This is a genomic window from Faecalibacterium sp. DFI.5.82 (assembly GCF_029076575.1).
In the GTDB taxonomy this organism is placed as follows: domain Bacteria; phylum Bacillota; class Clostridia; order Oscillospirales; family Ruminococcaceae; genus Faecalibacterium; species Faecalibacterium duncaniae.
The window spans coordinates 1-57,671 of record NZ_JARFIS010000008.1 but is presented as its reverse complement, the minus strand read 5'-3'; the positions used below and the strand labels follow the sequence as shown (position 1 = coordinate 57,671).

The window sequence follows — 57,671 nt, the reverse complement described above, 5'->3', positions numbered from 1 at the left end:
CGTCAGCTTTGCTTTCTGCAGTGCAGCCACGATCAGCGGAATGAGGATGAGCTGCGCCACGATGCCGGGCACGGCAGTGAGCACCGCACCGGACAGGAACGCGCTGAACGGGAAGCTGGAGCCGGACAGACCGGCCAGCACAAAGCGCACCGCACCCCAGACAAGGCGGCCTGTCACCATTGAGGTGACAAGGGTGGCGTAGATCATGGGCAGGGTGTGCTGCACCTTGCGGTACATGAAACCGGCAACAGCGCCGTATGTGGCCAGCTCAAAGGCCATGGCGATGGCAATGGGGTACATCGGGGGCATCCCGAACAGCACCGAGCGGAGCAGCGGGGCGGCAAAGCCCAGCGCCAGGCCCCAGGGGCCGCCCAGCACAAAGCCTGCCAGCAGCACCGGGAAGTGCATGGGGCAGAGCATATTGCCGATCTGAGGCACATGGCCGGTGATCATGGGCAGCACAAAGGCCAGTGCCAGAAACAGTGCGGCCAGCACCAGATCATGGGGCGCGGAACGGGTCTTGGTATTCATCAATGATTCCTCCTGAAAATGCACAGACAAAAAGGGCCTGCCGCCAGCACGCGCGCCAGCGGCAGACCCCTTCATGGTGTCTGTTCCAAAATAATGTTTGCGGGGAGAAACACGGGCTTCGGCCCGCAAAGCCCCGGCTTCAGCCGGGAATTGTGCAAAAAGTATAGCAGATGCAAAGCCGCCTTGTCAAGCTCAGCGGATGAGGATGGTTACGGGGTGGTGTTTGCCGATTTTTGAAATTTGTAGATGTAATAAAAGGAATCTTCACCGGGGCCTTCTGCAAATGTACTGTTACAGACATTAGTGTGAGAATAACCATTGTCGGAGGCTGCATTCAATTCGGCATCAGAAAGCGCATGTTCCATAAAGAGCCAGATCTCAGGATCGGGAGAAGAGAAGCACTGAGAAGTATTGGAGGATTCGATTTGAGCATGGACACGTCCCGGAAAGTAATAATCAAAGAGTGTCCAGTCTAGGAAGTAGTTCGTTGTATAAAGAACTGCATCCTGAGAGGGGGTAATAACTTCCAGACACTGGGTGGTCGCAAGGTCGATGCGCTTTTCCCGCTGATAGGTTTGGTAGAAATCCGGTAGACTGCACACCAGCGTTCCCAAAATCAGAATACTGGACAGAATGGTTCTCCAACGGACTTTAGACAGAAGAAAGCCAAAAACCAGGTAAACGACTGCGGTGAGCGGATAAAGGTATCGAACGAGAAAAAGCGGGCGAACGGCATGTGAAACGATCAGCCCGACTGCGGAGGTGCCGGCGGCAGAAAGCAAGCCGGTCAAAAGCCAGATCGTATCAGGGGCGAAGAGCCATTTAGAGGACGACTTGGCCTGTGCTGTGAAATAAAGAAGGAATGCAAGACCGAAAATGAGGACTGTCCAAGAAGGGTTGAAGAAGAATCCGATACAATTGATTGGAGAAGGAATGAAGGTGGACCACCAGTCTGCCGCAGCACGTTTGAAAGTGGAAAGCAATACCAGAAGCCAGGGAAGGTAGACGACCACTGCGGCACAATAAGTGATAAGGATTTTTTTTAAGCTGCTCTTATCCTGCGGAAGCAGAGAAAGCAGAGCCAGATAGAAAAATGCAACGGAAATCAAGGCATAGTAGTGCGTATAAGCGGCACAAAGAGAGACGACGCTGAAAATGACCCAATCGGAGGTTTTACCGGAATGAAGAATGTTATGGAGTGCCAGATAGGCCGCTAACACAAAGAAAGCGCCGAGTGAATACATTCGGGCCTCGACATTGAACATGATAGCGGTATCAGTCAAAGAGGCAAAAGTGGAAACAACAACTGCGGGAATCAATCCGAACTGTCTGAAAATCACTGTACAGGCAAGAATCAGAATGAGTCCATAGGGAATCAAAGCCGACAGATGATAGACATATCCGTGATTGCCCAGAAGATGATATAGGAGCTGTGTGAAAAGATAGTACAGCGGCGGATGGTTATCTGCTGCTGTGACTTGGAGCATTTCAAAAACATTCATTTGGGCAAGGCCGATGCTGAACCCCTCATCTCCCCAGAAGGAGTTATCAAAAATGCGGACAAAGTGCATGGCGAACAGCACAAGGGCATACAGGTACAGCAGCCAGGGCAAAAACCTGCGGCTGCGCTGTGCCCGGGATGTGGGTGCGGAAAAAGACATAGGAACCTCCCAAAATGATGAAAAAAGCAAACAAATTCATCTTATTATATCATACAGCGGCAAAAGATGATATTGCAAAGCGGCCAAAAGCTGCAAAAATGTTTTGCGGGGGCAAAATGGACCTGCATTTTCAACAAAAACGGGAACATTTACAAGCGATTTTGCCAAGGGATGTACATTTTGACGAAAGAACCTTGACGTTTTTGCATAGAATAGATAATATAGACTTGAGAAATAGCGCATCGGGGCGTACGGCCCGGGTGCGTATCATATCCGATGCAAACGCTGAGGTTCATACGGGAGGACCAAAGATGACAAATGCAGAAAAACTTACCCTGGCAAAACACGCCTGCCACATCCGCATGGGCGTGATCGAGGGCACTCACAGCGCCAAGTGCGGCCATCCGGGCGGCAGCCTGGATATCGCCGAGGTGCTGGCGTACCTCTATTTCGTAGAGATGAAGGTGGATCCGAAGGATCCCAAGAACCCTGACCGCGACCGTCTGGTGCTCTCCAAGGGCCATGCGGCCCCGGCGCTGTACGCCGCGCTGGCTGAGCGTGGGTTCTTCCCGGTGGAGGACCTCAAGACCCTGCGCAAGATCGGCAGCTACCTGCAGGGCCACCCCAACATGAACAGTGTGCCGGGCGTGGATATGTCCACCGGCAGTCTGGGTCAGGGCGTGAGCGCCGCCTGCGGCATGGCACTGGGTGCCAAGCACGCCGGTAAGCCCATCAATGTTTACACCATCCTGGGTGACGGCGAGGTGGAAGAGGGCGAGTGCTGGGAGGCCTTTATGTTTGCTTCTCACTACGGCCTGTCCAACCTCTGCGTTATGCTGGACCGCAACCATCTGCAGATCGACGGCACCACCGAGACCGTGATGAACAGCGCCCCGCTGGAGGAGAAGCTGAAGGCATTCAACTTCAACGTGCTGACCATCAACGGCCATGATCTTGATGCCATTGAGAGCGCCATCGCCGCTTTCCACGCTGAGAACGAAAAGCCCACCTGCATCATTCTGGATACCCTCAAGGGCAAGGGCGTTTCCTTTATGGAGAACTCCGTTGACTGGCACGGCAAGGGCCCCAACGACGAGGAATACGCACAGGCCATGCAGGAGCTGAATGCAGCTTACGCCGCGCTGGAAGAGGAGGACAAGTAAGATGGCAGAAGTGAAGAAGATCGCTACCCGTGACAGCTACGGCAACACCCTGAAAGAGCTGGCCGCTGAGGGCCACGACGACCTGGTGGTGCTGGACGCTGACCTGGCTGCCGCCACCAAGACCGGCATGTTCCGCAAGGCGTACCCGGACCGTCACTTCGACTGCGGCATTGCCGAGGGCAACATGATGGGTGTGGCCGCAGGTCTGGCCACCATGGGTTATGTTCCCTTTGTTTCCAGCTTTGCCATGTTTGCCGCAGGCCGTGCCTTTGAGCAGATCCGCAACTCGATCGCCTACCCCCGCCTGAACGTCAAGATCGGTGCCACCCACGGCGGCATCTCTGTGGGCGAGGACGGTGCTTCCCACCAGTGCTGCGAGGACTTTGCCCTGATGCGCAGCCTGCCCGGCATGACCGTGATCTGCCCCGCAGACGATGTGGAGGCCCGCGCCGCTGTGCGTGCCGCTTACGCCATGCAGGGCCCTGTTTACCTGCGCTTCGGCCGTCTGGCTGTGCCTGTGTTCCACGATGAGGCTACCTACCACTTTGAGCTGGGCAAGGGCGAGCAGATCACCGAGGGCAGCGACATTGCCATCATCGCCACCGGTCTGATGGTCAACGAGGCCCGCCTGGCTGCCGAGCAGCTGGCTGCCGAGGGCATCCACGCCCGGGTCATCAACATCCACACCATCAAGCCTCTGGACGAGGAGATCGTCCTCAAGGCCGCCAAGGAGTGCGGCAAGGTCATCACCGCCGAGGAGCACAGCGTCATCGGCGGCCTGGGCGAGGCCGTCTGCGCCGTCCTGAGCGAGAAGCTGCCCACCCCTGTCCGCCGCGTGGGCGTGCAGGACAAGTTCGGCTGCTCCGGCCCCGCATGGGACCTGCTCAAGCTGTACGGTCTGGATGCAGCGACCATCTGCAAGACCGCTCACGAGATGCTGGGCTGATCCAGAAAGTCAATACCAATAAAAAAGCCGGTCGGCGTATGCCGACCGGCTTTTTGCGTGCAATTACCGTAAAAATTCGTGATTTTTCCGCACGATATCCGGGGAAACGTGCTGGCTGCTTGCGCCCGGCAGCAAAGTGTGTTAAAGTGGGGCCAGATAAAAATTTTGAGAGAAGGAGCACCGCTATGAAATACGATTTCACTTCCATCATGGACCGCCACGGCAAGGATGCCATTGCAGTGGATGGCCTTGGCACCGGCTTTGCCCCCGCCGCCCCCAAGGAGGGCTTTGACGCCATCCCCATGTGGGTGGCCGATATGAACTTTCCCACCGTGCCCACCATCCAGGAAGCCATCATCGAGCGCACCAACCACCCCGCGTTTGGCTACTTCAACCCCACCGATGAATATTTCGATTCCATCATCCGGTGGCAGGCAAAGCGCAACGGCGTGCAGGGCCTGACCAAGGAGTGCATCGGCTACGAGAACGGCGTGCTGGGCGGCGTGATCAGCGCCCTGAACTGCGTCTGCTCCAAGGGCGACAAGATCCTGATCCACAGCCCCACCTACATCGGTTTCACCATGAGCCTGAAGAACAACGGCTACGAGGCTGTCCACAGCCCGCTGGTCAAGGACGAAAACGGCGTGTGGCGGATGGACTTTGAGGACATGGAAAAGCACCTGAAAGAGGAGAAGATCCATGCCGCCATCATGTGCAATCCCCACAACCCCTGCGGCCGTGTGTGGGAGCGCTGGGAGCTGGAAAAGGCCATGGAGCTGTACAAGAAGTACGATGTGTACGTGGTCTCCGATGAGATCTGGTCGGACATCATCCTGAGCGGAAACAAGCACATCCCCACCCAGTCTGTGAGCGAGGATGCCCGCCAGCGCACCGCCGCTTTCTATGCACCCTCCAAGACCTTCAATCTGGCCGGTCTGGTGGGCAGCTACCATATCGTTTACAACAGCTGGTGGCGTGACCGCATGGAAAAAGAGTCCAGCCTGAGCCACTACAACATGATGAACGTTCTCTCCATGCACGCCCTGATCGGTGCTTACAAGCCCGAGGGCTACGAGTGGACCGACGAGCTCTGCGAGGTGCTGACCGGCAACATCGACTTTGCCTGCGATTACATTGAGAAGCATTTCGAGGGTGTGACCGTCTCCAAGCCGCAGGGCACCTACATGCTGTTCGTGGACTGCACCGACTGGTGCAAGGCCCACGGCAAGACCATTGAGGATGTGGAGCACGCCTGCTGGGATGTGGGCGCTGCCATCCAGGACGGCACCATGTTCTTTGGCCCCTGCCACCTGCGCATGAATCTGGCTTCTCCCCGTTCCCGCATCGAGGAGGCGTTCCACCGCATGGACAAGTACGTTTTTAACGCATGATCGCTTAAACACAGCAAAAAGTCCCGACCAGAACGGCCGGGACTTTTTTGCGCTTAATTCAGATCGAAATTGCCCAACAGCAGGTAGTAGAGCACCTCCACCACCAGCGCTGCCGAAAGCTGGGACGGCAGCATATCGCTGGCAATGCGCTGGATGCGGTTGGAGGCCAGCAGGGTATAGTTGGAGAGACCTGCCAGCGCCGAGCGCTTGTCGCAGGTGATGAGGATGACCGGTGTGCCGTTCTTCCGGGCGGCACGGGCGGCTGTCTCCAACGTCACGCAGCGGCCTGCACTGGAAATGAGCAGCAGGGCATCTTTTGGGGTCAGTGCCGAAGAAAAAGACTTTGCCTTTTCTGGCACCGGGCTGATCGTGCAGCGCTTGCCCAGACTGCTCAGCTTGAGTGAGGCATCCATGGCAACGGGCAGGCTGCTGCTGTTGGCTTCGATCTGAATGATCTCTGCCGCCCGCAGAATGGACAGTACCTTTCTCAGCTGGACAAGGTTCAAGGCCTGAATGGTGGCCTGAACCTCCTCCTGACGGTTGTTCTGAAGATCAAGCAGGGCCTGATGCAGCGGGTCGTTGGGGGGCCTTTTGCGGGCCTCCGTTTCCTGCTGCTCCAGTACATCCCGCGCAAGCTCCAGTTGGAATTTGCGATAATTTGCGTAGCCGAGCTTGTGGCACAGCCGGGTGACCGTGGCTTCGGACGAGTGGCTGGCCTTTGCAAGCTCCGCAGAGGTGGCGACCGAGGCCCACTTTACATCTGCAAGAATGCAGTCCGCAATGCGCCGTTCGGCGCTGTAAAGCTGGAGCCCGGAGCACAGCTGGGTGATGACGCTTCCCGGGGAATCGTGCATAGCAATACCTCCCTGTGCGCGCTGTGCATTGGGCACAACGCACAGTACTCTGGGAATAGTATACCGATTTTTTGGTGAAAAATCAATTGAATCTGGCAAGAAAATGCATATCATTCCAAAATAAACCGAGATTTCTTGACGCGGGGTGCATCAGAACCGGCCTGTGTGTTGGGGGCGGCGTAATGGATCCAGCGGTTTTCTTATGCATGGTGCTGAAAGTGAAAAAAGGACTGCTCCGCTGGAGCAGTCCTTTTTGCGTTTTAAGGGGCGGGAAGGCGCGATCAGCACCCTTCTTTTTCGGCCAGCTTCCGGCCCATGAGCACGCCCATGACGGAGGCCATCATCAGGCCGCGGGTCCAGCCGGAGGAGTCACCCAGGCAGTGCAGGCCCCGGATGTTGGTGTCGAGGTTCTCGTCCATCTTGACCTTGTTGGAGTAGAACTTCAGCTCGGGGCTGTAAAGCAGGGTCTCGTTGGCGGCAAAGCCGGGCACGACCATATCCAGCATCTTGATGAACTCAATGATGTTGGTCATGGCGCGGTAAGGCATGGCGGCGGTGATATCACCGGCCACGGCATCCTTCAGGGTGGGCTTGACGTTGGATTGCGCCAGCTCCTTGGGCCAGGTGCGCTTGCCGTCCAGAATGTCGCCGTAGCGCTGGACCAGGATGTGGCCCGCGCCCAGCATGTTGGTCAGCTCGCCCACCTTCTGGGCGTAGGCGATGGGCTGATTGAAGGGCTCGGTGAAGTTGTGGGAAACGAGGATGGCAAGGTTGGTGTTCTCGCTCTTCTTCTCCTTGAAGCTGTGGCCATTGACCACGGCCAGGTCGTTGTCGTAGTTCTCCTGAGCCACAAAGCCGCCGGGATTCTGGCAGAAGGTGCGCACCTTGTTCTTCCAGGGCTTGGGGTAGCCGATGAGTTTGGACTCGTACAGCACCTTGTTCACCTTTTCCATGACCTCGTTGCGGCACTCCACGCGCACGCCGATGTCAACGGTGCCGGGCTTGTGGGCGATGTGGTGCTCGGCGCAGATCTTCTCCAGCCAGTCGGCACCGCGGCGGCCCGTGCCGATGACCACAGTATCGGCATAAACAGCATAGGCTTCCTCGTCCTTGGGTCCCTTGATGAACACGCCCTTGCACTCCTCGTTCTCCAGGATGATGTTCTCGCACTCGGTGCTGAACAGCATCTCCACGCCGTTGTCGGCCAGATAGTTCTGGATGGCCAGATACAGCTGCTGGGCCTTCTCGGTGCCCAGATGACGGATGGGGCAGTCCACCAGCTTCAGACCGGCGTGGATGGCGTTCTTGCGGATCTCCTTGATGTCCTCGCCGGTGTAGATGCCCTCCACATGGGGGTCGGCACCGAACTCGAGGTAGATCTTATCGGTGTAATGGATGAGCTCCTGTGCGAACTCCTCGCCGATCAGGCTGGGCAGGTCGCCGCCCACCTCATAGGAGAGGCTCAGCTTGCCGTCCGAGAACGCGCCTGCACCGGAGAAGCCGGTGGTGATGGCGCAGGTGGGGCGGCAGTTGACGCAGTGGCCCAGCTCGGCCTTGGGGCAGTGGCGCTTTTCCACCGGCTTGCCCTTTTCCACCAGCAGGATCTTTTTCTTGCTGCCGTGGCGCAGCAGCTCTACAGCGGTGAAGATGCCGGCCGGACCGGCACCCACAATGATCAGATCGTATTTTTCCATGGTTTTTGATTTCCCTTGCATTAGATTTAGAATACTCTCTTTTGGCAGCGTCCTCGCCCTCTCAGGCCGCTTCGCGTCCAGCTCCCCCAAAGGGGGAGCCTCTGGCAGAACGACTCACCTTGCGGGGAATCGCGAAAGCCTCTCCCTTTGGGAGAGGTGGCAGCGCGTCAGCGCTGACGGAGAGGGCGAGCCCGTTAATCGTTGATGTCTTCCTGCTCCACTTCCGCGCTCTCATCCACATGATCCAGCTCCACGGCGGAGGCTTCCACGTCGGCAGGGGCGATGTCCGGGGCGATCACGCCGTCACCGTTCAGATCCTGACCGGTCAGGGATTCCAGCATGGACTGGGTCTCGGGGTGGAGCTTGGCAAAGCGGCGGATGGCCAGCACGGTGTACAGGGCACTGAGCAGGTTGATGGCACCCTCGATGATGAGGATGATGCCAATGGCCATGACCAGCGTCTCCATGGTGCCGAAGGGGTTCAGGATCATCACCACGCCCAGCACCACGCTGAGCACCGGCAGCAGCAGGAAGCCCTTCCAGCTGGGGTACTCACAGCGGCGCAGGTCCAGAGCGTTCTGGATGCGGCCCAGGCTGTCGAAGATGACGAACAGGCCGAACACGATGGGCAGGATGCGCACCACGATGTCGCTGCGGAGGATCAGGAACGCGCCCAGGCCCAGGCAGATGATGCCCGAGATGAGGGTGAGCTGGCTCTGAAAGATGCCGCGCTCCACGGCAAAGTAGCGCACCAGCTGAACGGCGGCGCACACCAGCACCACGCCGCCCAAGGCGTAGCAGACCACGTTGAGGGCGGTGGAGGGCCGCATGAGCAGGAAGATGCCCAGCCCCAGGTAGAGCACGCTCATCAGGATCAGATTCCATTTCAACTTCTTTGCCATAAAAGGTCACGTTCCTTTCTTGTGTCGGACAGGTTTTGAAACGGTTTACTGTGCAGCGGCAGCGTTGTCGTACATGGGCTCGATGATCTTTTTGTCCAGGCGGGCAAAGAACACAAAGCTCAGGGTCACACTGACCAGCTCTGCAATGACGAAGGACCACCACACCATATTCACATTGCCGGTCTTACTCAGCAGCCAGGCGGCGGGCAGCAGGACCACCAGCTGGCGGCAGACCGAGATGATCAGGCTGAACATGCCGTTGCCCAGCGCCTGGAAGGTGGAGGACAGGATGATGCTCATGCCGGCCAGCAGGAAGTGGAAGCAGATGATGCGCAGGGCAGGCTTGCCGATGGCCAGCATGGCCTCGCTGGCGGAGAACAGGCCCAGCAGCTTGTCGGGCAGGAACTGGAACAGCAGGAAGCCGACCAGCATGATGGCCTCGGCATAGAACATGGCGCACTTGATGGTCTTTTTGACACGGTCGGGCTTGCGGGCACCGTAGTTGTAGCCGATGATGGGCACCATGCCGTTGTTCATGCCAAAGATGGGCATAAACACGAAGCTCTGCAGCTTGAAGTAAACGCCGAACACGGCCACGGCGGTGGCGGTAAAGGCCATGAGGATCTGGTTCATCAGGAAGGTCATCACGCTGCCCACGCACTGCATGGCGATGCTGGGCAAGCCGACAACGTAGATCCGTTTGATGGCTTCGGCGCTGGGGCGGAAGCCCTTGAAATCCAGCTGGATATCGGGGTTCTTGCGGAGGTTGAGGTAGAAGGAGACCCCTGCGCCGCAGAACTGGCCGATGACGGTGGCCAATGCTGCACCGGTGGTGCCGGACAGAGCCTCGCCGCAGTAGCCAAAGATGAAGATGGGGTCAAGGATGATGTTGACGATGGCACCCACCAGCTGGCTGATCATGCTCAGGGTGGTGCGGCTGGTGGCGGCCAGCAGTTTCTCGTTCATCACCTGCATGAACATGCCCAGGCTGAGCACGCAGCAGATGGTCAGGTAGCGGATGCCCTGCTCGGCGATGTCGGCATCGGCGGTCTGGGCGTAGAAGTAGGGGCGCACAACGGTCAGGCCCAGCACCAGAAAGACCAGGTAGCTGCACAGCGCCAGGAACAGGCCGTTCTCGGCGGTCTTGTTGGCGCGGGACTGGTTCTTTTCGCCCAGGCTCTTGGAGAGCAGGGCGTTGACACCCACGCCGGTGCCGATGCCCACGGCGAACATCATGTTCTGCAGCGAAAAGGCCAGAGAGACGGCGGTCAGAGCGTTCTCACTGACACGGGCGACAAAGATCGAGTCCACCACGTTGTACAGTGCCTGCACCAGCATGGAGATCATCATCGGGATGCTGAGCTTGATCAGCAGCGGGTTGACATCCATGGTGCCCATGATGTTTTCGGGTTCGGAAAGATTGAGCTGTTTGTTTTCCACGATTTCTCCTTTTGACGTTGAATGATAAACGAGGGTTTATGCTTGAACAGGAGGGAGGTGTCCCGCCCCTCCTGTGGTGTCCGGCGATCGCTTCGTGCTGTAAACAGCACCTGCGTTTCGCTGACCGCCGCGCCAACGGCTCCTCCCTTCATCCGCCACTGGCGGTGGTCGTTGCCGTTGCCCAAAACGTGGGCAGAGCACAAAAGCACCCTACCCACGAAGCAGCATTGTTTTTTGGGCCGTCCGGCCCGGCGGGGATCATTCGGCCATGGTCTTTTCCTTGGCGGCGACAGCGTCCAGGATCATCTTGACGCAGGTCTCGCGGCCCAGGGCGGCGTTGATGGCCAGATCATAGTTGTGGGCATCGCCCCAGCGGTTCTGGGTGTAGTAGTTGTAGTAGGCAGCACGGTTGCGGTCGGTCTTTTCGATCTCTTCCTTGATGCCCTTCTCGTCGTGTGCTTTGACCAACGGGTCGGTCTTGGCCAGCTCACGCCGCCATTCCACCGGTGCGTAGATGAACACGCGCAGCACATCCTTGCGCTCCCGCAGCACATAGTCACCGCAGCGGCCCAGAATGACGCAGGGGCCTTCCTCAGCCAGCTGCTTGATGATGCGGCTCTGCAGGATGAACACCTGATCACCCAGCGGGAGCTCGTTGCCCATGGTATACAGGCTGTACAGCAGGCTGTGGGTGCGGCGTTTTTCGCTGGCGGCTACGGCTTCCTCCGAGAGGCCGGAGTGCTTTGCGGCCATGGTGATCAGCTCCTTGTCGTAGAGCTTGATGCCCAGTGCGTTTGCAACATCCTCTGCGATGTAGTTGCCGCCGGTGCAGTACTCACGTCCAATGGTGATGATCGTTTTTGCCATAATGTGTTCCTCCCTATGTTGTGGTTTCTATCCCGAAAAGCGCTTTGCGCTGCCGGCTCAGAGGCCGGGCTGCACGGTGCTTGGGTCCTGTTGGGGTGCGGCAGGCTCTGCCGCGGGCTTGGGGGGCGCGGGGAGACGGACTTCCGCAACCCGCATCCGCCCGGTCTGGTCCACCGCGTACACGCTGCAGCGGCCGCCTGCGGCCAGCTGTTCGGGCGGGAAGAGCAGCCCGCCCTCGGGCGTGCGCTCCATCCGGCGGAAGGTGCGGTGGGCAGTGGTGGCGTGGGCCACGCCATCGTGGACGGCATAGGCCGCCCAGCCGGAAAAATCCTCCGGCAGCGGGTCCTGCTGGCCCCGCTGCTCAAAGAAATAGCTGCCATTCTCGGCGCGGGTCAGGTCGCATCGCACCCGGTTGGGCAGATCAGCGGCCACTTCCCGCTGCTTGGGCCGCAGGGCAATGGCCCGGCCCGTGAAGTATCGCATAAAATCCGACAGCGCCATGGTGCAGTTCACGGCACCGTCGCTGTCGGCAGTGGGGTCGTTCAGCAGCACGAAATCCGCCAGAACGGCATCATCGTGCCCAAAGCCCCGCAGGCCCATCCAGACCCCCACGGGGTCCCGCTGGCCCCGGACGCGGCGCTCCACCCGGACTGCGATGGAGCAGTCATCGTGGATCTGGGAGCGCAGGTCGGCCAGATCCATCCAGGCCTGCCAGCAGGGGTAGCCGCAGCAGCCCGCCGCAGCAGCCGCAAAGGCGGCATTGCCGGTGGAGCTGGTGGCTTTGTCCTCCATGGCGTAGGCAACTTCTTCGGGCAGGATATCCTCGCCGTAGCGGTTCATCAGGGCCGCCATCACAAGGGGCAGGTCCATCTCACGGCCAAAGCTGGGGTCGTGGGCGCTCAGACAATATTCCGGCAGGTAGAGCCGCCGGTTCAGCGGGTGGCCGTTGTGCTTCTCCCAGGCAAGGGGGCGTGCGGCAGCGGCCAGCAGCCGGACAGCCGGGGTCGCCTTGTCATCGTTGGTGGAAAGGTTCACCTGCAGCTGGATGCCGGTGCCGCCGCCCGGTGTGGCAACGGTGACGGTGTCCCCCATCAGGAACACCAGCCCGTCCTCGCTCTGGGCTTTGATGCTGCAGCGGGGGTAATCCGGTGCCCACTTGCCAAAGCTGAGCCAGCCGGTCCAGGTGTTCCCGGCATAGACCCGGCAGCGCACCTCGACCATGGTGTTGTGGGGGGCGCTGGCGTTCCAGCTGACATTCAGGTTGCAGAAGGCCGGCATGGCGAACTCCGGGGTGGTATAGCTGCCGTAGGGCAGGTAACGGCCGGCGGAGGAATCCAGCACCACCGCGCCGCTTTCCAGCGCCACATTGTCCAGTGCGCCCCGGGAGAAGGTCTCGGTGCCGTGCAGCACCAGATTGTTCCGTTGTTCCATCCGCACTTCTCTCCTTTGCGCGCTGTGGACGGCGCAGTGTTATTCTTCGGGGGTATCCTCGCCGCGCTCGGCGCGCAGCTCCTTTTCCAGCTGGGCATCGTGGAGCTTCTGGATGCTCTCCTCAATGTGGAACACCCGGTTCAGGTCGCCGTAGACGATCTGGCAGCAGATCTCGCACTGGAACCAGAAGCCGAACACCAGCATCAGCAGCAGGCCCAGCGGCATGCACAGGATCACCAGACCCCAGAACAGGATGGTGACCAGCGCCGCGGCCAGCGCGTGGGGCAGGAACGCGATCATGCAGTTCAGGCTGTTTTTCAGCGTCAGGCGCAGGGGCTGATCCAGCAGCACGATCTGGGGCCACATGTAGGAAAACAGCATGTGGAACAGCACAAGGTTCAGCACCGTGGCCACCCACATGGGAACGCCCACGTTGGTGCCGTGGTACAGCATGTTGAAGCAGAAATAGACCAGGAAGATCTGCACCGTGACGATCACGCAGTACAGGATGCCGGGCAGGATGCTGGCCTTGAAGTTCTGCCGGAAGGCCCGGCGGTAGGTTGTCCACCAGTAACCGGCCTCGTCTCGCAGGGCGCGCAGCACCGTGTCGTACACGCCGGCCAGCGCGGGGCCTGCAAGGATGCCGCCCGCAATGGCGCTGACGATCATTACGGTCAGGTTGTTCATCAGGAAGCCGATGTACACCAGGCAGATCACCGGCAGAAAGCCGATGCAGGTGAGCAGGTTTGCAAGGAACATGCTGCTCATATCGCGGCCCACCAGCTCAAAAAAGCGGCCTACGCCCGTTTTGCGGGGCGTGTCCTTTTCAACGCCCGGCCCGTCCTTGAAATCTTTAGAAGAAGGAAATAAACCCATTTGTTCCGGAATACCTCTCTTTTGTAATGGGCAGCAATGCCATTGTGCTACCTTTCTGCTTATAAATATACCCGGATTTTGTGGATTTTGCAAGCTAAAAAGCACGTATTTGTAAAAAAAGTGTGTTCTCTCCCATTTTGTCCCAAAGTATGTTACAATGATACTGGCCTTTTGGGCCGGAAGGAGGAAAGGAATTTGAGCATTTTACGCACCATTGCGTTATTCGTTTATCTGTTTGGCTATATGATCGTGCACTATGCCACCCTGCGCCGGGCCGAGCGTGCCCTGGCTGCCGGGGATCTGGACACGGTGGAGCAGATCGTCAAGGCCAACATCCCCCGCTGGAGCCGGGGCATCCTGCGCGTTACGGGGGCCCGGATGACGGTGGAAGGGCAGAAGAATATCCCGGCGGGGCCCTGCGTGTTCGTGGGCAACCACCGCAGCTACTATGATATCCCCATCCTGCTGACCGCGCTGGACGCGCCCCACGGCATTCTGGCAAAGGAGGAGCTGGAAAAGATCCCCCTGCTCAACCGCTGGATGAAGCTGCTGGGCTGTGTGTTCGTCAAGCGGGATGACATCCGCGCTTCCGTCAAGGCCCTGAACGATGCCACCGCCATCGTGGAGAGCGGCCGGAGCTTCGTCATCTTCCCCGAGGGCACCCGCTACAAGGGCGAAGAGGGAGGCGCGGGCGAGTTCAAGGCCGGTGCCTTCCGCATTGCCATCAAGACGGGGGTGCCCGTGGTGCCGGTGGCCATCTCCGGTGCGCGGGGCCTGTTTGAGGGCCACGGCCTGCGGGCCACGCCCGGCGATATCCGGGTGCGCATCCTGCCCGCCATTCAGACCGCAGGCATGAGCAAGGCTGAACAGAAGCAGCTGCCCGATGCCGTGCGCCAGACCATTCTGGCCCAACTGTAAGGAGAACTATGGCAAGCTATCGTTACGAGCGGGACATCGACCCCGCAGACCTTGCCCCGCGGGTGGAAAAACAGTATACCCGCAAAGAGCGCTGGGCCAACTGGTGGGATTATAACCTCAAGTGGGTCCTCCTGATCGGCATTGCAGCGGCTTTTGTGGCTTACAGCTTCATCGGGCAGTATTTCTTTACCACCAAGCCCGATTATAATGTGGCAGTGGTGGCCCCCTACTACCTGCCGGATGATACCGTGACCGCCCTGCAGGAGCAGCTGGCCCGATACGGCGAGGACCTGAACGGTGACGGCAAGACGGTCGTGACCCTGAATGTCTACACGCTGGATTATTCTGCCGGGGATACCCAGACCGAGAGCGATGCCTACCTGACCATGGCGGGCACCACCAAGCTGGCCACGGATGTGGCGGGCGGCCTGAGTTCGGTGTTCCTGCTGTATGACCCGGCAGGCTTTCAGGAGAGCACCGGCTCCCTGCGGTATCTGGACGGCACCCTGCCCGAGGCCGGAAGCGACAGCGACTGGTGGAACATGGTCTACCGCTGGACGGACTGCCCGGTGCTGGCCGGGCTGGACCTGGGCGAGTACCGGGCCGACACCACCCACGCCCAGGGCGGCGACAGCCAGACTTATCTCGCGGATTTCTACGTCGGGATGCGCGGGGCCTGGAACACCGGCACCGAGGAGAACCTTGCGGGCGGCGAGGAGCTCTGGCAGGCACTGACCGCCGGGGCAGTCTCCACCGTGGAAGCGGAGGGGTGAGCCGATGCGGTTCCGTCTCCTGCGCCGGGAAAAAGGTGCGCCCCGCCGCCCGGCCCCCGCGCCGGAGCCGCCGGCCGCGCCCGCTCCGCCCCGTGCCGCTGAGCTGGAAAACCCCTATGGGAGATACTATGGAACGGCGCGGAGCCGGGAAGATCTGAAACGCTGAAGAGGTGCTGCCACGGGCGGCACCTCTTCAATTCTATTCGCTTTTTGCAGGTGCTAGTTGAAAAGTTGTCCACCCTGAAACCGTGCGCCCTTTGTTGTTTCCGTGTCCGAGTTATGGTATACTAATCCAGTATCACGAAATGCAAAGGATGTGGAATGATGGACGCACTGGAACAGGCCCGCCGGGAGATCGACACGGTGGATGCCCAGCTGGCTGCCCTGTTTGAGCGGCGGATGAAGGCGGTGCTCAGCGTGGCGGAATACAAAAAGGCCCACGGCCTGCCCATCTTTGATGCCGCCCGCGAAAAGGTGGTGCTGGACAAGGCCGAAGCGCGGATCGGGGATCCGGCCCTGCGCCCCTATTACCGGGACCATGTGCAGAACATGATGGACGTGGCCAAGCAGTACGAGGCTGAGGTGCTGGGCCGCAACCGCGCTGCCTATCAGGGCGTGGAAGGTGCCTTTGCCCACATCGCGCTCCGGGCGCTCTTTCCCCATGCCGAGGCTGTGAGCTGCCCCACCTGGGATGAGGTGTTCGATGCCGTGGAAAAGGGCGATGCCGCCCACGGCGTGGTGCCCTTTGAGAACAGCCACGCGGGGGATGTGTCGGCGGTGCTGGACCTGTGTTACAACCACCCCGGGCTGTGGGTGGTGGATGTCTACGACCTGCCCATCTCCCAGAACCTGCTGGTGCTGCCCGGCACCCAGCTTTCCGACCTGACCCGTGTGTACAGCCACCAGCAGGCCATTGCCCAGAGCGAGACCTTCCTGAAGCAGTTCGGCCTGCCTGCCACGGCCATGCCCAACACGGCCATGGCGGCAAAGTACGTGGCGGAGAGCGGCGACCGGACCAAGGCGGCCATTGCCAGCGTGGAAACGGCCGCCCTGTACGGGCTGGAGGTGCTGGTGCCCAGCATCAACACCGATGGCGACAACACCACCCGCTTCATCGTCCTCAGCCGCGAAAAGCCCACAGCGGGCAACCGGTTCTCCCTGCTGTTCACGCTGGACAACAAGCCCGGCAAGCTGGCCGAGGTCATTCAGGTCATCGGTGCCAGCGGCTACGATATGGAGTCCATCAAGAGCCGCCCGCTGCCCCACGTCCCCTTTGATTATTATTTTTATGTTGAGCTGGTGGGAGACCCCGCCGCCGAAAAGACCGCCGCGCTGCTGCGCGAGCTGAATCATGTCTGCCGCACGGTACGGCTGTTAGGAGTGTATACGAAATGAGCGATTTCATCGGGACAAAGCTCACCATGAATCTGGGCGAGCGCAGTTATGATATCATCCTGAAAAACGGTGCTCTGGAAAACCTGTACCAGTTTGCCCGGCTGGACCGCAAGGTGGCCGTTGTCACCGACAGCGGCGTGCCTGCCGAGTATGCCCAGCGCGTGGCCGACCAGTGCCGGGAATCCACCATCATCACGGTGCCGCAGGGCGAGGCCAGCAAGAGCTTCAAGATCCTGGAAACGGTGCTCCGGCAGATGCTGGAGTTCAACATGGGCCGCGGCGACCTGGTGGTGGCCGTGGGCGGCGGCGTGGTTGGTGATCTGGCCGGATTTGCCGCTGCCATCTACATGCGGGGCATCGATTTCATCAACTGCCCCACCACCACCCTTTCCATGATCGATTCCTCCATCGGCGGCAAGACCGCTGTGGATCTGGGCGATACCAAAAACATCGTGGGCGCGTTCTGGCAGCCCAAGCTGGTCATCGTGGACCCGGCCACCCTTTCCACCCTGCCCCGCCGCCACTACATCAACGGTCTGGCGGAGGCGGTCAAGGCAGGCCTGCTGGCGGACCCCGAGCTGTTCGCCATCTTTGAAAAGGGCGATATCGACACCCAGATCAGCGAGATCATCTACCGCAGCCTGCGGTTCAAGAAGAACGTTGTGGAGCAGGATGAGACCGAGCGCGGGATGCGCAAGGCCCTGAACTTCGGCCACACCATCGGCCACGGCATCGAGGCTGTCAAGGGCATCAAGGGCCGCCGCACCGTGGGCCTGTTCCACGGCGAGTGCGTGGCGCTGGGCATGCTGCCCATGATCGAATCCAAGGCGCTGCAGAAGCGGGTGCGGGCGGTCTACCGCCGCATTGGCCTGCCCACCCGCACCACCTATAACAAGGAAAAGGTGCTGGCCGAGATGCTGCACGATAAAAAGGCCCAGGGCGGCCAGATCACGGTGATCAAGGTGCCGGGTCTGGGCTGCTGGCGGGCCGAGACCATCCCCGTGGAGGGCCTGCGCCCCCTGCTGGGTGTGGAGGAGTAAGCCATGAAAAACACCTTTGGCAGCGACCTTTCGCTGACCATTTTTGGCGAGAGCCACGGCAGGGCTGTTGGCGCGGTGCTGGACGGCATGGCGGCGGGCGTGCCTGTGGAGGAAGCCTTTCTTGCTGCCTGCATGGACAAGCGCCGTGCCCGGGGCGACGGCCTTTCCACCCCCCGTGTGGAGGGGGATGCGGTGCAGTTTTTATCCGGCGTGGTCAACGGCTGCACCACCGGCACCGCCATTGCCCTGATGATCGAAAACCAGAACACCCGCAGCGGCGACTATGCCAAAACGGCTGACCTGCTGCGGCCCGGCCATGCGGATTACACCGCCTACGCCAAGTACCACGGCTATCAGGATGCCCGGGGCGGCGGCCACTTTTCGGGCCGCGTCACCGCCGCGCTGGTGGCGGGCGGCGCTCTGGTGCTGGGAGCCCTGAACCGGGCCGGGATCGAGATCGTGACTCACATCGGGCGGTGTGCCGGGATCGGCGATGCCCCCTTTGCGCTGGATGATCCCGCCGCGCTGGCGGCGCAGGCCGAGGCACTGCTGAACAAGTCCGAGGGCTTTGCCCTGCTGGACGGCAGTGTGGAGGAACCCATGAAAGCTGCCATCCGTGCCGCCGGTGCCGAGGGCGACAGTGTGGGCGGTGTGCTGGAGACCGCCATTCTGGGCCTGCCCGCAGGCGTGGGTGAACCCTATTTCGACAGCGTGGAGAGCAAGCTCGCTCACCTGGCCTTCTCCATCCCGGCGGTCAAGGGCATCGAGTTCGGTTCCGGCTTCGGCTTTGCGGACCAGAAGGGCTCGGAGGCCAACGATGCCTTCCGGATGCAGGGGGAGCGCATCGTCACCGCCACCAACCACAATGCGGGCCTGAACGGCGGCATCTCCAACGGGATGCCCGTGGTGTTCCGCACGGCGGTCAAGCCTACTCCCAGCATCTACAAAACGCAGGACACGGTGGATTATATCGCAAAGAAGGACGCGGAGCTGTCCATTCAGGGCCGCCACGACCCCTGCATCGTGCCCCGGGCCGCCATTGTGCAGACCTGCGCCGCCGCGCTGGCCGTGGGCGACCTGCTCACCGCAAAATACGGCATGGCCTGGATGGAGAACCCCACCGGCTACCGCAAGGAGGTGCTGTAAATGGAATACGGACTCATCGGCGGGCGGCTGGGCCACTCCTACTCCAAGGTCATCCACGAGATGCTCTGCGGCTACCGGTACGACCTGTGCCCCCTGCCCACGGAAGAGGAAGTCCGGGCCTTTATGACCCGGCGGCAGTTCAGGGCCATCAATGTCACCATCCCCTATAAGCTGGTGGTCATGGAGTACTGCTCCTACATCGACCCCCACGCCAAGGCCATCAACGCCGTGAACACCATCGTCAACAGGAACGGCCTGCTCTACGGCTACAACACCGATTACCCCGGCTTCTCCTACCTGTGCGATGCACACGGGGTGGAGTTCAAGGACAGGACCGTGCTCATTCTGGGCACCGGCGGCACCCACAACACCACCTGGGCCGTGGCCCATGACCGGGGCGCGAAACAGATCTATACCGTCAGCCGCCATCCCGACCCCGAAAAGGGAGAGCTGACTTATGCTCAGGCCCTGACCACCGGGGCGCAGATCATCATCAACACCACGCCGGTGGGCATGTACCCCAATGTGGGCGTGAGCGCCCTGGATATCACCTCCATGCCCGGGCTGGAAGCCGTGATCGATGTCATCTATAATCCCGATAAGACCGAGCTCATCCTCCGGGCCGAGGAACTGGGGGTGCCCGTTGCCGTCGGCGGTCTGGAAATGCTGGTGGCGCAGGCAGTGTACGCGGCAGAATTTTTCCTCGACCGCAAGTTTGAGGATGCCGGTGCCGAGATCGCCCGTGTGACCAGCGAGCTGCGGCGGGAACAGCTGAACATTGCCCTCATCGGGATGCCCTCCTCGGGCAAATCCACCCTGGGCCGCGCTCTGGCGGAACGGCTGGGCAAGCGGTTCGTGGATCTGGACGAGGAGATCGTCAAGGCCGACGGCCGGAGCATCCCGGACATCTTTGCCGCTGAGGGAGAGGCAGGCTTCCGGAAGCTGGAGGCCGCGCAGACCGCCCGCTTTGCCAGGGAGAACCGGCAGGTCATCTCCTGCGGCGGCGGCGTGGTCAAAGACCCGGCAAACCTCCGGGCGCTCCACGCCAACGGCATCGTGCTCTTTATCGACCGGCCGCTGGAAGATCTGCTGGTGGGCGGTGGAAGGCCCCTTTCCACCAGCCCTGAGGCCCTGAAAACCATGGAAGCCCAGCGCCGTCCGCTCTATCTGGCGGCAGCGGATGCTGTGATCCCCAACAAGACCACCCCTGCGGATGCCGTGACGGCGGCAATGGAGGCGCTGGATGAAATTTTTAGTCATTAACGGTCCCAACCTCAACCTGACCCAGTTCACGGAGCCGGGCATGGAGGGGCAGATCGATTTTAATACACTGCTGGATTATATCGAGGCGGGCTGTGTCCAGATGGATGTTCAGGTGGACTTTTTTCAGTCCAACCACGAGGGTGACCTCATCGATGAGATCCAGTCGGCGGCAGGCCGGGCCGATGGCATCATCCTCAACCCGGGCGGCTACGCCTATTACAGCGTGGCCATTCTGGAAGCGCTGCAGGTGTGCGGCGTGCCCGCCGTGGAAGTGATGCTGGCCGACCCCAGCGGCAAGGAGCCCTTCCGCAGCGTGGATGTGGTCTCCTTTGGCTGTCAGGGCCGCTTTGCAGGCGAGGGGGTCAGCGGGTATCTCCATGCCTGCGCCTACCTTGTGCAGCTGCTCCGACTGGATGGCGGCGCGCAGACGGACCTGGTGCAGTAACAACCCTCTCAGTCTCGCATTCGCTCGCCAGCTCCCCCGAAGGGGGAGCCCTTGGCAAGTAGGGCAGGCTGTGCAGCAAAACTGAAAGCATAGAGACAAAACAGAAGGGAAAAGAAACAAGATGATCATTTCGACCAAAAAAGGCACCCCCAAGGAAGAGCTGGAAAAGATCGTAGACAAATTCGAGAAGCAGGGCCTGGATGTGACCCTGATCACCGGCAAGGATTACAATGTGTTCGGTCTGGTGGGCGATACCACCAAGATCGATGAGCGCGACGTGCTGGCCAACCCCTGGATCGACAACGTCACCCGCGTGTCCGCTCCCTATAAGCGGGCCAACCGCCTGTTCCACCCCGCCGATTCCATCATCGACTGCGGCGGCGTGAAGATCGGCAGGGGCGAGAAGATCGCCGTGATGGCAGGCCCCTGCAGCATCGAGGGCGAGGAGCAGGCACTGCGCATTGCCAACGGCGTAAAGGCGGGCGGTGCAAGCCTGTTCCGCGGCGGCGCTTATAAGCCCCGCACCTCTCCCTACTCCTTCCAGGGTCTGGAGACCGAGGGCATCCTCGATATGGTCAAGGCCCGGGAGGCCACCGGAATGCCCATCGTGTCCGAGCTGATGAGCGAGGACCGGATCCCGGAGTTTGAGGAATATGTGGACGTGGTACAGATCGGTGCCCGCAACATGCAGAATTTCCAGCTGCTCAAGGCCGTGGGTAAGATGCACAAGCCTGTTCTGCTCAAGCGCGGCCTGTGCAACACCATCGAGGAGTGGATCATGTCCGCAGAGTATATCATGGCCGGCGGCAACGAGCAGGTCATTCTCTGCGAGCGGGGCATCCGCACCTTTGAAAAGTACACCCGCAACACCCTCGACCTCTCCGCTGTGCCTATCATCCACGAAAAGACCCATCTGCCCATCATCGTGGACCCCAGCCACGCCACCGGCAAGGCCAATCTGGTTGAGCCGATGATGATCGCCGCTGTGGCCGCCGGTGCCGACGGTCTGGAGGTGGAAGTTCACTATGATCCCCGCCACGCATGGAGCGATGGCGCACAGTGCCTGACCCCGGATGCCTTTGCACAGGCCATGGCAAAGTGCCGTCAGGTCGCATGGGCCATTGGCCGGGATATGTAAGATGGATGTGGTGGTAAAACGCGCCCGCGCAGTGGCGGGCAGGATCGCCGCGCCGCCCAGCAAAAGCATGGCTCACCGGGCGGTGCTCTGCGCGGCGCTGGCAAAGGGAACCTCCCATCTCCATCATCTTGCTTTCAGCAAGGATATCTCCGCCACGCTGGGCGCGGCGGGCCGACTGTGCGCCCATGTCACCACCGGTGAAAACGATGCGGTGGTGGAGGGGCTGGGCCGCTTTCTGCCGGTTGATGCCCCCGTGGACTGCTGTGAGAGCGGCAGCACCCTGCGCTTCCTCATCCCGCTGGCCAGCCTGACCGGGCAGGAAGTAACTTTTACGGGCTGTGGGCGGCTGATGGAGCGGCCCCAGTCGGTCTACAAAACGCTGTATCAGCAGCAGGGCCTGCGTTTTGAGCAGGGCGCGGACCGCCTGACTGTGGAAGGTGCCCTGACCCCGGGCGAATACGAGCTGGCGGGCAACGTGTCCAGCCAGTTCATCAGCGGGCTGCTGTTTGCCCTGCCCCTGCTGGGCGGCACCAGCACCCTGCACCTCATCCCGCCTGTGGAGAGCCGGAGCTACATCGATATGACCCGCGCGGTGCAGCACGCCTTTGGCGTGGAGAGCCGCTGGCTGGATGAAAATACGCTGGAAATTCCCGGCGGGCAGCACTATCTTCCCGGTGATTACACCGTGGAGGGCGATTACAGCCAGGCGGCTTTTCCTGCCGTGCTGGGCGCTGTGACCGGCGGTGTGGCCATCACCGGCCTGTCTGAGGAGACCTTGCAGGGCGATGCGGCCATTCTGGAGATCCTCCGGCGGTGCGGCGCAAGATTCACCCGCACCGGGCAGGGCGTGGTGTTTGAAAAGGCCCCGCTCCACGGAACGGACATCGACCTTGCCGACTGCCCCGACCTGGGCCCTGTACTGATGGTGCTGGGCCTGCTGTGTGAGGGCACCACGGTCATCCGCAACGCCGAGCGTCTCCGCATCAAGGAGAGTGACCGCATCGAGGCCATGGAGACCGAGCTGCGGGCCTGCGGCGGGCAGCTGGAGAGCGAGGGCGGCACCATTACCATCCATGGCTGTGCCGGAGCGCTCCATGCCCCGGAGCAGCCGCTTTCCGGCCACAACGACCACCGCGTGGTGATGAGCCTTGCGGTGCTGGCGCTGGCTGCCGGGCTGACCCTGCCCATCAGCGGGGCCGAGGCCATTGCCAAGAGCTGGCCGGATTTTCTGGAAGCCATCAAGCCTTTGGGCGCGGAGGTGGAACATGTTGGATAAATCAAAGCGTTATCTCATTGTGGGCCTGGGCCTGCTGGGCGGCAAGTACGCCTTGGAGCTGAGCAGGGCCGGGTTCCATGTGGACGGCATCAACCGCAGCGAGGGCCATCTGCAGTATGCCCTCGACCACGGCTATATCGCCAGCGGCAAGACCCACGATTTTGAGGATCTGGTGCGTCAGGCCGACCATATCATCTTTGGCTTGTACCCCACGGCCCTGATCGAGTGGTTCCGGACCTACGGCCACCTGCTGAAGGAGGGCTGTATCTTTACCGATGTGTCGGGCGTAAAGACTGGTCTGGTGGAGCCCATTCAGGCTATGTGCAGGCCGGGCGTGGAGTTCATTGCCAGCCACCCCATGGCGGGCCGTGAGACCTCCAGCGTGGAGCATGCCGCCGAGGTGAATTTTGCCCCGGCCAACTTCATTGTGACCCCCACGGAAAAGAACACCCCGGAGGCCATTCAGTGGGCCAGGGAGCTGGCCGAGGTGCTGGGCTTCAAGCATATCTGCACCCTGACCGTGCAGGAGCATGACAGGATGATCGGCTATGTCAGCCAGCTCTGCCATGCCATCGCCGTCAGCCTGATGTGCGCCAATGACAATACCTCGCTGTGCGAGTACACCGGAGATTCTTTCCGGGACCTGACCCGTATTGCACGCATCAACGATAAGATGTGGGCGGAGCTGTTCCTCTGGAACAAGGAAAACCTTATCTCCGAGATCGACCAGTTCAGCGGGGCGCTGAACGAGATGCGCAACGCCCTTGTGGCCGATGACCGGGAAAAGCTGGAGGAGATGTTCCGCCTGTCCACCCAGCGCCGCGCGGCGTTTGATAAGAAAGCGCCGTAACCTTTTCAGCACACAGCACTGCTGTTTTTTCTGGCTCCCCTGCTGGGGGAGCTGGAAGCGAGACTGAGAGGTTTGGCACAACACGAAAAAATGAGGTGTACCGAATGCCCAAACAGGAAGGCCAGAAATCCAAGCTGCTGGCGCTATTGCGCATTTTTGAGCAGCAGACCGATGAAAACCACCTGCTGAACGTGCCGCAGCTGGTGGAGCTGCTGGAGGCGCAGGGCATCCGCTGTGAGCGCAAGAGCGTGTACAGCGATATTGAGGCACTGGGTGCGCTGGGCTATGACATCAAGCTGCGCCGGGGCCGAGGCGGCGGGTATTTCCTTGCCAGCCGCACCTTTGATCTGGCGGAGCTCAAGCTGCTGGTGGATGCCGTGCAGGCAAGCCGGGTGGTATCCGGTACCACGAGCAGGCGGCTGATCCACAAGCTGGAAAAGCTCTGCTCCAACTACGAGGGCAGCCAGCTGCAGCGTCAGGTCTATGTGGAGGGCCGCCCCAAGACCGACAGCAAGAGCCTGCTGTACAGCATCGATGCCCTGCACGAGGCCATCAACAACGGTAAAATGGTGGAGTTCCTCTACAGAAAAGCCGACAGCCGCGAGAAAGAGAAAAGGACCGTCAGCCCGTGGCAGCTGGCCTGGGAGAACGGGTGCTACTACCTCATTGCGTTTGCCGATGAAAAGGGCATCCGCCATTATCGGGTGGACAAGATGAGCGGGGTCCGGGTGCTGGATGCGCCCCGGCGGGGTCAGGAGCAGTTTGCGGATCTTGACCTGCCTGCCTATCTGCGCAAGCACTTTGGAATGTACGGCGGGCCGGAGCATCGCGTTACCCTGCGGTGCACCGCGGATCTGGAAGGTGCCATGCGGGAGCGCTTTGGCGCAACGCCCATGTTCCTGCTCGAGGAGAATGGCTGCTTCCATTTTGATGTCCCCATCTGCGTCAGTGACCAGTTCTATGGCTGGGTCTGCGGCTTTGGCGGCAAGATAGAAGTGGTCGCCCCGCCCGAAGTGCGGCAGGGAATGCGGGAGATGACCGCCCGGCTGGCAGAACAGCATCAATAACAAAAAAGGACTGCGAAAGCAGTCCTTTTTGCGTGTTTACGGTTCCTTCAATTCCAGATCACTGGGCAGGATCAGATCCAGGGCAGCGGCGGGCTCGGCGACAAGGCGGCGGCTCTGGTGGAAGATGGCCTTTTCCAGTGTGTTGCGGGCAAGGCGGCCATTGCCGGCGGTGCGGGCATCGGATTCCTGCCAGCGGGCATAATAGCCCAGCAGGGGTTCGGTGCAGGCTTCGGCCAGGGTATAGCCCTTGTTTTTGGCAAGGACCTGGGTGATCTGCAGCAGCTCCACGGCGGTGTAGTCCGGGAACTCGATCCGGTTGGGAAAACGGCTGGCAAGGCCGCTGTTGGCGGTGAGGAAGGTCTCCATCTCCCTGGTGTAACCCGCCAGAATGACCACCAGCTCATCCCGGTGATCCTCCATCCCCTTCACCAGCGTGTCGATGGCTTCCAGCCCGAAGCTGTCCTGCTCGCCGCGGTAGAGGCTGTATGCCTCGTCAATGAAGAGCACACCACCCAGGGCGCTCTCGATGACGCTGTTGGTCAGGGGGGCGGTGTGGCCGGTGTAGCGGCCCACCAGATCGGCGCGGGTCACCTCCACCAGCTGGCCGCCCTTGAGGGCACCGATGGCTTTCAGATACCGTGCCACCAGCCGGGCAATGGTGGTCTTGCCGGTGCCGGGGTTGCCCGTGAAGATCATGTGCATCGAAAGGCTGGCAGTCTTGAGCCCGGCGGCGGCGCGGCGCTGCTGCACCTGCAGGTTGTCGGCCAGACCGAACACATATTCCTTGACCGGGGCAAGGCCCACCAGCTCGTTGATCTCAGCGCGGATGGCATCCAGCGCGCCGGTGTAGGCCGCAGGCAGCAGGTCGAACAGGGGCTGGTCTGCGCCGTCGTTCAGGCGGAACAGCACCCCTTCCGGCCCGGCGGTCAGGGTCACGGTGCCGGTAAGGGTTTCATCGGTCCGCAGGCAGTATTCGCTCAGGGCACGGAAGATGCGGTCACAGCATTCGGCCAGCCCGGCGGCACCCTTCTGTGCGGTGCACTGAGCTGCGACATAGTCCCGCACGTCGGCCCCGGCGGAAAGGGTCAGCCCCAGCCGGGTGCGGATCTTCTGGGCCAGCGCGTTGAGCTGCTGTGCGGCAAGGGCGGCCAGATCCTCCCGGGTGTAGGAGGCCGTCTCGCAGACATCCCCCAGTGCCGACACCAGCGCCGCGCCGAATTTGTCAGCCAGTGCCTCACGGCCCTTGTGGGAGTAGAAGATGAGATATTTGCCGCAGGGGTCGATGCGGCTGACGGCTCCTGGGGCCAGCGCCGTGCCTGCATCCACAAGGATGCCCTCTTTGTTCACGAGATACCGGCTGGACAGGGGGGCGCTGCCCTTGACGGCCAGATCAGACAGGGTCTTCAGAAAGCCGGGATAGCAGCTCTCATAGTGCTCAAAGGCAAGGATCTCCCCGGGTGCGTGCAGGGCAGCGTAGAGGTCCTGCAGGAAGAGCTTCTCGGCTCCGGAATTGGGGTAAAGGGCCAGATCCAGCGTGGCGATCCTGTCGCTCTGCAAAAGGCCCCGGGCCGCCATGCAGCGGGCAGTTTCTTCCAGTGCAAAATGCCTGCCTGTGCCTGCCCCGCCTGTGAGCAGGATGACGTTGCGGGCGGCGGGGGCTTCGGTGCCCAGCACAAAAGGGCGGCGCATGGCCCGCACCACGCTGTCCACAAAAGCATCCTGCCCCAGCACCGTCTGCTTGACCTCGGCGGCAAGGCCTTCAAAGCTGCCCAGATGTTCCGGCTTCACGTCGGTGGTGCCCCTGGCCAGCAGGCCTTCGTCCTCCATGTCCCGCAGCATCTGGCGGCTGCTTTCCAGCGCGGCGGCGGTGGCATCGCTCTGGGTCCTGAGCTGGGCGTTCTGCTGCTTCAACAGCTCGTCCAGCCGTTTCTGCTGTTCCAGAAGCGCCGCGTTCAGGTCAGGCAGGGCGGCGCTGCCGCCTGTTTTGGGTGCAGAAGTGCCGGGGGCAGCCTTGAATCTGCCCCCCGGGCCGAACACGCCGTTCATCAGACTTTCCCAATCATCGGTGTATGCCATAAAACTTCCCTCCGTGCAGTACTTTTTCTTTCAGTATAGTGGAGTCTGGTACGTTTTGCAAGGAAAGGGTTGAAATAAAGGACAAAGTTCGTTACACTATTGTCAAATGAAAGGATGAATTGCTATGGAGCCAAGAACACCTGCTGAATGGAAGACGCTGTTTGAGAGCGAAGCCTTTGCCCGCCAGACGGAATACTACGGCCCGCTGGGGGTGGAGTATACCCCCGCCGGGACACACCTGCGCCTGTGGGCTCCCACGGCAAAACAGGCAGCAGTGAACCTGTACCGCAGGGGCACCGGCGGGGCCTGTGTGGGCACCCTGCCCCTGCAGCAGCAGGACAAGGGCGTGTGGAGCATCTATCTGCCCGGCGACCAGCACGGAAAATACTACGATTTCACCCTTACCACCCCGTTTGGCACCTGCAATGCAGCGGACCCTTACGCCCGCTCGGCAGGGGTGAACGGGGTACGCAGCATGATCTTTGACCCGGCCCGGGTAGACCCGCAGGGCTGGGAGCGGGATGTGCGGCCGGTGATCCCACCGGCCCGCCGCAGCGTGTGGGAGGTCAACGTCCGGGATTTCTCGCAGGACCCGGCCAGCGGTGTGCACACGGCCTGGCGGGGCAAATTTCTGGCCTTTACCCAGCAGGGCACGACCCTGAGCAGCGACGGCATCCACCCCACCTGCCTGAATTACCTCAAGCGGCTGGGGGTGAGCTATGTCCAGCTCATGCCAATCTTCGATTTTGGCAGCGTGGATGAGAGCCGCCCCCTGACCCGGCAGTATAACTGGGGCTACGACCCCACCAACTTCAATGTGCCCGAGGGCAGCTACTCCACCGACCCCACCCGGGGTGAGGTGCGGGTGCGGGAGTGCAAGCAGATGATCGCGGCCCTCCATGCGGCGGGCATCGGCGTTGTAATGGACGTGGTGTATAACCACATGTACCGCTCCGATAATGTGCTGAACCGGGTGGTGCCCCTCTACTACTTCCGCCAGAACGATGACGGTTCCCTCTCCAACGGCAGCGGCTGCGGCAACGAGTTTGCCTCCGAGCGGCCCATGGCCCGGCGCTATCTCATTGATTCGGTGCTCTACTGGGCACGGGAATATCACATCGACGGCTTCCGGTTTGACCTGATGGGCCTGTATGACGTGGAGACCATGAACCTCCTCCGGGCTGAACTGGACAAGCTGCCCGGCGGGCGGGATATCCTGATGTACGGTGAGCCGTGGCAGGGCGGCTGCAGCGCCCTGCACCGGTACGAGGCCAACAAGAACAACCTGAATATGCTGAACGAGCGCATCGGCATCTTTTGCGACAACACCCGGGATGCCATCAAGGGCGGCTGCTTCGATGCCCGGGAGCCGGGCTATGTGGAGGGCAAGCCCGGGAGTTTCTGGGATATCGGTGCTTCGGTGGCGGCGTGGTGCCGCAGTGAAAAGCTGCCGCCCCACGCCCCGGGGCAGATCATCAGCTACGTTTCGGCCCATGACAACTTCACCCTGTGGGATAAGCTCCTGATGGTGCGCTACGCCCGCCCGGAGTTTGCCGCTGTGGACAAGACCGCCCTGGCCCAGAACCGGCTGGCAGCGGGCATCTACCTGACCAGCATGGGCCTGCCTTTCTGGCAGGCGGGCGAGGAGTTTGCCCGCACCAAGAAGGGGCAGGGCAACAGCTACCACTCCAGCCCGGCCCTCAACCGGCTGGACTGGCACCGGGCCGAACAGTTCCACAGCCTTGTGGATTACTACCGCGGGCTCATTGGTCTGCGGGCGGCGTTCCCCCGGCTGGGCGCGCTGGACAAGGCCAGCCCTGCCGCCATCGAGTTCTTCCCGCTGGAACAGCCTCTTGTGGGCTGGCGGCTCCCCGCCCAGTGGGGCGACGGCGCAGCGTGGAGCGCCCTGTGCGTCTACTATAACCCCACCGAGGCGGCGCAGGTCGTCACCCTGCCCGGCGGCAGCTGGAAGCTGCTGAGCGACGGCATCTCCTCCAGCCTGTGGCGGGGCAGCAGCCGCATCTGCACCGGCCAGACCGTCCTCCTGCCCCTGAGCGCCACCGTGTTCGGGCAGGTATAAAAATACGGTCTGCCGTTGCTTGACAACCTGCAATTAAAAATCCCCTGACCAGTTCAACGCCGGTCAGGGGATTTTTGATTTATGGATCAGGAAAAAGATTGGGGAGAATCAGGAGTTTTTCTGTGCCTGCTGGGTCTGGGCGTTCTTTTCGCCCAGGGTCAGGCTGACGGTCTGCATCTGGCCCTCCCGGGCCACGGTGATGGAAAGGGTATCACCGGCGGCATGCTGCTGGATCAGGGTGCCAAGGTCGTCCTTCTGGGCGATCTCGGTGCCGTCGATGCTCACGATGCGGTCACCGGTCTTCAGACCGGCCTTGTCGGCGGGGCCGCCCTGCACAACATCCACAACGTAAACGCCGTAGGCAGTGACGTTGAGCTGTGCGGCGGTCTGGGCATCGGTCACAGCCAGATAGGTGATGCCCATGTAGGGGCGGCCGGAGACATAGCCGTTCTCCAGCAGATCCTGTGCTACTTTGATGGCATCGTTGATGGGGATGGCGAAGCCCAGACCCTCCGCATCGCTGGAGGAGGACTTTGCGTTGACCAGACCGATGAGCTCACCGTTCATGTTGAACAGGCCGCCGCCGGAGTTGCCGGGGCTGACAGAGGCATCCATCTGGATCAGGGACATGGTGTTGGTGGAGCTGGTGCCCTGGATGGTCACGCTGCGGTTCAGGGCGCTGACGATGCCGCTGGTCACGGTGCCGCCCAGCTCACCCAGCGGGTTGCCCACGGCCAGCACGCTCTCGCCCACGGCAAGGCTGTCGCTGTTGCCAACGGTGGCGGGGGTCAGGTCAGTGGCATCGATCTTGAGGACAGCCACGTCGCTGGTGTCATCCTCGCCCACCACGGTGGCGGGGTAATCGGTATCGCCGATGGTCACGGTGATGTTGGATGCGCCAGACACAACGTGTGCACAGGTCAGGATATAGCCGTCGGAGCTGATCACGACACCGCTGCCTGCGCCGCTCTCCACCTGGTTCTGGCCGTACCAGGACCACTGGGAGTAGACCACCTGCTCGGTGGTGATGACCACAACGCTGGGGCTGACCATCTCAGAGACCTGAGCGGTGGTCATGCCGGAAGCAGTGTTCACTGCGGAGGCAGAGCCGAAATCACTGCTGGACGTGGAGGAAGGTGCCACCTGCTGGATGACCACCTTGCCGCCTGTGTTGCCCACCCGGGCTCCCACAAAGCCGCCGACAAAGCCCATGGCTGCGGCCAGCACCAGCGCAACTGCACTGCGGGCGATGTTGCCGTTTTTCCGGCGGCGCTTTTTGGGAGGCTGCTTGGGGCTTCCCTGTGCGGCCTGATACCGGGGGCCTTCCGGAGGCGGCACCGCGCCGCCATCGCTGCCGCTGCTCGGCTCGGCCTGGGGGGCAGCCTGTGCGGCCTCGCCGTAGGTACCTGCCGTGTTGGCAGTGTTCATGCCGGAGGAGCCGACGTTGGGGTAGCCGGTCTCGCCGGTCTGGCTATGTTCAGAGGAATAATCGTATTCCCACTTGTTCTCATTATCCATACTGGTTACTTCCTTTCTCAAAGGGAATGGTTCGGAGGGGGCGCTTCTGCCGCACCTCCTTGGAACTGTTTCTATTGTATCCGGTAATTGTGAAAAGGAATCGCTGACCGGGTGAAGAATATGTGAAATAAGGTCGCAGCGGGAAGCCTTGACAGCGGCGCGGGGGCTTGGTATTTTAAGGGTGCAGCGCAGAAGCCGGCAGCGTTGCGAAACCTCTCCGTCATCTTCGCTTTGCTAAACCTCTCAGTCGCGGGCGCTGCCGCGACAGCTCCCCTAGTAGGGGAGCCCTTGGCAGAGGATTTGTTTTTCGCAATGATCGCTGGCGCTCCAAAACCAATGCCTGCCGCAGGACAAACAGGAGCGAAGCGCTGACCCACGAAAACGCGACGGTATGCCAAGGCCTCTCCTACTAGGAGAGGTGGCATCGAGCGAAGCGATGATGACGGAGAGGTTTAGCCCAGCAGGGCAAGCTCGCGAAAGGAGCAAATTATGAAACTGGAAAAGATTCCGGGCGGTTATGCCCTGTATAAAGAGAAAACCATCATTGGCACCTGCCAGGCCCGGCCCACGGAGCAGGGCGCGGACATCACTGCCCTGACCATTGTGCCGGAATGGCGGCGCAAGGGCTACGGTTCCTACCTGTTAAAAGAGGTATTGCGCAGCCTGGGCGGCTATGACAAAGAGCGCGCCACGGTGTTCACGGCTCCTCTGCCTGCCGATGCGGGGGAGCGGGCTTTCTGGGCAAAGTTCGGCTTTGCGGCAGAGGGCAGCGGCCTGTGCCGCCGCCGCACCCCCGACCTGACGGCCGTGAAGCTTGTGCAGGACTTCCTCGCCGCGCGGCTGGCTGACCCCAGGCTCTGCATCGATGCCACCTGCGGCAACGGGGGCGACACGGCTTTTCTCTGCCGCCTTGTGGGCAAAGAGGGCCGGGTGCTGGGCTTTGACATCCAGCCGGAAGCCATTGCCTCCACCCGGCAGAACCTTGCACGGAAGGGCCTTGCGGCAGAGCTTCACTGCGACAGCCACGCCAACCTCTTACAATATGTACAGCCCGGCACCGTCGATGCCGTGATGTTCAACTTCGGCTGGCTGCCCGGTGCCGACCACGGGGTGTTCTCCCACGCCCAAAGCAGCATCCCGGCGCTGGAAGCTGCCCTTGAGGCCCTGCGGCCCGGCGGGGTGCTCAGCGCCATCCTGTACAGCGGCAAGGTCATCGGCTCCGACGAAAAGACCGAGATCCTCCAGTGGATGCGCTCCCGGCCCCTGAAACAGTGCACCGCCCTTGTCTGCAGTTTCGCCAATTGGGCCGATACCGCCCCCTTGCCCTGCTTCCTCCTGAAAAAATAACAAAAACTCTTGCATCTAGGTGGAATTGCTGGTAAAATATAAGTTGTGTGTAATTTTGGCATCCTTGCCCTCTCAGCCAAAGCCTGTCGGCTTTGCCAGCTCCCCCGAAGGGGGAGCCAACGCATCTGGAAGGAGAAGTGCTGCAGATCTGCAGGGCCTGTACCTGGAGCAGCAACCGGCTCTCCCTTTGGGAGAGCTGGCTGCGAAGCAGACTGAGAGGGCAAGCCAGTTTACGGAGAATCACCAATGTAACGTGAGATTGACCGAATAAAGAGCCATTCTGATTCAGGAGAAATCAATATATGACAAATCGTGAAGAGATCGAGCGCCGCCGGACGTTTGCGATCATCAGCCACCCCGATGCCGGCAAAACGACCCTGACCGAAAAGCTGCTGCTGTACGGTGGAGCCATCAATCAGGCCGGTTCCGTCAAGGGCAAGCAGAGCGCCAAGCACGCTGTGTCCGACTGGATGGATATCGAGAAGCAGCGCGGTATTTCTGTCACTTCCTCTGTCCTGCAGTTCAACTATGCAGGCAAGTGCGTGAACATTCTGGATACCCCGGGCCATCAGGACTTCTCGGAGGATACCTACCGTACCCTGATGGCAGCGGACTCCGCTGTCATGGTCATCGATGCTGCAAAAGGCGTTGAGGCCCAGACCATCAAGCTGTTCAAGGTCTGCACCCTGCGTCACATCCCCATCTTCACCTTCATCAACAAGATGGACCGCGAAGCCCGCGACCCCTTTGAGCTGATGGAGAACATCGAGGAGATCCTGGGCATCAAGACCTACCCCATGAACTGGCCCATCGGCTGCGGCAAGGAGTTCAAGGGCGTGTTCGACCGCAATACCCGCAAGGTGCTGGCTTTCTCCAGCGACGGCCGCGCCAACGGCGTGAAGAAGGTCAACGAGACCGAGGCCGAACTGGGCGATGCCGCACTGGACGAGCTGCTGACCCCCTACCTGCACCAGCAGCTGGTGGACGAGATCGAGCTGCTGGACGGCGCTGCCGAGGAATTTGACCTCGACAAGGTGCTGCGCGGTGAGCTGAGCCCTGTGTTCTTTGGCTCTGCTCTGACCAACTTCGGCGTGGAGCCCTTCCTGGAAAACTTCCTGCGGCTCACCCCCACCCCGCTGGCCCGTGTGGACAGCCTGACCGGCGAGCCGGTGGACCCCTGCCGCGACGAGTTCTCGGCCTTCATCTTCAAGATCCAGGCCAACATGAACAAGGCCCACCGTGACCGCATCGCCTTTATGCGCATCTGCTCCGGCAAGTTCGAGCGCGGCATGGAGGCTTACCACGTGCAGGAGGGCAAGAACATCAAGCTGGCCACCGGCACTCAGCTGATGGCGCAGGATCGCGCCATCGTGGATGAGGCCTACGCGGGCGATATCATCGGCCTGTTTGACCCGGGCATCTTCTCCATCGGCGACACCCTGTGCACCGGCAAAAAGAAGGTCGAGTTTGCGGGCATCCCCACCTTCTCACCGGAGCATTTTGCCCGCATCGAGCAGAAGGACACCATGAAGCGCAAGCAGTTCGTGAAGGGTATGGAGCAGATCGCCCAGGAGGGTGCCATCCAGATCTTCCGCGAAGTCGGCGGCGGCATGGAGGAGGTCGTGGTTGGCGTGGTCGGTGTGCTGCAGCTGGAAGTGCTGGAGTACCGCCTGAATACCGAGTACAACGTGGAGATCCGGATGCAGCAGCTGCCGTTCGAGCAGCTGCGCTGGGTGAAGAACGACCCCGACACCTACAACCTGCGGGATCTGGATCTGACCAGCGATACCAAGGCTGTGGAGGATATGAAGGGCAACCGTCTGCTGCTGTTCACCTCTGATTGGGCCGTCCGCTGGGCCGAGACCCACAACGACACGCTGGAATTGAGCGAGTTCGGCAATATCTGATTGGAAAAAGGAGAGCTGCTGTGCGGAGCTGACTCGCACCGCAGTTCTCTTTTTTATAAAAAGCAAAAAATACAACAAAAGATGCCAGCCTCTGTATGAATGGTTCCCATTGCGGGGAACACTGCTGGCATGGAGGGAAACGTATATGGAAAACCTGAACATTGGCCGCAGCGGCATCGAAGTGCCTTTTCTGGGCATGGGCACCTGGGCCATCGGCGGCGGCAGCTGGTGGGGCGACAACGATGATGCCCTTTCGGTCAAAGCCATCCAGACTGCTGTGGAGCAGGGCATCCGGTGGATCGACACCGCGCCCATCTACGGCCTGTACCACAGCGAGACCGTGGTGGGCGAGGCCCTGAAGCACATCGACCGGGACAAGGTGGTGCTCTCCACCAAATGCGGCCTGGAGTGGCGGCATGAAACGCCGGTGCTCCACAAGGTCGTGGACGGCACCGCCGTCTACCGGGACCTCTCGGCGCAGAGCATCATTGAGGACGTGGAGGACAGCCTGCGCCGCCTGGGCACCGACCACCTGGATGTGCTGTACACCCACTGGCAGAGCCCGGACCTCGGCCTCTATCCGCTGGAGGAGACCGTGGAGGCCATGATGAAGCTGAAGGAGCAGGGCAAGATCCGCGCCATTGGTGCGTCCAACGTGACGGCGGATCTCATCCGGGGCTACTGCCGGTACGGCCAGCTGGATGTCATTCAGGAGAAGTACAGCCTGCTGACCCGCCGCATCGAAAAGCAGCTCCTGCCCACCTGCAGGGAGCTGGGCGTTTCGGTGCAGGCATACTCCCCGCTGGAGCAGGGTCTGCTCACCGGCAAGGTCACCATGGAGACCACCTTCCCCGAGGGCAGCACCCGGAACAGCAACCCCAGCTTCCAGCCTGCCCGCCGGAAGCAGGCGCTGGACCTGCTGGCCAAGTGGGACGACCTGACCGGGAAATACGACTGCACCATGGCCCAGCTGGTCATTGCCCTGACGGCCCGGATGATCCCCGGCCTGCATGTGCTGTGCGGTGCCCGCACCCCGGAGCAGGTGCTGGACAATGCCGGTGCACTGAATATCAAACTGGACGGCGCGGATGCCGTCCGCATGAAGTGGGACGTGGATGCCATTTCCTGAGCCGGTGCTTCAGAACAAAAGCAGATAATCAAAAAGGGACGATGCCGCAAAAACATCGTCCCTTTTTGGTTATTTGTGCTCCTTCAGCTGGCAGAGGAAGTCATCGGCTTCGATGGCCTCCGGGGTGAAGGAATTGTTCTTCCACCAGCTGACCAGCGCGGTGGCAATGGTCAGGCCAGTGGAGACCAGCTGCTCCAGCTCTGCCGATTCAATGGGCAGGACACGGTGGCCGGTAGCGCTGAGCACCTGATTGGTCAGCGCCAGTGCCAGCGCCGCCGTGCGGGCCAGCGTGGCGGGAGAGATCTTGCATTTCTTCATGGGGAACTCCTTTCTTTTATAGGATGGTACGGTCGAGCCCCGTCCGGTGGAGCAGGGCGGGATAATCCTTTTCGGTGCGGCTCAGGTCTACGGGGCCGGAGATGCCGGGCACCCTGCCCCTGCTGGTGTACTGCCACATCCCGTGCCTGCGGGCCGGGCGTTTGCCCCGGTAGTCCGCCAGCCAGAGGTCGAAGGGGGCCAGCGTGTCCATGTGCAGGGCGGTATCTGCAAAATGGGTGTAGGTGTATACCATGGCGTACAGGCCCCAGTGCTCCAGCTGCCGTGCCGCCCCGGCAACAAGGGCGGAGAGCGCGTCCGGTGTCAGAGCACGCAGGCGGGCATCCTCCACGTCGATGGCAGCGGGCAGCTGAAGCCGCTTTCCCCTGAGGGCATCGTGCAGGAGGGCCAGCTCGGCATCCCGCTGTGGGGCAGTAACGGCACAGCTGTAATAGTAGACCCCCACCGGGATGCACAGCCGGATGCAGGCAGAGTAGTTTGTTTCAAACATGGGGTCGATGTAGGGCGTGCCGTTCCTGCTGCCCAGTGCGCGCAGCATCACGCCGTGGACCCTGCCGCTGGCTTTTACGGTATCCCAGTCTATGCGGCCCTGCCAGCGGGAGACATCCAGCACCGTGAACATCAGGTGGCCTCCAGCAGGGTCTTGAGGGCGGCGGGAGTGACGGTGTCCACCACCAGACTGCCATCGCTGCGGATGGACAGCACCCGCAGGAGGGCACCAGCCTGCGGGGCCACCGGGGCAGGCAGCGCGCCCACGTCCTGCGCGTCCAGCACCACCGCGCCGCCTTTGCCGTTGACACTGAGCAGGGTGCCGTCCTTGGGGGCAAAGGATTCGGCGCGCAGGGCGGCGCTCTCGGCGCGGGAAGCCGAGGTCGCGGCACGGCTGCCATTCAGTGCGGCCCGCTCGGCAGCGTCGGCAGCGGCCTGCGCCTGCCGGGCGGCACTGGCCTCGCTGGCGGCACTGTTCTGGGCCGCCTGCACCGCAGCATCGGCCTGCCCCGATACCTGGGCGATGAACTGTTCGTACACCGAGGGACTGGGCTCCTCCTCGGTGCCGTCGGTGGGCAGGATGTCGTAGACATCGTACCGGCCCGGGCGGGTGTAAGCGGTATAGCCGCTGCCGTCGGTGGCGGCCAGCATCCATTGCCCGGCAGGCCAGCCGGTGAAGCTGCGGCCCACGGGCGCGCTGTGCGCTGCATCCAGCACAAGGGGGGCGGCAAGGGTGCCGTCGCTGTGGCGGATGTGCAGGGTGACGCTGCACCCGGCCCATTCCGCAGGCAGCTGGAACACCAGCCGGTCCACGCCCTCGGCGTTCTGTGCGCCCAGGTGCAGCCGGGCGGGCTGGGCTGTGAATTCGGTGCCGCCCAGCGTGCGGGGAGTGATCTTGATCTGCATAAAAACCTTCCTTTCTTCGTTTTGACCCCATTGTACCGGTTTGCGGCAGGGCGCGGAAGTGTGGTCTTTTTTTATGGCGTTTTTTACCTTTCGGCATTTTGCTGGAAGCCGGTTTTTGACAGAAACTGCGGAGAAACTCCCCGTTATTTCCGGCAGGAAAACAGCGGGGAATTTGTGCCGCAAAATGTCGGATTACGCATGATTGATGCGCCGGAATGTGCAAAAGAGCCCGGCGATTTCTCCCCGGGAAACAGACTTGAAATGTTAAAAAATTATGAACGAATACGACCAATTTTTTGGGAAAATTTCAGAAGGAAACGCTCGAAATCATTCTGAATCAAGGAAAACAATGTACAGATTGCACAAAAAACTATGTGAAACAATTGTCAAACCGAAGCGCGCGGATTTGACAAATGGGCCGTCGTCTGCTAAAATAGTGCCCGCTCAACGGATCATACACACGTTGGAGCGTCTAAATTTTATTTCTCAGGAAGTAAAACGCCGTATAAAAAGACGGCCCTTTGCAGGGGAAATGCCCTGCGCTTTGCGGGCAAAGGAAGAGCCCGCCGCATTCCAAAATGATGAAAAGAGAGGAGTTGTCTCGTATCGCTTCCGTCAAATTTCAAAAAGCATTGTCTGACCGCGCTCGTGCGGTCACACCCCGTGTGCTGGCGTTCTGCGTCATGGCAGTGAGCCTTGTGTTCACTTTGGCCGTGACCGCCGCGAATCTGCGGCTGACCTACGTCACCGACTCCGATGGTGCGCGTCAGCTTGTGGTCAGCAGTGAGACTGACCCTGCCCGCGTCATGAGCCTTTCCGGCATTGAGGCCGAAGAGGGCGACCACGTTTACTACACCGCGTTCAGCGGCAATCTTGCCACCCTGAACATTGAGCGGGCCTTCACCGTGAACATCCAGGCCGACGGCCAGGAGTACCCGGTGAAGATGGCCTTTGGCACCGTTGCCGAAGCGCTGGAGCGCGCCGGCATCACCCTGGAGGCAGATGACTACACCGAGCCTGCGTTGGATCAGCTGGTCACTGTGGGCAGTGAGATCACGGTGCACCGGGTGGACTACCAGGACAAGGTGGAGACCCAGACCATCCCCTACGACACCCAGTATGTCTACACCAGCCTGTACTTCCGCAACACCGGCCGGGCCACTACCCTGCAGCATGGGGCGGAGGGTCAGCAGACCGTGACCACCCGCGAAAAGTATGTGGACGGCGAGCTGGAAAACAGCATGGTGGTGGATGTAACCACCACGGTGGAGCCCACCGACCATGTCATCAAGACCTATGGTGCCGGTGCGCCCGTTTCTCCCCTGACCGGGCCGGACGGCACCACCAACGCCCCCGCCTCGTACAGCCAGGTCCTCACCGGTAAGGCCACGGGCTATTATTCCCGCACGGGCAAGGGCTCGTCGGGCCTGGGCCTGGGCTACGGCACCGTTGCCGTTGACCCCAGCGTCATCCCCTATGGCACGCTGCTGTACATCACTTCCACGGACGGCAGCTTTGTTTACGGTTATGCCGTTGCCACCGACACCGGTATCGCGGTGCAGAAGGGCCAGATCCTGGTGGATCTGTTCTATGAGACCTACGCAGAGTCGGTCATCAACGGAGCCATTCAGGTCAACGTTTACGTTGTAGGCTGAACCGCATAGCACACGGAAAAATTTGAAAAAGCACCCGCTTCAGTTTCCTGGATTTGCAGGAAAAATGAGGCGGGTCTTTCTTTTTGCCCTATATTCTGTAAAGTTTGCCGAGAATTCTTGTGTAAAATTGGATAAGTTGACCACAATGAAAAAATATTGACGAAAAGATTATAGTAGATTTTGACGGAAAGCCCTTGAAAAATCGGACAAAATTCTTTAATATAAGAGAGTACAAAGGTATAGGCTCACTGCGGCCTGTACGGGGAGGAGCTGTTTATGAGACCGACGGAAGAAAAGATCCAGAAAGATCCCTCGGATCTGCCGATTTATCTGTTCAAGCAGGGCAACAACTGCGAAGCATACCGTTACTTTGGTGCACACCTTGAGACCCGCGCCGGAGAGTCCGGTGTGGTGTTCCGTGTTTGGGCACCCCATGCAACCGCCATCAGTGTGGTGGGCGATTTCAACAGCTGGAAGCCGGGCAGCCACCCGATGCGCAAAGTGGATGGGGATTCTGTCTGGGAGCTGTTCATCCCCGGCGTAAAGGAATACGATGTCTACAAGTACTGTGTGACCACCCGGGGCGGCGACCTGATCTACAAGGCCGACCCCTATGCGTTCCACGCGGAGACCCGGCCCTCCAACGGCAGCAAGGTCTACGATATCACCGGCTTTGCCTGGCACGATGATGCCTGGCAGACTGCTCAGAAAAAGGCAGACGTGATCAACGGCCCGATGAACATCTACGAGATGCACGCGGGCAGCTGGAAGCTGAAGGACGAAAAGGTCCCCTATAACTATTCCGAGCTGGCCGACGAGCTGATCCCCTACATCCGGGAGATGGGCTACACTCATGTGGAGCTGCTGCCCGTGATGGAGTATCCCTTCGATGGCAGCTGGGGCTACCAGGTCACGGGCTATTTTGCCCCCACCAGCCGCTACGGCACCCCCAAGGACTTCATGGCCTTTGTGGACAAGATGCATGAGGCCGGCATCGGTGTCATCATGGACTGGGTGCCCGCCCACTTCCCGAAGGATGGCTTCGGCCTGTACAACTTTGATGGAGAAGCCTGCTACGAGGACCCCAACCCCAAGCGCGGCGAGCATAAAGAATGGGGCACCATGGTGTTTGATTTCGGCCGCAGCGAGGTGCAGAGCTTCCTGATCTCCAGCGCACTGTACTGGCTGGAGCAGTACCACATCGATGGTCTGCGCGTGGATGCCGTGGCCTCCATGCTGTATCTGGATTACAACCGCAAGCAGGGCGAATGGGAGCCCAATAAGAATGGCGGCAAGGAGAACCTGGAAGCAGTTGCTTTCCTGCGCAAGTTGAACGATACGGTTCTGGGCCGCCACCCCCACAAGTGCATGATCGCGGAGGAGTCCACTGCATGGCCCATGGTCACCAAACCGGCCAGCGACGGCGGCCTGGGCTTCAACTTCAAGTGGAACATGGGCTGGATGAACGACATGCTCAGCTACATGAAGACCGACCCGCTCTTCCGCGCGGGCAACCACAACAAGGTCACCTTCAGCTTCTTCTATGCCTTCAGCGAAAACTTTGTGCTGCCCATCAGCCACGATGAAGTGGTGCACGGCAAGGGCAGCCTGATCAACAAGATGCCGGGCGAGTACGAGGCTAAGTTTGCCAACCTGCGCACCTTCTTCGGCTACATGATGGCCCACCCCGGCAAGAAGCTGCTGTTCATGGGGCAGGAGTTTGGCCAGTTTACGGAGTGGAACGAGGAAAAGCAGCTGGATTGGATGCTGCTGGACTACGACAAGCACACCGAGCTGCAGAACTACGTCAAGACCCTGAACGCCTTCTATAAAGAGCACCCTGCCTTCTGGCAGATCGATTACAGCTGGGAGGGCTTCCAGTGGATCGTGCCCGATGACTCCAAGCAGAGCGTGATCGCCTTCCTGCGCAAGGACGCAAACGGCAAGCAGATCCTGGTGGTCTGCAACTTCAACCCCGTCCTGCGCGAGGGCTATGCCTTGGGCGCACCTGTGGCAGGTACATACAAGGAAGTACTGAACAGCGATGACGAGGCCTTCGGCGGTTCCGGCGCGGTCCATAACAAGTCCGTGCGCACCCACAAGAAGCCCCTGCATGGCTTTGAGCAGAGCATTACCATCACCCTGCCGCCCATGAGCACCCTGTATTTTGAGGTGCCCACCAAGCGCACCCGCAAGGCAGCAGATCCGGCCAAGACGGCCCAGACCGTGAAAAAGACCGCTGCCAAAAAGACAGCCGCCAAGACCACGAAGACCGCCAAGGCTGAGCCTGCCGTGAAGGAGGAAAAGCCCAAAAAGATCTCCACCCGCAAGGCAAAGGCAGAAGCGGAACCTACACCCGAAAAGGCTCCGGCCAAGCGCGGCCGGAAGCCCAAGGCAGAAGCCGCTGCCGCACCCGCCAAGCGGGGTCGTAAACCCAAAGCCGAGCCCGCTGAAGCTGCCCCCGCGGCAGCCGAAAAGCCTGCCCGCAAGCCCCGCGCCAAAAAGGCCGCCAAGACCGAGGAGTGACCGGGGCGCATCCGCACAACACAGTCAAACCATTTCCAAATCCAATAAATCCGGAAATGTGTAAAAGGGGAGAATAAAGCTATGGCAAAAGAAATTGTGGCAATGATCCTTGCCGGCGGACGTGGCTCGCGCTTGTACGCGCTGACACAGAAAACGGCAAAACCTGCAGTGGGGTTCGGCGGCAAATACCGCATCGTGGACTTCCCGCTGTCCAACTGCGTCAACTCCAACATTGATACTGTGGGCATCGCAACCCAGTATCAGCCCCAGAAGCTGAACGAGTACATCGGCAACGGCCAGCCTTGGGATCTGGACCGCCTGTACGGCGGCGTGCACACCCTGCCCCCCTACGAGCAGGCAAAGGGCACCGACTGGTACAAGGGCACTGCAAACGCCATCTACCAGAACATCAGCTTCATCGACAGCTATGATCCCGAGTACGTCATCATCCTGTCCGGTGACCAGATCTGCAAGCAGGACTACGCCGACTTCCTGCGCTTCCACAAGGAAAAGGGCGCGGAGTTCTCCGTGGCTGTCATGGAGGTCGATTGGAAGGAAGCTTCCCGCTTCGGCCTGATGGTGGCAGACGAGAACGATAAGATCACCGAGTTCCAGGAGAAGCCCCCGGTTCCCAAGTCCAACCTGGCTTCCATGGGCATTTACATCTTCAACTGGGATGTGCTGAAGAAGTACCTGGAAGAGGACGAGGCTGATCCCAACTCCAAGAACGACTTTGGCATGAACATCATCCCCGCTCTGCTGCGGGATGGCCGCAAGATGTATGCTTACCACTTCAACGGCTACTGGCGTGACGTGGGCACCATCGACAGCCTGTGGGAAGCCAACATGGAAGTGCTGGACCCCGAGAACTCCGGCATTGATATCTTCGACAAGAAGTGGAAGATCTACAGCCGCAACCCCGTGCTGCCCGCCCAGAAGATCGGCCCCCGCGCCGTGGTGCAGGATTCCCTCATCACCGAGGGCTGCCAGATCTATGGCCGCGTCCAGCACTCTGTCCTGAGCGCAGGCGTTACCGTGGAAGAGGGCGCTACCGTTGAGGATGCTGTCCTGATGGATGGCGTTGTGGTCAAGGCAGGTGCCGTGGTCAAGCGCTGCATCCTGGCTGAGGACGTTGTGGTGGGTGCCGGTGCCAAGATCGGCGGCGAGGGCCCCATTGCACATGTGGGTACCGGCCTTACCATTGGCGCAGGCGCTACCGTAAAAGAGGGTGCCAAAGTATTTGATTCCGTCAAGGAGGGCGAGGAAGTATGCTGAGCCAGAACAACAATGCGTTGGGCATCATTTTCCCCAACAGCTATGATAACACCGTACCGGAGCTTGTGACTGAGCGCACCATGGCTTCGATCCCCTTTGCAGGCCGTTACCGCATGGTGGACTTTATGCTGTCCAGCATGGCAAACTGCGGCATCTCCAATGTCTCCATCGTGGTGCGCAAGAACTACCACTCCCTGATGGATCATCTGGGCACTGGCCGTGAGTGGGATATGGCCCGCCGTCACGGCGGCCTGAACATCGTGCCTCCTTTTGCAGAAAAGGGCGTGCGCATTTATTCCGGCCGTGTGGAGGCTCTGGGCTCCATCCTGAGCTACCTGGAGAACCAGAAGGAGAAGTACGTTGTGATGAGCGATGCCAACATCGCCATCAATTACGATTTCAACGCCCTGCTGGCTGCCCATCAGGCAAGCGGCGCGGATGTGACCATCGCTTACCAGAAGACTGAGATCCCCGAGGGCCGCAAGAACGACAACTACACCCTGACTGTGGATGCCGATGGCCGTGTGACTGAGCTGCTGTTCAACGATTACCGCCCCGGTGTCCAGAACCTGGACCTGAACATCTACGTTCTGGAGCGCGAGACCCTGATCAAGCTGGTCAAGGATGCGACCTCCCGCGGCCTGATCTACTTTGAGCGTGACATCCTGGCCCACAACGTCAACATCCTGAACATCCGTGCTCTGGAGTACACCGGCTATGTGGCCCATGTCTGCGACATGAAGAGCTACTTTGATGAGAACCTCAAGCTCATCGATGAGAAGAACCTGAACGCTCTGTTCCCCAAGGAGAGCCCTGTCTACACCAAGATCCGTGATGACAACCCCGTGCGCTATGTCAACGGCTCTTCCGTCAGCAATTCCCTGCTGGCCGATGGCTGTGTCATCGAGGGCACCGTGGAGAACTGCGTGCTGTTCCGCGGCGTTCGCGTCAAGAAGGGTGCTGTGGTCAGAAACTGTGTCCTGATGCAGGATACCGTTGTGGAACCAGGCGCTCAGCTGGACTGCGTTGTCACCGATAAGAACGTGCGTGTGACCGCCGACAAGAAGCTCTCCGGTACTGAGAGCTTCCCGGTCTATGTTCAGAAGAACCACACCGTCTGAGCCTGATACACTGAAACTTTCACAGGGGCGGCTCCCCTCCCCGGTAGCCCCTCTCAAAGAGGGGCGGGGGCCTTTGCGCCCCCGCCCGCTCTTTGTGTATCCGCCCTTTTTTCTGGAAAGGAGAAATACTATGAAGATCCTGTATGCCGCTTCGGAAGCGACCCCCTTTGCCAAGTCCGGCGGTCTGGCCGACGTGGCAGGCTCCCTGCCCAAGGCTCTGGTCAAGGACGGCGTGGATGCCCGCGTCATCATGCCGCTGTACGGCGACCTGAAAATGCGCGACAAGCTGGAGTATGTCACCAACTACTCGGTGCCCGTGGGCTGGCGCAGCCAGTACTGCGGCCTGTTCAAGGCTGAGGTCAACGGCGTGACCTACTACTTCCTGGACAACGAGTATTACTTCAAGCGCCGCGGCCTGTACGGCTTCTACGATGACGGCGAGCGCTTCGCCTTCTTCTCCCGCGCTGTGCTGGAGACCCTGTTCTACATCGACTTCACCCCCGATATCATCAACTGCAACGACTGGCAGACCGCGCTGGTTCCCGTTTACCTGAACCTGTACTACCGCCATCTGGATAAGTTCAACCGGATCAAGACCATCTTCACCATCCACAACATCGCATATCAGGGCAAGTACGGCACCGATATCCTGGAGGATACCTGCGGCATCGGCCACCGTGACCAGCACATCGTGGAGTACGATGGCTGCGCCAACTTTATGAAGGGTGCCTTTGAGACGGCAGATAAGATCACCACCGTCAGCCCCACCTACGCACAGGAGATCCTGGACCCCTGGTTCAGCTACGGTCTGGATGCCCTGCTGCGGGAAAAGCAGTATAAGCTCTGCGGTATCCTGAACGGCATCGATATGGAGGCCAATAACCCTGCCACCGACCCCCAGATTCCCTTCAACTACGATGTGACCAACGTTGAAGAGGGCAAGGCAAAGTGCAAGGAGGCCCTGCAGGACAAGTTTGGCCTGCACAAGGATGGCAGCCCCGTTTTTGCCATGGTCAGCCGCATGGTCGGCATGAAGGGCTTTGACCTGGTGCAGAGCATTGCCGACGGTCTGGTGGACCGCGGCATCGAGCTGGTCATTCTGGGCAGCGGCGAGAACCAGTACGAGACCTTCTTCTCTGACCTGTGCGCCCGTCATCCGGGCCGCGTGGGCACCTACATCGGCTTTGAGCCCGCCCTGTCTCAGGAGATCTACGCTGGTGCAGACGTGTTCATCATGCCTTCCAAGAGTGAGCCCTGCGGCCTGGCACAGATGGTGGCCTGCCGCTACGGCACGCCTCCCATCGTCCGTGAGACCGGCGGTCTGCGGGATTCCATCCATGACTGCACGCTGGGCGAGGGCAACGGCTTTACTTTTGCCGGTTACAGCGCCCATGAGCTGTACGATGCCTGCTGCCGTGCACAGGATCGCTACTACAACAAAGAGGACTGGAACAACCTCGTCAAGCACGACATGGAATGCGATTTCAGCTGGGACCTCTCTGCCAAGAGCTACGAGGGCCTGTATAACGAGACCGCAAACCTCTGGTAAATCATTTTCATAAGTCTGCCTTTTGCCGCCCGGCTCGCAGGAGCCGGGCGGCTTTTTTGCGGACTTCCACACATATTTTACAAGAATCATCCGCAAAAAGCAGCAAGGCACCTTTGCACTTCCGACAGGACTGTGCTACAATGAAAAACATTGACAGTTTTTTGTATTTTTGAAGAAATGGCAGAGTAGATAAGGAGAACGATATGAACTGGAAACGTGTCATCAGCGGCGTGCTGGCAGCAGCGATGCTGTCCGCTCTGCCGGTGCAGCTTCTGGTGTCGGCGGAAGGCACGGAGGCGGTCGGGCAGGCCGATGGCTGGCAGGAACTGACCACTCTGGAATCTCTTGACGAAAGCAATACTTTCCTTTACAGCAAGGACGACCAGACATTTGAAAAGATCACCCACCCGGAAAAGGATGTCAAAACCGCAGACGGCATCGTGGATTATCTGGGAGACGGTGCGGTGGCGGTTGTGACTGACCCGGAGGATGCCGCCTACAACGCCGGTGACCGGGGTCAGAACTACGCATGGTCGGCGGTCGGCTACGGCGACTGGCTGTATGTGGGCACCTGCTACGCCGCCATCGGCAACACCCTCTCCCTGATGAAGAGCAGTCTGGGCGACGAATACGACGACAAGGTGCTTGCCGCCACCTTTGATGCCCTTTACAACGGCACCTTCTTTCTGACCGAGGAGGATGGCGGCCGGCCCAAGGGCGTGCTGGTGAAGATCAACACCAAGACCGGCGAGACCAAGCTGTTGATGTCCGGCTCCTATAACGGTTACACACCCCTGTTCCGCAACGCATTGGAGTATCACGGCAAGCTGTACTTCTGCGGCAGTGTGGGCGGCGGCGGCATCGGCTTTCTGCCCAGCATCTGGCAGGTGGACCCGGCCACCGACGAGTGCAAGCCGGTGTATATCGGTCTGAACAGCGTGCAGGATTATGCTGCAGCCTACCAGCAGGGCATCTCTGTGGGCATCCGCGGTATGTGTGTCTACAAGGATCAGCTGGTCATCAGCAACGTGACCATGGATGCCGCCACCGGCAAGAGCAGCGCCGCCCTGCTGATCTCCTCCGACCCGGAAAAGGGCTTTACCCAGATCGCGGATTCCGACAGCCTGTTCAACTACCCCGCCTATCACTACGCCGACAGCATCTACGGCGGCAGCATCTGGGATATGGCTGAGTTCAACGGCCGCCTGTATGTTTCCATCTGCACCGGCACCGAGGACAATATGCCGGACGACAACACCATGCAGTCCTTTGCACTGGTGCGGGGCGACCAGAACCCTGACGGCACCTTCACATGGACACCCGTGGCAGGCGATCAGGAAAAAGATGGTGCCCGCTATACCTTCGGTATCGACCCGGAACGCACTCGCTCCGGTGCGGCGAACCTGATCGTGTACAACGACCACCTCTATATTGGTGAGTACAACGACGAAGAGATCGCACTGGAGCGCATCCTCTTTGCCAAGACCGGCAAGAACGCCGACGGTCAGTTTGGCGGCGGACTGGACTGCCGGTTCATCAACGCCAATCTGGAACAGTCGGTGAACCTGTACCGTATGGACAGGGACGAGAATATGGAGCTTGTGGTGGGCAATGCCACCAAGATGTTCCCCAACGGCAGCCTTTCTGGTTTAAAGTCCGGCTTTGGGCGCAACGAGAACCAGTACATCTGGCGGATGCAGGTGTACGATGGCAAGCTGTATGTGGGTACCTTTGACACCAGCAGCATGCTGGAGTGCGTTGGTCAGTTCGTCAACGGCAACCTGCTGACGCGCACCCCTGCGCAGTGGAAGACCCAGTGGGAATACCTCAAGACCCTGATGAAGGCACTGCAGGCGACGGACCCCGATGGCAACGGGAACCCCGACACACTGGCCCAGACCATCAAGTTTTCCTACAAATTCGTGTTCGAGAATATCACGGTCAGCAACATCGCCAGTGCCATCCGGCTGCTCAACTACATGCGCAAGGCAAAGCAGGGCTTTGACCTGTATGTTTCGGAGGACGGCGTGAACTTTCAGACCATCACCGTGGACGGTTTTGGAGACCCCTACAACCATGGTCTGCGGGTATTCGCCACCACCGACCAGGGCCTGTGCCTTGGCACTGCCAATCCCTTCTACGGTACGCAGGTGTGGATCAAGCGCAAGGACAGCTGACCCCGTACTTCCAGGATAACCGCCGCCCGGCTCTCAAATGAGCTGGGCGGTTTTTTGTGTTTTGCACAAGAAACCTATCATATTTTTGGTATGGATGCTGCCGGAGACGGACATACTCCACCGTGGACGTACAATTATGGCGTTAGTGTGAACGAACTATGAAGTTTTACCAAAAATCGGTGGAAAATTGATTGAAAAGTTCAGTGAATTGAATTATACTATCCATATGAGCTTCTTTACCGGAGCGAAACCATTGCGAAAGGGTGCGGCGGGCTGCTGTTTCGGGCCTGCGCACAGAGGGAGGGCGACACCGCATGAAGGGCTGGTACAAGGCGCTGGAAGATCTTGTCTGGCTGACCCAGCTGGGCCTGAATATGCTGCTGCCGCTGGTCATGTGCCTGGGCGGTGCCTGGTGGGCGGTGAACAGTTGGAGCTGGCCGGAATGGGTGTTCCTGCCGGCCATCCTGCTGGGCCTTGCCTCCGGGGCGCAGAACTTCTGGTATTTTGCCAAGGAGCACCTGGACCGCGCCAAAAAGGAAAAACCGAAGCGGGTGGGGTTCAACTCACATCAGTAAACATCACAGGAGGTTTCCCTTTATGAAACTACAGCCGGAATCCAAAAAGGAGCTGACGCGCATCGCCTGCGGCACGGCCATCTGCACCGCTGCCCTGTGGGTGGCCTTTGCGGCGCTGCACCTGGTTGGCTGGGTGAAATTTGATTACACTGTCGTTCTGGGCAGTCTCATCGGCGCGGCTGTGGCCATCGGCAACTTTGCGGGCATCTGCATCGTGTGTCAGAAGGTCATCGACGAGCAGGATGAGAAGCGGCGCAAAGCCACATTACAAGCTTCCTACAACGTCAGAATGCTTTTGCAGGCGGTGTGGATCATCGTGTCCATCGGGGCACCCTGCTTCCAGCCCTTTGCCAGCGTTCTGCCCTTGCTGTTCCCGCGTGTTACAATCTACTACCTGCAAATAACCGGCAAGTACAAGCCACTTGCACCGGCCGGGCCCTCGGTGGATGTCTCTGTGGAGGACGACCCCGAACCCGCCCCGGAGCCGGAGGCTGCACCCCGTGACGAAGGGGGTGAAACGTAACAAATGGAACTGAACGGCGCAAAGATCCTGTATACCATCCATACCGATATCCCCCTGCTGGGCGATCTCAAGATCACCCAGACCCTAGTCACTACCTGGATCGTCATGGCGCTGCTTTCGGGCCTGGCCATCTGGCTGGGCAGCAACCTCAAGCTGGAAAATGTCTCAAAGCGGCAGGCTGCGGCCGAGTTCATCGTGGAGCGGCTGGAACAGTTCGTGCACGACAACATGGGGTATCACTTTGACAAGTATATCCCCCTGATCGGCTCGATCTTCGCTCTGAGCATCGGCTGCAACCTTATCAGTGTCATTGGCCTGTGGAGCCCCACGGCCGACCTGAACACCGAGGCTGCGTGGGCCATTGTGGTGTTTGTGCTGATCATGTACTACAAGATCAAGACCAACGGCATCTTTTCCTATCTGAAGGGCCTGCTGGACCCGATCTTCATCATGGCACCCATCAATGTGCTGTCGGAGATCTCGACCCCCGTCAGCATGGCATTCCGTCACTTTGGCAACATCCTGTCCGGTACTGTCATTTCCACACTGCTGTACTGGGCGCTGGCAAGCCTGAGCCATGTCATCTTCGGCTGGCTGCCCGGCTTCCTGAGCCAGATCCAGCTGTTCCAGATCGGCATCCCGGCCTTTACGGGCCTGTATTTCGACTGGTTCGGCGGCTGCATTCAGGCGTTCATCTTCTGTACCCTGACCGCAATTTTCATCAAACGTGCTGCCGGTGAGGACTAAGCCCTCACAACGGCATCTCCCAAAACAAAAACTTTTTTGGAGGACAAAACTTATGACTGACTTTCAGTACCTTGCTCGTGGTATCGCCCTGGCAGGCTGCGGCATCGGCGCAGGCTGCGCACTGATCGCAGGTATCGGCCCCGGTATCGGCGAAGGCAACGCTGCCGCCGCTGCCTGTGAGGCCGTGGGCCGCCAGCCTGAGTGCAAGAGCGACGTGACCAGCACCCTGATCCTGGGCGTTGCACTTTCCGAGACCACCGGTATTTACGGCTTTGTTACCGGCCTGCTGCTGATCTTCCTGGCACCCGGCATGTTTATGAAGTTCCTGGCATAAGCGGAACCTTTTACAAAAGAACGAAAGGAGACGCTTATGGAACTGTACCAGGCGTTGATCACGCTGGACGGCTGGACCTTTCTGGCCCAGATCTGCAACCTGATGATCCAGCTGCTCATCTTCAAAAAGTTCCTGCTGAATCCGGTCAAAAAGGTGATCGCCGAGCGCAAGGCCAAGGCGGACAGCCAGATCGCCGATGCTGCAAAGCTGCGCACGGAGGCTGAGGCCATGAAAGCGGAGTACGAGCAGAACCTGCAGAATGCCCGCGCCGAGGCCAACCAGATCGTTGCCCGTGCCCAGAAAACGGCCACCGCCCGCGGTGAAGAGATCGTGGGCGAGGCCCGTGCACAGGCCGCTGCCCTGAAGCAGAAGGCGGAGGCTGACATTGCGCAGGAGCGCAAGAAGGCTGTGAACGAGGCAAAGGACGAGATCGGCGGCATGGCCATGGAGATCGCCTCCAAGGTGGTCGAGCGTGAGATCAAGGAAGCCGACCACAAGGACCTGATCGACGAATTTATCAAAAACGTGGGTGAAGCATCATGACCGAGACAGCAAGGATGTACGGCGGAAGCCTGTATGACCTGGCAGCGGAGGAAGGGCTGGAGACCCGCATTCTGGGCGAGCTGGACGAGGCCGTGGCGCTTTTTAAGGCAAGCCCGGAGTACCTGCATCTGCTCAGCACCCCCAGCATCCCCAAAAAGGAGCGCTGCGGCCTGCTGGACGAAGCGCTGCGGGATCGGGTCCACCTCTATGTGCTGAACTTTTTGAAGATCCTGTGCGAGAAGGGCACCCTGCGGGAGCTGCCCGGCTGCGCCCGGGCCTACCGGGTGCGCTACAATCAGGCACACGGTATTCTGGAAGCAGCGGCAACCACTGCAGTGGCAATGACGGAGCAGCAGGTGAAGAGCCTGCACGAAAAGCTGGAGAAGCTCACCGGCAAGACCATCGACCTGAAAACAAAGGTCGATCCGGCTGTGCTGGGCGGCATCCGGCTGGATATCGAGGGCACCGAGCTGGACGGCACGGTTCAGAACCGTCTGGCGGCGCTGCGCAGGGATATCGCTTCCGTGACACTGTGATCCATCGAATTTCCACCCGAAAGATTTTAAGAATTGAGTGGTGAATACAAGACAATGCAACTGAAACCTGAAGAGATCTCCAAGATCATCCGTGCCCAGATCAAGCACTACGAGAATGTCATCGAGCAGAGCGAAGTCGGCACGGTCATCATGGTAGGCGACGGCATCGCCCGGGCCAGCGGCCTGGAAAAGTGCATGGCAGGTGAGCTGCTTCAGTTTGACAACGGCGAATACGGTATGGCCCAGAACCTGGAGGAAAACACGGTCTCCATCGTTCTGCTGGGCTCCGATGTCGGCATCAAGGAAGGCAGCACCGTCAAGCGCACCGGCAAGGTCGTTTCCGTGCCCGTGGGTGAGGCAATGATCGGCCGCGTGGTCAATGCACTGGGCCAGCCCATCGACGGCGCAGGCCCCATTGAGACCACCGAGTTCCGGGCCATCGAGAGCCCGGCCCCCGGCATCATCGACCGCCAGCCGGTCAAGGAACCCCTGCAGACCGGCATCAAGGCCATCGACTCCATGATCCCCATCGGCCGCGGCCAGCGTGAGCTGATCATCGGCGACCGCCAGACCGGCAAGACCACCATTGCATCGGATACCATCATCAACCAGAAGGGCAAGGATGTCATCTGCATCTATGTCGCCATCGGTCAGAAGCGCTCCACCGTGGCAAACCTGGTGCAGAGCCTGACCGAGGCCGGTGCCATGAGCTACACCATCGTGGTGTCCGCCACGGCCTCCGAGCTGTCCCCCCTGCAGTATATCGCTCCCTACTCCGGCTGTGCCATGGGCGAATATTTCATGCACCAGGGCAAGCATGTCCTCATCATCTATGATGACCTTTCCAAGCACGCGGTGGCCTACCGTGCCCTCTCGCTGCTGATCCGCCGTCCCCCGGGACGTGAGGCTTACCCCGGCGATGTTTTCTACCTGCACTCCCGTCTGCTGGAGCGCGCGGCCAAGCTCTCCAATGAGCTGGGCGGCGGCAGCCTGACGGCTCTGCCCATCATCGAGACCCAGGCGGGTGACGTTTCGGCCTACATCCCCACCAACGTCATCTCCATCACCGATGGTCAGATCTTCCTGGAAACGGAGCTGTTCCACTCGGGCGTTATGCCCGCTGTCAACCCCGGCATCTCGGTGTCCCGTGTTGGCGGCAACGCCCAGATCAAGGCCATGAAGAAGGTGGCCGGCACCCTGAAGCTGATCTACTCCCAGTACCGCGAGCTGCAGTCCTTTGCCCAGTTCGGTTCCGATCTGGACGCAGACACCAAGGCCCGTCTGGCACAGGGCGAGCGCATCGTGGAAGTGCTCAAGCAGAACCGCTCGGCCCCCGTGCCCGTGGAAAAGCAGGTGGCGATCCTGTATGCCACCATCCATGATCTTCTGGTCAAGGTCAAGGTGGCTGATGTGGCCGAATACGAAAAGGGTCTGTACGAATATCTCGAGAATGATGCCGCCGGTGCCGCTGTGATGGAGACCATCCGCACCACCGGCAATCTGGACAAGGACACCGAGGAAGCACTCAAGGGCGTTCTGTCCGCTTACACCGAGAGCTTCGTCAAGGCGCACTGAGGGAAGGAGGCGTAACGCATGGCAGGTTCCATGAAGGACATCAAGCTGCGCATCAAAAGCGTAGAGAGTACCATGCAGATCACCAAGGCCATGGAGCTGGTGGCTTCCTCCAAAATGCGCCGTGCCAAGGAGCGGGTGGAACACAGCCGCCCCTACTTTGAAACGCTGCACGACACGCTGACCGGCATTGCGGCTGCAGACCCCCGGGCCCGCAGCCCCTACCTGCGCCGGGCAGAGATCAAACGCACCCTGCTGGTCGTCATTGCAGGCGACCGCGGCCTGGCCGGCGGATATAACTCCAACGTGCTCAAGCAGGCGGAGGCCCAGCAGGGCCCGGTCACGGTGCTGCCCATTGGCAAAAGAAGTCAGGAATACTTTGCCCACCACGGAGCCGACCTGTTCACCGAAGAGGTGCTGCTGGCGGCGGATGTCTCGGTGGGTGAGTGCTTTGCCCTCTCCCGGAAGATCACCGAGGGCTACCTGAAGGGTGATTACGACGCAGTGAAACTCTGCTACACTCGGTTTGACTCGATGATGACCCAGACCGCTGTCACCATGGAGGTGCTGCCCCTGACCATTGAGCCCACCGAGGAGCAGAAGGCCGCTGCCCGCCGCAGTCAGATCCTGTACAAGCCCAGCAGCGAGGAAGTGTTCCGCGCCATCATCCCCGAGTATGTGGCCGGTATCGTTTATGGTGCCGTGTGCGAGAGCGTGGCCAGTGAGCTGGCCGCCCGCCGCACCGCCATGGATGCCGCCACCAAGAACGCGGGCGAAATGATCGACCATCTGAATCTGTATTACAACCGCGCCCGTCAGGCTGCCATCACGCAGGAGATCACCGAGATCGTGGCAGGCGCAGAAATCTAAGGCGGCTTGCCCTCTCCGTCATTGCTTGCGCAATGCCACCTCTCCCAAAGGGAGAGGCCTTGGCAGTCCGCGCAAAGTTTCTGGTTTCGCCAGAGGCTCCCCCTTTGGGGGAGCTGGCGCGTGAGCGCCTGAGAGGGCGAGGACGCTGGCAATTTAGCATTTGCATTATTGAAAGATAAGGAGTTGTAGCCTATGTCCGAAAAACACATCGGCAAGGTGATCCAGGTCATCGGCCCGGTGCTGGACATCCAGTTCAAGGATGGCGAGCTGCCGGACCTGCTCAACGCCATTGAGATCGACAACCACGGCCGGAAGCTGGTGGTGGAGGTCGCTCAGCTCACCGGCGACAATGTGGCCCGCTGCATTGCCATGAGCAGCACCGATGGCCTGGTGCGCGGCACGGATGCCGTGGACACCGGCGAGTCTATCCGGGTGCCTGTGGGTGACCAGTGCCTGGGCCGCGTGTTCAACCTGCTGGGTGAGCCGGTGGACAATAAGCCTGCCCCCACCCCGGAGGCCTACTGGCCCATCCACCGCCCTGCCCCCAGCTATGAGGAGCAGCAGTCCACCACAGAGATCCTGGAGACCGGCATCAAGGTCGTTGACCTGATCTGCCCCTACGCAAAGGGCGGCAAGATCGGTCTGTTCGGCGGTGCCGGTGTCGGCAAGACCGTCCTGATCCAGGAGCTGATCTATAACATTGCCACCGAGCACAACGGCTACTCGGTGTTCACCGGCGTTGGCGAGCGCACCCGTGAGGGCAACGACCTGTACGGTGAAATGACCGAGAGCGGCGTTATCAACAAGACCGCTCTGGTCTACGGCCAGATGAACGAGCCTCCCGGAGCCCGTATGCGCGTGGCCCTGTCCGGCCTGACCATGGCGGAGTACTTCCGCGATGTCAAGAATCAGGACGTGCTGCTCTTCATCGACAACATCTTCCGTTTCACGCAGGCAGGTTCTGAGGTCTCGGCTCTGCTGGGCCGTATGCCCTCTGCCGTTGGTTACCAGCCCACCCTGGCCACTGAGATGGGCGCTCTGCAGGAGCGCATCACCTCCACCCGCAAGGGTTCCATCACCTCGGTGCAGGCTGTCTACGTTCCCGCCGACGACCTGACCGACCCGGCCCCTGCCACCACCTTCACCCATCTGGATGCCACCACGGTCCTGAGCCGTGACATTGCATCTCAGGGCATCTACCCCGCTGTGGACCCGCTGGATTCCACCAGCCGCATCCTCAGCCCCGAGGTCGTGGGTCAGGAGCACTACGAGATCGCCCGCGATGTTCAGAAGGTGCTGCAGCGCTACAAGGAGCTGCAGGATATCATTGCCATCATGGGCATGGACGAGCTGAGCGAAGAGGACAAGCTGACCGTCAGCCGCGCCCGCAAGGTGCAGCGCTTCCTGAGCCAGAGCTTCCATGTTGCAGAGCAGTTTACCGGTATGCCCGGTCAGTATGTGCCGCTGAAGGAGACCCTGCGCGGCTTCAGGATGATCCTGAACGGCGAGTGCGATGACCTGCCCGAGAGCGCCTTCCTGTTCGCGGGCACCATCGACGATGTGTTCGCCAAGGCGAAGAAAGGGTAAACCATGACGACCTTTCATCTGACGGTGGTCACGCCGGACGGCTGTGCCTTTGACGGTCAGGCGGAACGGGTGGTCTGCCGTGCCATCGACGGCGACCTTGCCATTCTGGCAAAGCATGGTGATTACTGCACCGCGCTGGGTATGGGCGAAGCCCATATCGTGGACGCGGACGGCCAGCGCCGCCGCGCCGCCTGCATGGGCGGGATGCTCACCGTGCTGAACGGGGATGTCCATCTGGTCGCTACCACCTGGGAGTGGGCCGAGGAGATCGACCAGGCCCGCGCCGAGGCCTCCAAGAAGCGCGCCGAAGAGATCCTGGCCCGGAAGGACCTGGATGAGCGCGAATATGAGCTGGCCCAGGCCCGCCTCAAGCGCGCCCTCGTCCGCACCTCTGTCCACTGACCCCGGAGCGCTGGACAAATCAGCGCCGCTGTGGTACACTGGTATCAGAAAAATCAAATCAACAAAGGCTCCTTTGGAGTGCTGCAAACAGGGACCCCCCTGAACCCGGGGTTGCGTGCTTGCGGGCATTCTGAAGGAGCTTTTTTGATGCAAAGGAGGATGTGCATGAAGAAAAATCTGGATATGACAGAGGGAAAGCCAATCTCCCTGCTGTGGGCCTTTACCTTTCCTACATTGATGGGCAACCTGCTGAATCAGGTCTACTCCATTACTGACAGCATCGTGGTGGGGCGGTATCTCGGGCAGACCGCCCTTGCGGCGGTGGGCAGCACCATGCCGGTGATCCTGCTGCTGGCAGCTCTGATGATCGGCATCAATGTGGGCGTGGGGATCATCATCAGCCGGTACTTTGGCCAAAAGAACGAGGAGCTGATGCGGAGGGCCTTTGTGAACAGCCTGTATCTGGGGCTGTTCCTGTCGGCGGGGATGATGGTGATGGGCCTGACCTTCTCCGGTACCATCCTGCGGTGGATGGGAACCCCGGAAGGTCCCCTGCAGGAAGCCACTGCCTATCTGGAGATCAGTTTCATCACTATGATCTGCCCCCTGATGTATTATCTGTTTTCCAGCGCATTCCGGGGTTTGGGAGACAGCCAGACAGCGCTGTACTGCCTGATCGTCTCCGTTCTGAGCAATATTGGCCTGGACGTGCTGTTTGTGGCTGTGTTCCGCTGGGGAGTGGCCGGGTCTGCCTGGGCCACGGCACTGGCGCAGGCCTTGTCGGCGGTGGTGGCGGCGGTGCTGCTGTTCCACAAATATCCCATGATGCGGATGCGGCGGCAGGACCTCCGGCTCCATGGAAAGCTGTTGCGGCAGATCACGGTGCTGGCCATTCCCATTGCGGTGCAGTCTGCCTTCAACAATCTGGGCAATCTGGTGGCACAGAGTGCCGTCAATCTGTTCGGCGAGGCCACCATGGCGGCCTACACTGCCGCCAGCCGCATCGGAACGCTGGCCCTGATGCCGGTGGAGACCATCGGCTCCTCCCTTAGCGTCTATGCCTCCCAGAACCACGGAGCCGGCAAGCCGCAGCGCATCCGGCAAGGGGTACGGGCCTCCCTGCAGCTGTCTCTGGTGGTCAGCACTGTGCTGGGAGTGTTTCTGCTGCTCTGCGGCCGCCAGATGGCAGGGCTGTTCCTCGCAGAACCGTCTGCGGAGATCCTGACTGTGGTGCAGCGGTTTCTGCTGATCACGGCGGTGCCGGGGATCCTGGCCGGTGTGATGCAGGTGTATCAGCAGGTGCTCCGGGGTGTTGACAAGGCAAATCAGGCACTGATGGGCGGCGTGATGCAGCTCATTACAAAAATTGCGGTGGTGGCTGTGGGCGCATGGGGAATGCGGAATCTGGATGTGGTCTGGCTTGGCTGGCCCGCTTCCTTTGTGGCCGGAACCGTGATCCCGTACTTCTGCTTTCAGAAGATCGTGCGAGAAATAGAAACAGAATAAAACAGAAAGCGCCCCCGGAAGGCAAATCGCTCTCCGGGGACGCTGTGTATTGATAGATTAGCTGAGCCGCAGGCTGTCCAATACAGCATTGACCACATCCAGCCCCACCTGACCGGGGGCGCTGGCCGTGCCGGGATTGGCAAAGGTCATGGCAGAGCCAAAGGCCTCGCCGCAAAGGCGGCTCACGGCTCCCAGTGGGCCCATGCTCATGGTGATGACGGGCGTTTCGGGGTGGTGGTCGGTCATCTCGGCGGTGGCGGCCAGCAGCTCCAGCACATCGGCACGGCTCTGGGGCATCACGGCCAGCTTGGGCAGGTCGGCCCCCGCCTGCTGCATGGCCACCATCCGGGAGACCATCTCGGCCTTGGGCGGGGTCTTGTGGAAGTCGTGGCTGGAGCACACGACCTTGACCCCGGCGGTGTGCGCGTCCTGAACCAGTGCGGGAAGGTCTGTGCCTGCGGTGAAGAACTCGATATCAATGAGGTCGGCGCAATCGGTATCCAGAATGGTGCGGAGAAAACGGAGGTATCCCTCATGGCTGACAGGTATGCTGCCGCCCTCTTCCTTCGTGCGCAGGGTCACAAGCAGCAGCTTTTCCTTTAAGAGAACCCGCAGCTTTGCCAGGCAGCGCACCACTGCCCCGGGGTCGGCGGCTGCTTCAAACAGATCGACACGCCATTCCACACAATCGGCGCACAGTGTGGAAAACGCAGCGGCTTTTTCCAGGATCGCAGCTTCAGTGCGTTCTACAATGGGCAGAATGACTTTGGGGCGGCCTTCGCCGATACGGCAGCCGCGGACAGGAACACAGGACATGGCGCTTCTCCTTTATATTAAAGTATAGCTATCTCATACAGGATACGGGATGACTCCATGATACGTTCTGCCCGCCGCCTTGTCAAGAAAGGAGCAAGCATTGTTATAGGGAGAACAGAGGAATTTTATCCCCTGCAAATAATTGGGAAAAAAGATGTCAAAAAGTGTTGACAGAAGCCCCGGGATATGGTATTATACTTGAGCGCCAAGGGCCGCCGGAAAGAATGACTTCTGAAAGCGGCGGAAGCAAAGCGAAAGAACCAATATGGATACGTTGAAAAACGAGTCACAAGTTCGAAAAGATCGAAAAGCTTCTGAAAAAAAGTGCTTGACAAAAAATCACATCTGTGGTAAAATAATCGAGCCGTCAGCCGCAAGGCTGAGGCGCACAGGACCTTGAAAATTGAACAATATCGAAAAACTTGTAACGGAACCTATTTTCGTGTTGGAAAAACACGTTAAACAATTCCAAACAAAGTAATTCACACAGGACGCAAGCGAT

General features: G+C 60.2%; 52 protein-coding genes (1 of these 52 running past the window's edge). 37 read left to right on the top strand and 15 right to left on the bottom strand.

What is annotated here, in order from left to right:
- Together P0G09_RS10480 and P0G09_RS10475 are read right to left on the bottom strand one after the other, a co-directional pair.
- Positions 1-531 carry the 5' portion of an ECF transporter S component gene (locus P0G09_RS10480; protein ID WP_275252627.1) on the bottom strand. 6 nt of this gene lie to the left of the window's left edge, so the window shows 531 of its 537 coding nt (coding positions 1-531); it begins with the start codon at positions 529-531; its stop codon lies beyond the left edge, outside the window.
- Positions 532-740: 209 nt separating this feature from the next.
- Positions 741-2,192, bottom strand: coding sequence for a glycosyltransferase family 39 protein (locus P0G09_RS10475; protein WP_275252626.1), 1,452 nt, complete (start codon positions 2,190-2,192; stop codon positions 741-743).
- Positions 2,193-2,503: 311 nt separating this feature from the next.
- On the opposite strand from P0G09_RS10475, the gene P0G09_RS10470 reads away from it, so the two are divergent.
- The 3 genes from P0G09_RS10470 (at position 2,504) to P0G09_RS10460 (ending at position 5,692) form a co-directional block, all read left to right on the top strand.
- A complete protein-coding gene (locus tag P0G09_RS10470) occupies positions 2,504-3,355 on the top strand; it encodes a transketolase (RefSeq protein ID WP_097772996.1) in 852 nt (283 codons plus the stop codon).
- A gap of 1 nt (position 3,356) precedes the next feature.
- Positions 3,357-4,301: a transketolase family protein gene (locus tag P0G09_RS10465; RefSeq protein WP_097772995.1), complete on the top strand. Its 945-nt coding sequence runs from the start codon at positions 3,357-3,359 to the stop codon at positions 4,299-4,301.
- A 185-nt stretch (positions 4,302-4,486) separates the two neighbouring features.
- Positions 4,487-5,692 (top strand): aminotransferase class I/II-fold pyridoxal phosphate-dependent enzyme, encoded by a 1,206-nt coding sequence (locus P0G09_RS10460; protein WP_005928475.1) that lies wholly within the window; start codon positions 4,487-4,489, stop codon positions 5,690-5,692.
- Between the two features lie 53 nt (positions 5,693-5,745).
- Here the strand turns inward: P0G09_RS10460 and P0G09_RS10455 are convergent, their stop codons facing one another.
- The 7 genes from P0G09_RS10455 to P0G09_RS10425 form a co-directional block, all read right to left on the bottom strand.
- Entirely contained in the window at positions 5,746-6,546 is an 801-nt protein-coding gene (locus P0G09_RS10455; protein ID WP_275252625.1) for a MurR/RpiR family transcriptional regulator, read from the bottom strand.
- A 281-nt stretch (positions 6,547-6,827) separates the two neighbouring features.
- Entirely contained in the window at positions 6,828-8,240 is a 1,413-nt protein-coding gene (locus tag P0G09_RS10450; protein ID WP_275252624.1) for an FAD-dependent protein, read from the bottom strand.
- Between the two features lie 194 nt (positions 8,241-8,434).
- Positions 8,435-9,142 carry a DUF308 domain-containing protein gene (locus P0G09_RS10445; protein WP_227613409.1) on the bottom strand — a complete coding sequence of 236 codons (708 nt, stop codon included), beginning with the start codon at positions 9,140-9,142 and terminating at the stop codon, positions 8,435-8,437.
- A 45-nt stretch (positions 9,143-9,187) separates the two neighbouring features.
- Entirely contained in the window at positions 9,188-10,582 is a 1,395-nt protein-coding gene (locus tag P0G09_RS10440; protein ID WP_005928464.1) for an MATE family efflux transporter, read from the bottom strand.
- 258 nt (positions 10,583-10,840) lie between these two features.
- The gene (locus P0G09_RS10435) at positions 10,841-11,449 is read right to left on the bottom strand and encodes a cytidylate kinase-like family protein (RefSeq protein ID WP_097769755.1); all 609 of its coding nucleotides are present in this window, start codon (positions 11,447-11,449) and stop codon (positions 10,841-10,843) included.
- Positions 11,450-11,506: 57 nt separating this feature from the next.
- Positions 11,507-12,880: a hypothetical protein gene (locus tag P0G09_RS10430; protein ID WP_275252623.1), complete on the bottom strand. Its 1,374-nt coding sequence runs from the start codon at positions 12,878-12,880 to the stop codon at positions 11,507-11,509.
- A 39-nt stretch (positions 12,881-12,919) separates the two neighbouring features.
- A complete protein-coding gene (locus P0G09_RS10425) occupies positions 12,920-13,756 on the bottom strand; it encodes a DUF624 domain-containing protein (protein ID WP_275252622.1) in 837 nt (278 codons plus the stop codon).
- A gap of 195 nt (positions 13,757-13,951) precedes the next feature.
- Here P0G09_RS10425 and P0G09_RS10420 point away from each other — a divergent pair, with 195 nt between their 5' ends.
- From P0G09_RS10420 to P0G09_RS10365, 12 genes are all read left to right on the top strand, one after another.
- Positions 13,952-14,674: a lysophospholipid acyltransferase family protein gene (locus P0G09_RS10420; RefSeq protein ID WP_154276838.1), complete on the top strand. Its 723-nt coding sequence runs from the start codon at positions 13,952-13,954 to the stop codon at positions 14,672-14,674.
- A gap of 8 nt (positions 14,675-14,682) precedes the next feature.
- Complete coding sequence (locus tag P0G09_RS10415; protein ID WP_275252621.1) at positions 14,683-15,447, top strand: hypothetical protein; 765 nt, start codon at positions 14,683-14,685, stop codon at positions 15,445-15,447.
- Between the two features lie 4 nt (positions 15,448-15,451).
- Positions 15,452-15,613, top strand: coding sequence for a hypothetical protein (locus P0G09_RS10410; protein WP_227622885.1), 162 nt, complete (start codon positions 15,452-15,454; stop codon positions 15,611-15,613).
- A 158-nt stretch (positions 15,614-15,771) separates the two neighbouring features.
- Complete coding sequence (locus P0G09_RS10405; protein ID WP_342760530.1) at positions 15,772-16,842, top strand: chorismate mutase; 1,071 nt, start codon at positions 15,772-15,774, stop codon at positions 16,840-16,842.
- On the top strand, positions 16,839-17,882 hold the full coding sequence (gene aroB / locus P0G09_RS10400) for a 3-dehydroquinate synthase (protein WP_005928440.1): 1,044 nt from the start codon (positions 16,839-16,841) through the stop codon (positions 17,880-17,882). The genes P0G09_RS10405 and aroB overlap by 4 nt, the downstream gene beginning before the upstream one ends.
- 3 nt (positions 17,883-17,885) lie before the next feature.
- Entirely contained in the window at positions 17,886-19,028 is a 1,143-nt protein-coding gene (aroC, locus tag P0G09_RS10395; protein WP_275252618.1) for a chorismate synthase, read from the top strand.
- Complete coding sequence (locus P0G09_RS10390; RefSeq protein ID WP_154276841.1) at positions 19,029-20,291, top strand: shikimate kinase; 1,263 nt, start codon at positions 19,029-19,031, stop codon at positions 20,289-20,291.
- Positions 20,272-20,736, top strand: a complete 465-nt coding sequence (locus P0G09_RS10385; protein ID WP_275252616.1) for a type II 3-dehydroquinate dehydratase — start codon at positions 20,272-20,274, stop codon at positions 20,734-20,736. The genes P0G09_RS10390 and P0G09_RS10385 overlap by 20 nt, the downstream gene beginning before the upstream one ends.
- Before the next feature lie 121 nt (positions 20,737-20,857).
- Complete coding sequence (aroF, locus tag P0G09_RS10380; protein ID WP_005928429.1) at positions 20,858-21,874, top strand: 3-deoxy-7-phosphoheptulonate synthase; 1,017 nt, start codon at positions 20,858-20,860, stop codon at positions 21,872-21,874.
- Between the two features lies 1 nt (position 21,875).
- Positions 21,876-23,150, top strand: a complete 1,275-nt coding sequence (aroA, locus tag P0G09_RS10375; RefSeq protein ID WP_275252615.1) for a 3-phosphoshikimate 1-carboxyvinyltransferase — start codon at positions 21,876-21,878, stop codon at positions 23,148-23,150.
- A complete protein-coding gene (locus P0G09_RS10370) occupies positions 23,140-24,000 on the top strand; it encodes a prephenate dehydrogenase (protein WP_097772985.1) in 861 nt (286 codons plus the stop codon). Before aroA ends, P0G09_RS10370 begins: the two co-directional genes overlap by 11 nt.
- A gap of 104 nt (positions 24,001-24,104) precedes the next feature.
- Positions 24,105-25,067, top strand: a complete 963-nt coding sequence (locus tag P0G09_RS10365; protein ID WP_275252614.1) for a WYL domain-containing protein — start codon at positions 24,105-24,107, stop codon at positions 25,065-25,067.
- Positions 25,068-25,103: 36 nt separating this feature from the next.
- Here P0G09_RS10365 and P0G09_RS10360 read toward each other — a convergent pair whose 3' ends face one another.
- Positions 25,104-27,143, bottom strand: coding sequence for an AAA family ATPase (locus P0G09_RS10360; RefSeq protein WP_097772984.1), 2,040 nt, complete (start codon positions 27,141-27,143; stop codon positions 25,104-25,106).
- A gap of 124 nt (positions 27,144-27,267) precedes the next feature.
- On the opposite strand from P0G09_RS10360, the gene pulA reads away from it, so the two are divergent.
- Complete coding sequence (pulA, locus tag P0G09_RS10355; protein ID WP_275252613.1) at positions 27,268-29,223, top strand: type I pullulanase; 1,956 nt, start codon at positions 27,268-27,270, stop codon at positions 29,221-29,223.
- A gap of 108 nt (positions 29,224-29,331) precedes the next feature.
- On the opposite strand, the gene P0G09_RS10350 is transcribed toward pulA, so the two are convergent.
- The gene (locus tag P0G09_RS10350; RefSeq protein ID WP_275252612.1) at positions 29,332-30,741 is read right to left on the bottom strand and encodes a trypsin-like peptidase domain-containing protein; all 1,410 of its coding nucleotides are present in this window, start codon (positions 30,739-30,741) and stop codon (positions 29,332-29,334) included.
- A gap of 489 nt (positions 30,742-31,230) precedes the next feature.
- Between P0G09_RS10350 and P0G09_RS10345 the strand changes: the two genes are divergently transcribed.
- The 3 genes from P0G09_RS10345 to P0G09_RS10335 all read left to right on the top strand — a co-directional run bounded on the left by P0G09_RS10345 (position 31,231) and on the right by P0G09_RS10335 (position 35,124).
- Complete coding sequence (locus P0G09_RS10345) at positions 31,231-32,088, top strand: GNAT family N-acetyltransferase (protein WP_275252611.1); 858 nt, start codon at positions 31,231-31,233, stop codon at positions 32,086-32,088.
- 302 nt (positions 32,089-32,390) lie between these two features.
- Positions 32,391-33,995, top strand: coding sequence for a peptide chain release factor 3 (locus tag P0G09_RS10340; RefSeq protein ID WP_005928402.1), 1,605 nt, complete (start codon positions 32,391-32,393; stop codon positions 33,993-33,995).
- A 145-nt stretch (positions 33,996-34,140) separates the two neighbouring features.
- Positions 34,141-35,124 carry an aldo/keto reductase gene (locus tag P0G09_RS10335; RefSeq protein ID WP_156062376.1) on the top strand — a complete coding sequence of 328 codons (984 nt, stop codon included), beginning with the start codon at positions 34,141-34,143 and terminating at the stop codon, positions 35,122-35,124.
- A gap of 69 nt (positions 35,125-35,193) precedes the next feature.
- Here P0G09_RS10335 and P0G09_RS10330 read toward each other — a convergent pair whose 3' ends face one another.
- The 3 genes from P0G09_RS10330 to P0G09_RS10320 are packed head-to-tail and all read right to left on the bottom strand — an operon-like array spanning position 35,194 to position 36,855.
- Positions 35,194-35,442, bottom strand: a complete 249-nt coding sequence (locus P0G09_RS10330) for a phage holin (protein WP_005928396.1) — start codon at positions 35,440-35,442, stop codon at positions 35,194-35,196.
- A 16-nt stretch (positions 35,443-35,458) separates the two neighbouring features.
- Positions 35,459-36,082: a GH25 family lysozyme gene (locus P0G09_RS10325; protein WP_275252609.1), complete on the bottom strand. Its 624-nt coding sequence runs from the start codon at positions 36,080-36,082 to the stop codon at positions 35,459-35,461.
- The gene (locus P0G09_RS10320; RefSeq protein WP_275252608.1) at positions 36,082-36,855 is read right to left on the bottom strand and encodes a hypothetical protein; all 774 of its coding nucleotides are present in this window, start codon (positions 36,853-36,855) and stop codon (positions 36,082-36,084) included. The genes P0G09_RS10325 and P0G09_RS10320 overlap by 1 nt, the downstream gene beginning before the upstream one ends.
- A 274-nt stretch (positions 36,856-37,129) precedes the next feature.
- On the opposite strand from P0G09_RS10320, the gene P0G09_RS10315 reads away from it, so the two are divergent.
- The 18 genes from P0G09_RS10315 (at position 37,130) to P0G09_RS10230 (ending at position 56,353) form a co-directional block, all read left to right on the top strand.
- Positions 37,130-37,495, top strand: a complete 366-nt coding sequence (locus P0G09_RS10315; protein WP_275252607.1) for a hypothetical protein — start codon at positions 37,130-37,132, stop codon at positions 37,493-37,495.
- Positions 37,452-38,510, top strand: a complete 1,059-nt coding sequence (locus P0G09_RS10310) for a 3D domain-containing protein (protein ID WP_223384683.1) — start codon at positions 37,452-37,454, stop codon at positions 38,508-38,510. Before P0G09_RS10315 ends, P0G09_RS10310 begins: the two co-directional genes overlap by 44 nt.
- Positions 38,511-38,786: 276 nt before the next feature.
- On the top strand, positions 38,787-41,036 hold the full coding sequence (gene glgB, locus P0G09_RS10305; protein ID WP_275252606.1) for a 1,4-alpha-glucan branching protein GlgB: 2,250 nt from the start codon (positions 38,787-38,789) through the stop codon (positions 41,034-41,036).
- A gap of 81 nt (positions 41,037-41,117) precedes the next feature.
- Complete coding sequence (locus P0G09_RS10300; RefSeq protein WP_275252605.1) at positions 41,118-42,311, top strand: glucose-1-phosphate adenylyltransferase; 1,194 nt, start codon at positions 41,118-41,120, stop codon at positions 42,309-42,311.
- Positions 42,305-43,432: a glucose-1-phosphate adenylyltransferase subunit GlgD gene (glgD, locus tag P0G09_RS10295; protein ID WP_005930299.1), complete on the top strand. Its 1,128-nt coding sequence runs from the start codon at positions 42,305-42,307 to the stop codon at positions 43,430-43,432. Before P0G09_RS10300 ends, glgD begins: the two co-directional genes overlap by 7 nt.
- Before the next feature lie 130 nt (positions 43,433-43,562).
- On the top strand, positions 43,563-44,981 hold the full coding sequence (locus P0G09_RS10290; RefSeq protein ID WP_097772974.1) for a glycogen/starch synthase: 1,419 nt from the start codon (positions 43,563-43,565) through the stop codon (positions 44,979-44,981).
- A gap of 203 nt (positions 44,982-45,184) precedes the next feature.
- The gene (locus tag P0G09_RS10285; RefSeq protein WP_275252604.1) at positions 45,185-47,158 is read left to right on the top strand and encodes a hypothetical protein; all 1,974 of its coding nucleotides are present in this window, start codon (positions 45,185-45,187) and stop codon (positions 47,156-47,158) included.
- 314 nt (positions 47,159-47,472) lie between these two features.
- Complete coding sequence (locus P0G09_RS10280; protein ID WP_005930287.1) at positions 47,473-47,733, top strand: AtpZ/AtpI family protein; 261 nt, start codon at positions 47,473-47,475, stop codon at positions 47,731-47,733.
- A gap of 22 nt (positions 47,734-47,755) precedes the next feature.
- Positions 47,756-48,256: an ATP synthase subunit I gene (locus P0G09_RS10275; RefSeq protein WP_097772972.1), complete on the top strand. Its 501-nt coding sequence runs from the start codon at positions 47,756-47,758 to the stop codon at positions 48,254-48,256.
- A gap of 3 nt (positions 48,257-48,259) precedes the next feature.
- Positions 48,260-49,003 carry a F0F1 ATP synthase subunit A gene (locus P0G09_RS10270; protein WP_156068626.1) on the top strand — a complete coding sequence of 248 codons (744 nt, stop codon included), beginning with the start codon at positions 48,260-48,262 and terminating at the stop codon, positions 49,001-49,003.
- 52 nt (positions 49,004-49,055) lie between these two features.
- Positions 49,056-49,337 (top strand): ATP synthase F0 subunit C, encoded by a 282-nt coding sequence (gene atpE / locus P0G09_RS10265; protein WP_005930278.1) that lies wholly within the window; start codon positions 49,056-49,058, stop codon positions 49,335-49,337.
- Between the two features lie 36 nt (positions 49,338-49,373).
- Positions 49,374-49,880, top strand: coding sequence for a F0F1 ATP synthase subunit B (gene atpF, locus P0G09_RS10260; RefSeq protein ID WP_005930275.1), 507 nt, complete (start codon positions 49,374-49,376; stop codon positions 49,878-49,880).
- Complete coding sequence (gene atpH, locus P0G09_RS10255) at positions 49,877-50,416, top strand: ATP synthase F1 subunit delta (RefSeq protein WP_005930273.1); 540 nt, start codon at positions 49,877-49,879, stop codon at positions 50,414-50,416. The genes atpF and atpH overlap by 4 nt, the downstream gene beginning before the upstream one ends.
- Before the next feature lie 54 nt (positions 50,417-50,470).
- Positions 50,471-51,991, top strand: coding sequence for a F0F1 ATP synthase subunit alpha (atpA, locus tag P0G09_RS10250; protein ID WP_005930269.1), 1,521 nt, complete (start codon positions 50,471-50,473; stop codon positions 51,989-51,991).
- A gap of 18 nt (positions 51,992-52,009) precedes the next feature.
- On the top strand, positions 52,010-52,858 hold the full coding sequence (gene atpG, locus P0G09_RS10245) for an ATP synthase F1 subunit gamma (RefSeq protein WP_098923798.1): 849 nt from the start codon (positions 52,010-52,012) through the stop codon (positions 52,856-52,858).
- A 192-nt stretch (positions 52,859-53,050) separates the two neighbouring features.
- Positions 53,051-54,445, top strand: coding sequence for a F0F1 ATP synthase subunit beta (atpD, locus tag P0G09_RS10240; RefSeq protein ID WP_097769725.1), 1,395 nt, complete (start codon positions 53,051-53,053; stop codon positions 54,443-54,445).
- A 3-nt stretch (positions 54,446-54,448) separates the two neighbouring features.
- Positions 54,449-54,847, top strand: coding sequence for an ATP synthase F1 subunit epsilon (atpC, locus tag P0G09_RS10235; protein WP_005930258.1), 399 nt, complete (start codon positions 54,449-54,451; stop codon positions 54,845-54,847).
- A 165-nt stretch (positions 54,848-55,012) separates the two neighbouring features.
- Positions 55,013-56,353, top strand: coding sequence for an MATE family efflux transporter (locus P0G09_RS10230; protein ID WP_275252603.1), 1,341 nt, complete (start codon positions 55,013-55,015; stop codon positions 56,351-56,353).
- A gap of 57 nt (positions 56,354-56,410) precedes the next feature.
- Here the strand turns inward: P0G09_RS10230 and aroD are convergent, their stop codons facing one another.
- Entirely contained in the window at positions 56,411-57,169 is a 759-nt protein-coding gene (gene aroD, locus P0G09_RS10225; RefSeq protein ID WP_275252602.1) for a type I 3-dehydroquinate dehydratase, read from the bottom strand.
- Between the last annotated feature and the right edge of the window lie 502 nt (positions 57,170-57,671).

Excerpts from the sequence above, each read along its gene's own strand:
- P0G09_RS10475 (WP_275252626.1), bottom strand. The coding sequence starts at position 2,192 with ATGTCTTTTTCCGCACCCACATCCCGGGCACAGCGCAGCCGCAGGTTT.
- P0G09_RS10470 (WP_097772996.1), top strand. The coding sequence starts at position 2,504 with ATGACAAATGCAGAAAAACTTACCCTGGCAAAACACGCCTGCCACATC.
- P0G09_RS10465 (WP_097772995.1), top strand. The coding sequence starts at position 3,357 with ATGGCAGAAGTGAAGAAGATCGCTACCCGTGACAGCTACGGCAACACC.
- P0G09_RS10460 (WP_005928475.1), top strand. The coding sequence starts at position 4,487 with ATGAAATACGATTTCACTTCCATCATGGACCGCCACGGCAAGGATGCC.
- P0G09_RS10455 (WP_275252625.1), bottom strand. The coding sequence starts at position 6,546 with ATGCACGATTCCCCGGGAAGCGTCATCACCCAGCTGTGCTCCGGGCTC.
- P0G09_RS10450 (WP_275252624.1), bottom strand. The coding sequence starts at position 8,240 with ATGGAAAAATACGATCTGATCATTGTGGGTGCCGGTCCGGCCGGCATC.
- P0G09_RS10445 (WP_227613409.1), bottom strand. The coding sequence starts at position 9,142 with ATGGCAAAGAAGTTGAAATGGAATCTGATCCTGATGAGCGTGCTCTAC.
- P0G09_RS10435 (WP_097769755.1), bottom strand. The coding sequence starts at position 11,449 with ATGGCAAAAACGATCATCACCATTGGACGTGAGTACTGCACCGGCGGC.
- P0G09_RS10430 (WP_275252623.1), bottom strand. The coding sequence starts at position 12,880 with ATGGAACAACGGAACAATCTGGTGCTGCACGGCACCGAGACCTTCTCC.
- P0G09_RS10425 (WP_275252622.1), bottom strand. The coding sequence starts at position 13,756 with ATGGGTTTATTTCCTTCTTCTAAAGATTTCAAGGACGGGCCGGGCGTT.
- P0G09_RS10415 (WP_275252621.1), top strand. The coding sequence starts at position 14,683 with ATGGCAAGCTATCGTTACGAGCGGGACATCGACCCCGCAGACCTTGCC.
- P0G09_RS10410 (WP_227622885.1), top strand. The coding sequence starts at position 15,452 with ATGCGGTTCCGTCTCCTGCGCCGGGAAAAAGGTGCGCCCCGCCGCCCG.
- P0G09_RS10405 (WP_342760530.1), top strand. The coding sequence starts at position 15,772 with ATGGACGCACTGGAACAGGCCCGCCGGGAGATCGACACGGTGGATGCC.
- aroB (WP_005928440.1), top strand. The coding sequence starts at position 16,839 with ATGAGCGATTTCATCGGGACAAAGCTCACCATGAATCTGGGCGAGCGC.
- aroC (WP_275252618.1), top strand. The coding sequence starts at position 17,886 with ATGAAAAACACCTTTGGCAGCGACCTTTCGCTGACCATTTTTGGCGAG.
- P0G09_RS10390 (WP_154276841.1), top strand. The coding sequence starts at position 19,029 with ATGGAATACGGACTCATCGGCGGGCGGCTGGGCCACTCCTACTCCAAG.
- P0G09_RS10385 (WP_275252616.1), top strand. The coding sequence starts at position 20,272 with ATGAAATTTTTAGTCATTAACGGTCCCAACCTCAACCTGACCCAGTTC.
- aroF (WP_005928429.1), top strand. The coding sequence starts at position 20,858 with ATGATCATTTCGACCAAAAAAGGCACCCCCAAGGAAGAGCTGGAAAAG.
- aroA (WP_275252615.1), top strand. The coding sequence starts at position 21,876 with ATGGATGTGGTGGTAAAACGCGCCCGCGCAGTGGCGGGCAGGATCGCC.
- P0G09_RS10370 (WP_097772985.1), top strand. The coding sequence starts at position 23,140 with ATGTTGGATAAATCAAAGCGTTATCTCATTGTGGGCCTGGGCCTGCTG.
- P0G09_RS10365 (WP_275252614.1), top strand. The coding sequence starts at position 24,105 with ATGCCCAAACAGGAAGGCCAGAAATCCAAGCTGCTGGCGCTATTGCGC.
- P0G09_RS10360 (WP_097772984.1), bottom strand. The coding sequence starts at position 27,143 with ATGGCATACACCGATGATTGGGAAAGTCTGATGAACGGCGTGTTCGGC.
- pulA (WP_275252613.1), top strand. The coding sequence starts at position 27,268 with ATGGAGCCAAGAACACCTGCTGAATGGAAGACGCTGTTTGAGAGCGAA.
- P0G09_RS10350 (WP_275252612.1), bottom strand. The coding sequence starts at position 30,741 with ATGGATAATGAGAACAAGTGGGAATACGATTATTCCTCTGAACATAGC.
- P0G09_RS10345 (WP_275252611.1), top strand. The coding sequence starts at position 31,231 with ATGAAACTGGAAAAGATTCCGGGCGGTTATGCCCTGTATAAAGAGAAA.
- P0G09_RS10340 (WP_005928402.1), top strand. The coding sequence starts at position 32,391 with ATGACAAATCGTGAAGAGATCGAGCGCCGCCGGACGTTTGCGATCATC.
- P0G09_RS10335 (WP_156062376.1), top strand. The coding sequence starts at position 34,141 with ATGGAAAACCTGAACATTGGCCGCAGCGGCATCGAAGTGCCTTTTCTG.
- P0G09_RS10330 (WP_005928396.1), bottom strand. The coding sequence starts at position 35,442 with ATGAAGAAATGCAAGATCTCTCCCGCCACGCTGGCCCGCACGGCGGCG.
- P0G09_RS10325 (WP_275252609.1), bottom strand. The coding sequence starts at position 36,082 with ATGTTCACGGTGCTGGATGTCTCCCGCTGGCAGGGCCGCATAGACTGG.
- P0G09_RS10320 (WP_275252608.1), bottom strand. The coding sequence starts at position 36,855 with ATGCAGATCAAGATCACTCCCCGCACGCTGGGCGGCACCGAATTCACA.
- P0G09_RS10315 (WP_275252607.1), top strand. The coding sequence starts at position 37,130 with ATGAACGAATACGACCAATTTTTTGGGAAAATTTCAGAAGGAAACGCT.
- glgB (WP_275252606.1), top strand. The coding sequence starts at position 38,787 with ATGAGACCGACGGAAGAAAAGATCCAGAAAGATCCCTCGGATCTGCCG.
- P0G09_RS10300 (WP_275252605.1), top strand. The coding sequence starts at position 41,118 with ATGGCAAAAGAAATTGTGGCAATGATCCTTGCCGGCGGACGTGGCTCG.
- glgD (WP_005930299.1), top strand. The coding sequence starts at position 42,305 with ATGCTGAGCCAGAACAACAATGCGTTGGGCATCATTTTCCCCAACAGC.
- P0G09_RS10290 (WP_097772974.1), top strand. The coding sequence starts at position 43,563 with ATGAAGATCCTGTATGCCGCTTCGGAAGCGACCCCCTTTGCCAAGTCC.
- P0G09_RS10285 (WP_275252604.1), top strand. The coding sequence starts at position 45,185 with ATGAACTGGAAACGTGTCATCAGCGGCGTGCTGGCAGCAGCGATGCTG.
- P0G09_RS10280 (WP_005930287.1), top strand. The coding sequence starts at position 47,473 with ATGAAGGGCTGGTACAAGGCGCTGGAAGATCTTGTCTGGCTGACCCAG.
- P0G09_RS10275 (WP_097772972.1), top strand. The coding sequence starts at position 47,756 with ATGAAACTACAGCCGGAATCCAAAAAGGAGCTGACGCGCATCGCCTGC.
- P0G09_RS10270 (WP_156068626.1), top strand. The coding sequence starts at position 48,260 with ATGGAACTGAACGGCGCAAAGATCCTGTATACCATCCATACCGATATC.
- atpE (WP_005930278.1), top strand. The coding sequence starts at position 49,056 with ATGACTGACTTTCAGTACCTTGCTCGTGGTATCGCCCTGGCAGGCTGC.
- atpF (WP_005930275.1), top strand. The coding sequence starts at position 49,374 with ATGGAACTGTACCAGGCGTTGATCACGCTGGACGGCTGGACCTTTCTG.
- atpH (WP_005930273.1), top strand. The coding sequence starts at position 49,877 with ATGACCGAGACAGCAAGGATGTACGGCGGAAGCCTGTATGACCTGGCA.
- atpA (WP_005930269.1), top strand. The coding sequence starts at position 50,471 with ATGCAACTGAAACCTGAAGAGATCTCCAAGATCATCCGTGCCCAGATC.
- atpG (WP_098923798.1), top strand. The coding sequence starts at position 52,010 with ATGGCAGGTTCCATGAAGGACATCAAGCTGCGCATCAAAAGCGTAGAG.
- atpD (WP_097769725.1), top strand. The coding sequence starts at position 53,051 with ATGTCCGAAAAACACATCGGCAAGGTGATCCAGGTCATCGGCCCGGTG.
- atpC (WP_005930258.1), top strand. The coding sequence starts at position 54,449 with ATGACGACCTTTCATCTGACGGTGGTCACGCCGGACGGCTGTGCCTTT.
- P0G09_RS10230 (WP_275252603.1), top strand. The coding sequence starts at position 55,013 with ATGAAGAAAAATCTGGATATGACAGAGGGAAAGCCAATCTCCCTGCTG.
- aroD (WP_275252602.1), bottom strand. The coding sequence starts at position 57,169 with ATGTCCTGTGTTCCTGTCCGCGGCTGCCGTATCGGCGAAGGCCGCCCC.